A 55,424-nucleotide genomic window follows, 5' to 3' on the forward strand; every position below is an offset into this window, starting at 1 on the left:
CCGACGAACGGACCCTTGAGGAGTTGCAGCGAGACCACGGGCCCGCGCTGCTCTCCTTCCTGCTCGGCCTCACCTACGGGGACCGCCAGCGCGCCGAGGACCTCGCCCAGGAGACCCTGGTACGTGCCTGGCTGCACCCGGAGGCCTTCGACGGCCCCTACGAGTCCATGCGCCCCTGGCTCTTCACCGTGGCCCGCCGCCTCGCCATCGACGCCCGGCGCTCACGCCTCGCCCGGCCCGCCGAGATCGGTGACGGCGTCCTCGCGGTGACGCCCGACCCCGCCGACGCCACCGCGTCGGCCGAGGCCGCGCTCGACGTACGGGCGGCCGTCCGCGGCCTCAGCCCCGAGCACCGCGCCGTGCTCGTCCGGATCTACTTCCACGGACTCAGCGTCAACGAGGCGGCCGTCGACCTCGGCATCCCCGCCGGGACCGTCAAGTCCCGCTCGCACTACGCGCTGCGGCAGCTCGGCCGTTCCCTGCCCGACTACGAGCCGCGCCGCCGGGCCGTTGCCCGCTCCCGCGCCGGGGCCCCACAATGACGCCGTGACGCTGACACTCGCCGCCGCCGAACAGGTCCTCGCCGACAACTTCGCCCCCTGGGTGCTCGATCTGGGGCTCTCGGTGGTCTCCGTCGACACCGACGGAGCCGTCCTCCGGCTGCCGTGGTCCGACCGGCTCGCCCGCGAGGGCGGCGGCCTCTGTGGCCAGGCCATGATGGCCGCGGCCGACACGGCGACGGTGATCGCGGTCACCGCCGTCCGGGGCGGCTTCGTGCCGATGACCACCGTCCAGCAGTCCATCAGCTTCCAGCGGGCGGTGGTCGGCTCCGACGTCCTGGTGCACGCCCGGCTCACCAAGGCGGGCAAGCGGATGGCGTTCGCCGACATCACCGTGACCGCCGAGGGCACGGAGGAGATCGCGGCCCACGCGACCGCGGTGTACGCGCTCCTCGGCTGAGCCGCCCGGCACCCGGACACCGGCCGCCCACCCACGGCTCCTCCGCCCCCGCGGCGCCTCCCCCGCCCCGTACGCCTCCGGTGACAGCAGGAATCCCACCTCCACCGATACGGCCGGAAAACGTATCCGAAAGCCCGGGGGCGAGTTGAGCAAAGCGGGACCCACGGGCGCCCTTCACGGAGGAAGCTCTCCCCGGGCCCCGCACATCCGGGGCCCCCATGTCCGGGAGAAGGTGGGAGCGTTGCTGCCCGAGAGCACGAACGGCGCCGGTGGTACGAGTGGCGGCGGCCTCGCCGTCCCGATGGCCTGGCTGTGCGCCGAGTACCTGGCCGACGAGGTCCTGCGGGCCGCCGCCCTCGTGGCACCCGGCTCACTGGAGTACCGCGCGGGCCTCCAGGCGCTCGCCCTCACCGTCCACCTCTCGGAGAAGCCGGACGGGCCGGAGGGCGCGTGGGGTGCCGGCCGGATCGACGAATGGCTGCGCCACACCGCGTACGACCGGCCCTGGCCGCCCTGGGTCGAGGAACAGCTCGCCGCTCGCCGCACCGGCGGCGGCGACGGCCCCGACCTGGCGCTCGCGGAGTCCGCCTGGCGTCGCCTCCGGGACACCTGGGTGCGCGCCGCCGACCTCGACGGCGGGACGGCCGACGCCCTGGAGTGCCCGGTCGACGAGGACGAGCAGATCTGGCTGCCGGCCTGGAAGCTGGGCCTGCCACTGGCCCACCTCTCGCTGCACCTGCGCTGACGGACGTGGCGGGGCCGGCCGGCCGGGGCCCGTCAGGATGCCGAACGATGCACTCCAGGGCGGTACTTGGGGATGCGCACCGTCACCTTCATCCCCGCCCCGACGCCGGTCTCGATGACGAGGCCGTACTCCGCCCCGTACACCTGGCGCAGCCGCTCGTCCACGTTCGAGAGGCCGATGCCGGAGCCCGCCGGGTGCTCGCCGCGCAGGACCGCGCGCAGCAGTTCCGGTTCCATGCCGACGCCGTCGTCCTCGACGGTCACCACCGCCTCCGCGCCCGCGTCCCGGGCGGCGATGGTGACCCGGCAGCCCCGCTCCCGGTCCTGGAGACCGTGCTTCACCGCGTTCTCCACGAGCGGCTGGAGACAGAGGAAGGGCAGGGTCACCGGCAGCACCTCGGGGGCGATCTGCAGGGTCACCTTGAGCCGGTTCCCGAAGCGCGCCCCGGCGAGGGCCAAGTACTGCTCGATGGACCGCAGTTCGTCGGCGAGCTGGGCGAACTCGCCGTGCCTGCGAAAGGAGTAGCGGGTGAAGTCGGCGAACTCCAGTAGGAGTTCCCTGGCCTGCTCCGGATCCGTGCGGACGAACGAGGCGATGGCAGCGAGGGAGTTGAAGATGAAGTGCGGGGAGATCTGGGCGCGCAGCGCGCGGATCTCGGCCTCCACGATCCTGGTCCGTGAACGGTCGAGCTCGGCCAGCTCCAGCTGGACGGAGGCCCAGCGGGCCACCTCGGTCGCGGCCCGCACCAGGACGGCCGACTCCCGCGAGCCGTAGGCCACGAGGGCCCCGAGCACCCCGTCCTCGCCGGTGAGCGGGGCGATCACCGCCCAGCGCAGCGGGCAGGCCGGGTCGGCGCAGCCGGTGTGCGCGGACCGGCTGCGACCCGTCTCCAGGGTGTCGGCGGCCTGTGCCGGGACGTGCGCGCGGTGGTGGTCCTCGCCCGGCCCGTCCCAGGCGAGCACGGCTCCCCTGTCGGTGAGGCAGAGGGCCTCCGTGCCGAGCAGCGAGCGGAGTGTGCCGGCCGCCCTGCGGGCGGTCTCCTCGGTGAGTCCCGCGCGCAGCGGCGGAGCGGCGAGCGAGGCGGTGTGCAGGGTGTGGAAGGTGGCCCGCTCGACGGGCGTGCCGAGATCGGGATCGGCGGCGGGGCCGCCGCGCCGGGCGGTGACGCGCCCCAGGACGACACCCACGGCGAGCAGCACGGCCCCGGCGGCGGCCACGGCGACGAGGACGAAACCGCTCACCGTCGGGCCTCCTCGGCGGGAACGGGACAGCTCGTCGGCGGAACTCCCGAGCGAGGAGGGGACGGCGTCACCGGCGGGCCTCCTGGGTGGGGACGGTGGTGAACTCCTCGGGGAGGTGGAGCCGGGCGAGGAGCGCCGGGGTGCCGGGCGGGACCCGGCCGGGAGTCGCGAGCGAGACCAGGACCATGGTCAGGAAGCCGAGGGGCACCGACCAGACGGCCGGCCAGGCCATCAGGGTGTGCGGCCAGCCCTCGGGGGCGAGTCCGGCGCGGGTCGCCATCACGGCCGCGAGGGCACAGCCGCCGCCGAGCAGCAGTCCGGCCATGGCGCCGGGCGGGGTGAGCCGCCGCCACCAGATGCCGAGGACGAGCAGGGGGCAGAAGGAGGAGGCGGAGACGGCGAAGGCGAGGCCGACGGCGTCGGCGACCGGCACCTTCGACGCGACCACCCCGACGGCCAGCGGGACGGCGGTGGCGAGCAGGGTCCCGAGGCGGAAGTGCCGTACGCCCCGGGAGGGCAGCACGTCCTGGGTGAGGACCCCGGCGACGGACATCGTGAGCCCGGAGGCGGTGGAGAGGAAGGCCGCGAACGCGCCGCCCGCCAGGAGCGCCCCCAGGAGGTCGCCGAGGGGACCGCCGAGGATCCGGTCGGGCAGGACGAGCACGGCGGCGTCGGCGGAGCCGGTGAGGGCGAGCTCGGGAGCGTAGACGCGGCCGAGGGCGCCGTACAGCGGCGGCAGCAGGTAGAAGACGCCGACGAGACCGAGGACGACCAGGGTGGTGCGGCGGGCGGCCCGGCCGTGCGGGCTGGTGTAGAAGCGGACGGCCACGTGCGGAAGCCCCATGGTGCCCAGGAAGGTCGCGAGGATCAGTCCGTACGTGGCGTACAGCTGGTGCCCGTCGCGTCCGCCGGCCAACGGCTGGGACCAGCCGAGCGGGTCGGTGCCGCCGGCGGCACTCCCCCGGCCTTCGTCCGGGGTGGCCCCCGTGTCGCTTCGCTCCGGCAGCGGCGCGCCGGGCTCCAAGGCGAGTGTGGTGCCGGCGAGGACGTGGTGGGTGCCGGGGGCGAGGGTCACGGTCCGCCGCTCGTACGGGACGGAGTCGACGCGACCGGTGACGGTGAGGGTGAGCGGGGCGTCGAGGTCGAGGCGTACCGTGTCGGCGACCTCGACGACGGTGTGGTCCCGGAGGACGGCGGGGGCGTCGAAGCGGGCCCGGGGTGCCCCGTCGCCGTACCAGGCGGCGAGCAGGAAGAGGACGGGCACGAGCAGCGCGGTGAGTTTCAGCCAGTACTGGAAGGCCTGGACGAAGGTGATGCTGCGCATCCCGCCGGCGGCGACCGTCCCCGTGACGACGAGCGCGACGAGCAGTCCGCCGACCCAGTCGGGGGCTCCGGTGAGGATCTCCAGGGTGAGTCCGGCGCCCTGGAGCTGCGGCAGCAGGTAGAGCCAGCCGACGCCGACGACGAAGAGGCTGGCGAGCCGGCGGACCTGCGGTGATTCGAGGCGGGCCTCGGCGAAGTCGGAGAGGGTGTACGCCCCGGAGCGGCGGAGGGGGGCGGCGACGAGGACGAGCAGGACGAGGTACCCGGCGGTGTAGCCGACGGGGTACCAGAGCATGGCGGGGCCCTGGACGAGCACGAGGCCCGCGATGCCGAGGAAGGAGGCGGCGGAGAGGTACTCGCCGCTGATCGCGGCGGCGTTGAGGCCGGGCCCTACCGTCCGCGAGGCGACGTAGAAGTCGGAGGTGGTGCGGGAGATCCGCAGGCCGAGCGCCCCGATGAGGACGGTGGCGAGGACGACGGCGGTGACGGCCGCCACGGCGTAGGTCTGGTTCACGCGGGCACCGCGCGGGACGTGGTCATCGGGGGTGCCTCACCGTTCGACGAGGCGGGTGAAGTCGCGCTCGTTGCGTTCGGCGCGGCGCACGTACCAGTGGGCGATCCCCCAGACGACGGGGTACACGCCGACGCCGAGGGCGACCCAGACGAAGGCCTCGGGCGCGGGGAGCGCGAGCAGCAGCGGCAGCGGGCCGACGAGCAGGGCGAGGGCCCCGAGCGCGGTGAGGGCCGCGCGCAGCTGGCTGCGCATCAGGGAGCGGACGTAGGTGTGGCCGAGGGTGGTCTGCTCGTCGATCTCGGAGCGGGCCGGGGGGTGGACGGGCCGCCGCCGGGCCGGGCCGGGCGGGGCCCCGGCGCCGTGGGCGGAGGCGTAGGTGACGGTCTCGCGGCGGGGCCTGCGTCGGGGTTCCCCGGGCTGGTGCTCGGACGTCGGGGTCCGTTCCGGCATCGGGTCCCCTCCGGCCTTGCTCGACGACGTGCGGCTGCTGGTCCGGGCGGTGGGCCCGGGACGTGGAGTGTACGCAGCACTCCCCCGCCCGCGACAGGCGTACGGAGGTTCAGCCTCCGGCCCGGCGCATCAACAGGTCCCGCAGGTCGCGGGCGTGCCGGCGGCTGACCGCGAGGTCGGTGTCGCCGACCCGCACGGAGGTGGCGCCGCCGTCGAGCCTGAGCTCGTCGATCCGGGCGAGGGCCACGAGATGGCTGCGGTGGATGCGGACGAAGCCCCGGGCCGCCCACCGTTCCTCGAGGGTGGAGAGGGGGATACGGACGAGGTGGCTGCCGTGGTCGGTGTGGAGGCGGGCGTAGTCGCCGTGCGCCTCCACATAGGCGATGTCGTCGACGGAGACGAAACGGGTGACCCCGCCCAGCTCCACGGGGATCTGCTCGGGTGCGGCGGGCACGACCGGCGGGGCGGACGGGACGGTGGCGTGCACCAGGTCGTGGACCCGGCGGACGGCCTCGGCGAGCCGCTCGCGGCGGACGGGCTTGAGGACGTAGTCGACGGCCTTCAGGTCGAAGGCCTGGAGCGCGAAGCCCTCGTGGGCGGTGACGAAGACGACGAGGGGCGGCCTGGCGAAGCCGGCGAGCAGCCGCGCGACGTCGAGCCCGGTGAGGCCGGGCATGTGGATGTCGAGGAAGACGACGTCGACGGCCTCGTCGCCGTCGGGTCCCGTCTCCAGGGCGCGGCCGATCCTGCGGAGTGCCGCGGTGGCGTCGCCCGCTCCTTCGGCGGTCCGGACGCGGGGGTCGGCGCGCAGCAGGTAGAGCAGCTCACCGAGGGCGGGTTCCTCGTCGTCGACGGCCAGTACGCGCAGCATGCGGCGGAGTGTAACGGCCGTCCGGCAGACCTCCTCACGGCCGACGGGCACACCTCCTCACGGCCGGGCCCCGCGTCCGCCCGCGGCCGGGCCGGGGCGTCTACTTCAGGAGCTTCGACAGGCGGCGGTCCGCCAGTGGCCTGCCGCCGGTCTGGCAGGTGGGGCAGTACTGGAGGGAGGAATCGCTGAAGGAGACCTCGCGGATGGTGTCCCCGCACACCGGGCAGGGCTCGCCCGTACGGCCGTGGACGCGCAGGCCGCTCTTCTTCTCGGCCTTGAGTCTCCCCGCGGCGAGGCCGTGGGAGCGTTCGACGGCCTCGTGGAGCGTCGTGCGCAGCGCCGTGTACAGGGCGGCCGTCTCCTCCGGGCCGAGGTTCTGGACGGGCTTGAAGGGGGACATCTTCGCGGCGTGGAGGATCTCGTCGCTGTAGGCGTTGCCGATGCCCGCGATGAGGCTCTGGTCGCGCAGGGCGCCCTTGATCTGGCGCCGTTCGCCGGCGAGGAGCGCGGCGAACTCCGCCGGGCCGAAGTCGTCGGCGAGCGGGTCGGGGCCGAGCCGTGCGACGCCCGGTACCTCCTGCGGATCGTGGACCAGGTGGACGGCGAGGCGTTTGGTCGTGCCGGCCTCGGTGAGGTCGAAGCCGTCGCCGCCGGTGAGGGCGGTCCGCAGGGCCAGCGGGCCCTTGCCGGGTCTGGGCGGCCCGGAGGGCAGCGGGTCCTGCCAGCGGAGCCAGCCGGCGCGGGCCAGGTGGAACAGGAGGTGGAGCTCGCCGGCGGGGCCCGCGGTGGTGAGGTCGAGGAACTTCCCGTGCCGTCCGACCGCGGTGACCTCGGCGCCGTCGAGGGCTCCGAGGGGCGGGTCGTAGGTCTTGAGGACGCTGATCGCGACGGGCAGCACGCGGGCGATCTCCTTGCCCACCAGGTGCGTGTCGAGGAACGCGCGCAGCGCTTCCACCTCGGGGAGTTCGGGCATGCTTCCACCCTGCCGCACGGGCGCCGGGGCCGCGCGCCGGCCGCCTCGGCCGGTGTGTCGGCGTCAGACGGCGTCCGGCGGGTCCAGGAGGTCGAGTTCGGCGGTGAGCGCGGCGGCCAGCGCGTGGAGGTCGGGGACGGCCTCGCCGTCGGCCACGAGGCCGATGTGGACCTGTCCGCCGTACGGGGACATGGCGACGGCGAGGGACTGGCCGCGGGCGAGGGGGGCCATGGGGAAGAGGGCCCGCAGCGGGGCGCCGCCGAGCGAGAGGGCCGAGCGGGGCAGCGGCACCTGGGTGACCAGGAGGTCGAAGAGGAGCCCGGCGGCACCGGAGGCGAGAGGGGCGCCGAAGCGGTGGGCGAGCGGGTGCAGCTGGTCGGCGAGGAGGGCGACGGCACCGGCGCCCCTGAAGGGTCCGGCGGCCTTGTTGCGGTCCATGGCGTGCCGGACGGCGGCCAGTCGGGCGCCGGGGTCGGCCTCGGTGACGGGCAGGTCGAGGAGGTAGCCGGAGAGGCTGTTGCCGGGTCCGGGCGGGGCTCCGGGGCGGCGGCGGGAGACGGGGACGAGGGCCCGGGGGTCGGTTTCGGGGAGGGGCAGGCCGCGCCCGTCGAACCAGCGGCGGAGGGCGCCGGCGACGACGGCGAGGAGGACGTCGTTGGCGGTGCCGCCCGTGTCGCGGCGGATCCGGTGGACGCGGTCGAGGGCGAGGGTCACGGTGGCGACGCGGCGGGTTCCACTGGACTCGGCGGTGAACGCGGTCGCGGGCCGCCCGTCGAGCCGTCCGGCGCGTGCGAAGGAGGACCCGACGACGGAGGCACCGACCTCGACGGCCCGGCCGAGGTCGCCGAGCCGGTCCCTGGCCATGCCGAGGAGCTGCCCGGGGCCGGGCAGCCAGGAGCGCGGCGGCACGGGGCGGGGGCGGCGCGCCGGTCGGCGGGCGGCGGCGATCTCGTCGAAGATCCCGGCTCCGATGGCGACGGCCCGCATGCCGTCGGCGAGGGCGTGGTGCAGTTTGACGAGGACGGCGAAGGAGCCGTCGGGGGCGCCGCTGAGCAGGTACATCTCCCAGGGCGGCAGGCCGCGGGCGACGGGCCGCTCCATGAGTTCGGCGGCGAGCCGGGCGGTCTCGGCGGGGAAGTCGGCGCCGGGGAGGGTGATCTCGTGGACGTGACGGCGGACGTCGAAGTCCGGGTCGGCGCTCCAGGCGGCGCCGCCGACGGGGAGGAGGACGTCGCGGACGCGCATGCGGAGCCTGGGGACGGCGGCGGCTCGGCGGGCGAGCAGGTCCAGGACGTCCAGGGGGTCCCGTCCGGGGCCGGCGTCCGACGGCAGGCGGCGGCCCGGTTCCGAGGGCACGGGGCCGAAGTGGGCGAGGGCCCCGAGGTGCAGGGGGTGGGCGGTGGATTCCAGATGCCAGAAGGCCAGGTCTAGCGGTGCCAGTAGCTCGCTGCTCACGGGTGTCCTCATGTCCTGCGCGGAGAGGCGGGAGAGCGAAGTCAATCGCGTACCGACAGTTACGGTCAAGTACGATCAGTTCACGCTCGGTGATCAGTTCACGCTCGGTTAACAGTGTCAGTCCTCCAGGATGAACTCGCACCACACGCACTTGCCGCCGCCCCGCGACTCCACGCCCCAGACGTCGGAGAGCTGGTCGACCAGGAAGAGACCACGCCCGGACACGCCCGCCTCCCCCGCCTCACGGCGCCGGGGCAGCGCGCTCGACCGGTCCTCCACCTCCACCCGCAGCCGCCGCCCGGGTCCGCCGAGGGTCCGCACGGTCACGATCGCCCCGCCGTCGGTGTGCATCAGCGCGTTGGTCATCAGCTCGTCGGCGACCAGCTCGATCTCGTCCGCGCGCTCCCCCGCCCCCCAGGCCCGTACCGCTGCCCTGACCATGTGCCGGGCCGAGCTCAGCGCCTCCGGGTCGTTCTGGGCCACGTGCTGCCGGAACCGGCCGGCTCCCTGCGCGGCCGCCGCGCCGTGGCGGCGCAGCAGCAGGATCGCGACGTCGTCCTCGCCGCCGCGGTCGGCGACCACGTCGCACAGGTGGTCGGCGAGTTCCTGAAGGTCGGCGGGCCCGCGCCGGACGAGGGAGGAGAGCCACTGGAGGCCCTCGTCGAGGTCGGAGCCGGGTTTCTCGACCAGGCCGTCGGTGTAGAGCATCAGGGTCTGTCCGGGGTCCAGATCCACGGTGGTCACCGGATAGTCGAGCCGCCCGAACTCGGCGGAGAGGCCCAGCGGCAGCCCGCCCTCCACCGGCAGCCTGCGGCTGCTGCCGTCGATCTCCCTGAGCAGCGGGTCGACATGGCCCGCGCGGACCACCTGGACGACCCCGGTGCCGAGGTCGACCTCCGCGTAGGTGCAGGTCGCGAAGCGCTCGGTGTCGAGTTCGTGCAGGAAGACGGAGGCGCGGGCCATCACCGTCGCCGGGGTGTGCCCCTCGGCGGCGTACGCGCGCAGCACGATCCGCAACTGGCCCATGACGGCCGCCGCGTGGGTGTCGTGCCCCTGGACGTCTCCGATGACGGCGCCGACCCGCCCGCCGGGCAGCGGGATGATGTCGTACCAGTCGCCGCCGATGTCCCGGCCGAGGCGGGCCGAGCGGTAGCGGACCGCCGTCTGGGCCCCGGGCACCTCGGGGATCCGGCGCGGCAGCATCGCCTGCTGGAGGCCCTCGGCGAGGTCGTGCTCCTGCTCGTAGAGCATGGCCCGCTGGAGGCTCTGGGCGATGCTGCTGCCGAGGGCGACGAGCAGGGTCCGCTCGTCCTCGCTGAAGCCCGTCTTGTCGCTGTAGAGCAGCCCGAGCGCGCCGATGGGCCGGGCCTGGGCGATGAGCGGCAGGTAGGCGGCGGCGGTGATCCCGAGTCCGCTGATGTGCGGCCAGAGGACGGGGAAGGAGCGGGCGAAGTCGTGGGCCGAGTCGATGAACCGGGGGCGGAGGGTGCGGATCACCTCGCTCATCGGGTAGGGCTCGTCCACCCGGGTGAAGCGGGTGCCCGGTACGAAGGCGCCTTCGGGTCCTTCCGCGACGAGATGGATGCGCCCGGCGTCGAGGAGGCCCACGACGAGACTCGCGGCGCCGAAGTGTTCGAGCGCGTGCGAGTCGTTCAGCAGGTCGATGACGTCCTGGACGGTCCGCGCGTAGGCGAGGGCCGCGGTGGTGCCCTCGACGACTCCGGCGCGCCGGCGCCGCCCCTCGTCGAGGCCGAGCCGGGCGGCGGACTCGGTGAGTTCGTGGGTGGCGTCGCGGACGACGCCGACGATGCGCACCGGGCGGCCCGTGTCGTCGCGGTGGACGAGCCCCTGGGTGTGGGTCCACTGGTGGACGCCGTCGCGGCGACGGATGCGGAAGTACGCGCCGTACTGCTCGCTGCCGTCCTTGAGCGCCTGGGCGACCAGGGTGTCGAGCCGTCGGCCCTCGTCGGGCAGGACACGTGAGCCGAGGGTCTCGGGGCGGCCGTCGTAGTCGTCGCGGTCCATGTCGAAGACGTCGAGGGCGGCCTCGTCCATGATCATCGTGCCGGCGACGAGGTCCCAGTCGAAGGCGCCCATCCTGAAGGCGGAACCGTACGCGGCGAGGAGCCGCGCCCCGACGGTCCGCCCCTCCTCCGCACGGCGGAGCCGCTCGACCGCCTCCCCGCCCCCGTTGCCCGGGTTCATGGGGCCACGCTAGGGGGTGTCCTGTCCGCGCGCACGGCGAAGATCCGGTTCACCCTTCGAAGGTCTCCGGCTGCTCGGGGACCGGTCCGGCCGGGAAGAGTTCCTCGGACGGCAGCTCGCCGTCGGGCACGGCGGACGGCTCGCCCGGCGGCTGGACGTCCGGATCGGGGAACGGTTCCGCGTCGGGGTCGGGGTAGGGAGGCGTGTCGGGGTCGGTGTACGGGTCGGGGTACGGCTGCGTGTCGGGGTCGGGGTACGGCTCCGCGTCGGGGTCGGTGTACGGGTCGGGGTCCGCGGGGCTCGGGGCGGTGTCCGTACCGCCGCTCCCCGAGGCGTCAGGGCTCGCGGGGCTCTCGGGGGCCGGGGGGACGGGCGCCTGGGAAGGGGTCTCCGGGGAGGCCGTGTCCGGGGAGGGCCGGCGGTCGGGGGCGCTGGGGTCCGGCGTGGGCGGCTCGGGCGTGCCGGAGCCGGTCAGGCGGCACTCGTCGGGGTCGCAGTCCGGTGCCACGGCGGGCTTGCGGTCCTCGTCGCCGTCGCTGCCGGTGCGCCGTTCGATCCAGGTGCGGTCGACCACGTCGACGATGACCAGGCTGGTGACGACGGTGGTCGTCGGCCGCACGACGATCACATGCTCGGGGTCGAAGCCGTCCCAGGGATCACCCCGGTGGACGCCCTCCGGGACCGCGGTCGGGGTGCGGAGCGGGTTGCCGCAGGCACAGCGGACGCGCGGTGCTCCGTACTGGTCGACGAGCACCGCGGTGCCGGTCTGCAGGACGGCCTGGAAGGCGTCGGCCCGCCCCTCGCGGTAGCCGTGGTTGGTGACCCGGGTGTCCGCGCGGAGGACGACCGGAGTGAGGCCGCGCAGCCAGTCGCCGACGTTGGTCTCGGGGATGCCGGCGGCCTCGGCGAAGGCACGGGTCCTGTCCTGGTCGGCGGCGAGGAAGGAGACCTGCTGTTCGACGTCGCAGCTGCCCTCCGCGCGCGTGCCGCCGTAGAGGCCGGGGGTGGAGCCGGTGACCTCACGGGCCCGCTCGGCGTCGGGGTCCGGCTGCTTCGGCGGGGAGGGCGACCGCGCGGTGGTCCGGGCGGTGGAGGCGGTGAAGGGGTCGGGGCCCTGTGCGGCGAGCGGCTGGAGGAAGACGTCGTGGGCGGCGGCCGCGGCGGGCTCGGCGCCGCCGCGCGCCCCTTCCCAGGCGGAGGAGCAGCCGGCGAGCAGCACGGAGGCGACGAGCGCCGCGAGGGCGGGGGGTGCGGCGCGGGGGGTCGTGCGGGGAGCCGCGGGGGTCCGCCGCGTCCGGCAGGGGGCTGAGCGCACCTGTTTCTCCCTCTTTCTCTCCCCCGGGCCACGGCGCCCGGTTCCGGCCAGTCCTCCATGTCTTTCGCAGTGCGCGGGCCGCCGCAAGCGGAGGGCGGCCGACCGGGTCCGTGGCGGAGTCCGACGACGCGTCGGGCCGGAGTCCGGCACGACATCTCAAGGCCTCAAGGCCGGAGTCCGACGTGGGCGAGGGCGATCGCGCTGAGGTCGCTGATGGCTTGCCGGTCACCCCGGCGCCAGGCGTCGGCCCATCCGCCCGGCGGGGCGGGCCGGGCGGCGAGGGCGCCTGGAGGACCGGTGAGGGCGCGCAGGGCGAGCAGGTCGGCGCCTCCGGGAGCCTCGGCGAGGCGGCGCAGGGTGCTGCTGCGCCGCATCCAGAGCAGGCGCGGCGGAAGCCAGAGCAGCAGGACGAGGAGTACCGGGACGACGATGAGGGCCGCCGTGACCACGTCGGCGACCTGGCTGACTGTCTCCTGAAGCGACACGCCCGCGTCGGCGATGCCGGAGCCGGCGTCGGCGGCGGATCGGAGGGGCTTCTTGAGGACGCCGCCGATGAGCGGCACGTCCGATACCGCCTCTCCCGCGTTGCCGAGTTCCTCGGCGAGGCTGCCGCCGGAACGTTCCACCTTGCGCCCCGGTTCGGCCAGCAACATGATCGTCTCGTGGACGAGGAGGGCCGCCCACACCGCGGTGGCGATCAGGGCCAGGGCGATCAGGTCCACGAGCACCTGGCGGTTCCGACGGGCGGGGGTCTGGGCGTAGAGGCGCAACGAAGGGCTCCCGTTCGCGTCGTGTCGTCGAGGAGGTCCGGCCGCCCCGGCCGCGACTCGGCCGACCGGTCGTCGGATTCAACTCTTCCACCGCGCCTCGCGGGCAAACGTCGACGGCGGACCAGGACCCGCCCCGACCCGGCCGGGGGGACAGGGGCGGAGCCCGCCGTGGAGGAGGGCGCGGAGGAGGGCGCGGAGTCTCAGAGGTGCCCGTCCAGGAACTCCCGTACCTCGGCGGTGGTCATCGGCCCCGTGCCGCTCGCCACCGCCTCTCCCCCCTTCAGCAGGACGTAGGAGGGGGCGCCGGTGACCCCGTACCGCTCGGTCGCCGCCGGACAGCGCGTGATGTCGGTGCGTACGGCCGTCAGCCGGCCCGTGTACTCGTCGGCGACGCCCCCCACGACGAGGTCCATCGCCCGGCAGGGCTCGATCGCCCTGGGCCATGTCCCGGTGAAGTACGCGAGGACCGGCACCCCGCTCATCCCGAGGATGAAATCGAACTCCGCGTCCTCGCGGGGTTGGTGCACGCGCTTCGCCATGGAAGCTCCTGACCTCGTGTTCCGTCGTCTCCTCCCCATCATCCCCCGCCTGGTGCGCGGGACCGGCCGGCGGCCCCCGGTCCTGCGCTCCGGCGCGCGTACGCCCGTCCGGCGCCTCGTCGGGACGGGGTCCCGGGCCGATACTGGAGGCGATGGAGTGGTTCACCGCACCCGACCACTGGCTGAGTCGGGTCGTCTTCCAACGGGGCCTGGCCGGCCTGTACTGCGTCGCGTTCCTCTCGGCGGCCCTGCAGTTCCGGGCGCTGATCGGGGAGCGCGGCATGCTCCCCGTACCGGAGTACGTCCGCGGGACCCGGGCCCGGCACACCCCTTCGCTCTTCCACTGGCGCTACTCGGACCGTCTCTTCGCCGCCGTCGCCTGGACCGGCGCCGCGCTCGCCCTGGCACTCGTCGCGGGTGTCGGGGACGCGGTGCCGCTGCCGGTGTCGATGCTGCTGTGGCTGCTGCTCTGGGGGCTGTACCTGTCCATCGTGAACGTGGGGCAGACCTGGTACTCCTTCGGCTGGGAGTCGCTGCTCCTGGAGACCGGGTTCCTCGCGGTCTTCCTCGGCAACGACGACACGGGGCCGCCCGTCCTGGTCCATTTCCTGCTGCGCTGGCTGCTCTTCCGCGTCGAGTTCGGCGTCGGGCTCATCAAGATCCGCGGCGACCGCTGCTGGCGCGACCTGACGTGCCTCTACCACCACCACGAGACCCAGCCCATGCCCGGCCCGCTGAGCTGGTTCTTCCACCACCTCCCGCGCCCCCTGCACCGGGTCGAGGCGGCGGCCAACCACGTCGTCCAGCTGCTCGTGCCCTTCCTGCTGTTCACCCCGCAACCGGTCGCCACCGTCGCGGCCGGTCTGATGATCGCGACACAGCTGTGGCTGGTGCTGTCCGGCAACTTCGCCTGGCTGAACTGGATCACCATCGTGATCGCCCTCTCCGCCGTGGACACCTCCCCGCTCACCGGCGACCACCCGCGGCCGGATCCGCCGCTCTGGTACGTGGTACTGGTCGTGGCGGTGACGCTCTTCGTCCTGGTGCGGAGCTACCGCCCGGTGCGCAACCTGCTCTCCAGGCACCAGGCGATGAACCGCTCGTACGACCCGTTCCACCTGGTCAACACGTACGGAGCCTTCGGCACCGTCGGCCGGGTCCGGGACGAGATCGTCGTCGAGGGCACCGACGAACCCCTGCCGCACGCGGGCACGGTGTGGCGGGAGTACGGCTTCAAGGGCAAGCCCGGTGACCCGCGCAGGCTGCCCCGGCAGTTCGCCCCGTACCATCTGCGGCTCGACTGGCTGATGTGGTTCGCCGCGCTCAGCCCCGGGTACGCGCGCGCGTGGTTCGGTCCGTTCGTGGAGCGGCTGCTCGACGGCGACCGGGACACCCTGCGCCTGCTCGCCCACAACCCCTTCCCCGTGGCGCCTCCGACGTACGTCCGCGCCCGGCTGTACCGCTACCGCTACACCACCTGGCGGGAGCTGCGCGAGACGGGGGCCTGGTGGCACCGGGCGCTCGTACGGGAGTACCTGCCGCCGACCCGGCTGCGGGACCGGACGGGCGGACGACTCTGAACGCGCCGGTGCCCCCCGGCTTCGAAGAGGCGGGGGGCACCGGGCGGTGAAGCAGGGACTCAGTCGATACCGGGCAGGATGTGGGGCTCGGCGAGGTCGTCCTCGTAGCCCGCGAGCCGGATCGGGGCCGCGTGGGCCCACACTTCGAGGCTCCCCAGCTCGCCGTTCTTGCGCGGCCGGTCATAGCGTTCGGCCGGTCGCGGTTCCTGCTTCGTCAGTTCGGGTGTCACCGCGCACTCCTCTGTGTCGCGTACCTGTGGGACAGTGCCGGTCGGTCGCGGTGGCGCCGTTCGTCGGGCGGGACCGCGGCCTTGGTGGCAGGCCAGTCCCTGGTCGAACCGTGAGGAGGGTGTGTCTCCTCGGTGGCCGACCGTGAACATCAGAGTAACCAAATGAGCGCGTCCGCGCTCTACCGGGCTCAGAAGTGTGACGCAATCGGGTGAACCGAAACAGAAAGAGCGCCCCACCGGCCGGTGGGGCGCTCCTGTCAGGACGGCGGGGGCCGCTGCCTACCAGTTGCCGCGGTCGTAGTCCTTGAGGAAGCAGCCGTAGAGGTCTTCGCCCTCCTCGCCGCGCACGATCGGGTCGTACACCCGGGCCGCGCCGTCGACCAGGTCGAGCGGGGCGTGGAAGCCGGCCTCGGCGAGACGCAGCTTGTCGAAGTGCGGGCGCTCGTCGGTGATCCAACCCGTGTCGACGGAGGTCATGAGGATGCCGTCGGTCTCGAACATCTCCTGACCGCTGGTCCGCGTCACCATGTTCATCGCGGCCTTCGCCGCGTTGGTGTTCGGGTGACCCGCGCCCTTGTAGCCGCGGCCGAAGACGCCTTCCATCGCGGAGACGTTCACGACGTAGGAACGGCCGCTGGCCGCCTTCTTCGCGGCCTCGGCCATCACCGGACGCAGCTTGCTGATCAGGATGAACGGCGCCGTGTAGTTGCACAGCTGGGTCTCGAGCAGCTCCACCGGGGAGATCTGCTCGATGCTCTGCACCCAGGTGTTGGTGTCCACGACGTCCGGCACGAGGCCGCCCGCGTCGATGGCGGTGCCGTCGAGGTGCCGGGCGATGCTGGCGTTGCCCGCGACGAGGGCGAGGTCCGCTACCTGCTGCGCCTCGAGACCGCTCACGCCGACGGGCAGCGCGGCGGCGGCGCCGAGCTCACCGACCGCGCCGGAGTTGAACGCGCCGATCACGTGGTGGGCGGGCAGCTCACCGGCCGGCAGCGGAGCGCTCTCGCCTTCGACCAGGGCGGCGTACGCGGACGGCAGCCGGCGCACGGTCTGCGTCGCGTTGTTGATCAGGATGTCCAGCGGCCCCGCCTCGGCCATCTGGTCGGCGAGGGCCACGGCCTGGGCGGGGTCGCGCAGGTCGATGCCGACGACCTCCAGGCGGTGCATCCAGTCCGCGGAGTCCTCCATCGCCTTGAAGCGACGGATGGCGTCCTTGGGGAAGCGGGTGGTGACGGTGGTGTGGGCGCCGTCGCGCAGCAGCCGCAGCGCGATGTACATGCCGATCTTGGCCCGGCCGCCGGTGAGCAGGGCGCGCTTGCCGGTGAGGTCGGCGCGGGCCTCGCGCTTGGCCCGGTTCAGGGCCGCGCACTTCTGGCAGAGCTGGTGGTAGAAGTAGTCGACCTCGACGAACCGCGTCTTGCACACGTAGCAGGAGCGGGGGCGCTGGAGTATGCCCGCGATCCGGCCCTCCTCCGTGACGGAGGACGGCAGGATGCCCTCGGTCTCGTCGTCGATGCGCTGCGCGGAGCCCGTCGCGGTCGCCTCGGTGACCGCCTTGTCGTTGGCGGTCTTGGCGGCCCGGCGCTCCTGGCGGCGGCGCTGCTTCACGGTCCGGTAGATCCCGGCGGTGGCGCGCCGGACGCGGATCGCGTCCGGGTGGTCGACGTCGATCTTGTCGAGCTCGTCGAGGACGCTGAGGCAGACGGCCAGGCGCTCGGGGTCGACGCCCGGCCCGTAGTCCTGGTTTTCTTCGGTCACCGTCATGGCCTTCGGGTTCCTCGTTCGCTCGTACGTCGCCGTTCGTGGGCGGGTCGCCGTTCGTGGGCTTTCGAAAGGGCAACTTTACGGAGCGGACGGCCGCGCATCCAAACCCGTTCGGGGGGCGTGGTCGAAGACACAGTCGCCGCACAGTCCGCCGTCGGGGCAGCGGTAGTAGAGGCAGCAGCTGGCACGGCGCAGCCGGGGGCCGCGGACCGTACCGGCGAGGTAAGGGTGGTCGAGGAGCCCGGAGGCCAGCGCCGCGGCGCGTTCGGCGACGTCCGGGCGGCCGCGGGCGTGCGCCCAGCGGGTCAGCTCGCGCAGCGCCCCGGCGAGGGCGGAGCCCGCGTTGCCCCGGAGCAGCCGCGGCGCGATGCGGCCGTCGCGGCGCAGTGCCGCGTGCAGCGGTATCAGATGGGTCTCCAGAACGGCCGCCCGGAGTTCGTCCACGGTGGCGGGGCGGGTCGCGGATCCGTCCCACCACAGGTCGTCGGGGGAGGCCAGCGCCCCGTCCCAGTACAGCTCGGCGGGGGCGAGGTCGGGGAAGCGGCCGTGGAGCGCGGCCGGCCCGAGGGCGGTCGACCACAGCCTGGCCGCAAGCCCGAGGTGGGCGACGGAGGCCCCGACACGCCGCTCGGGGGCCCCGAGCCGGGCGGCGACCCGGTCCACGCGCGCGTGGAGGGGGCCGTCCTCCCCCGCGTACAGCAGGGCGAGCGGGCGGTGCGCCCCGCCGCTCTCCGGCGCGGAGGTCCGCAGGGCGAAGAAGCCGCCCACCGACCCGCTCTCGACGAGGTCCATCCGTGGTCCCCCCTTGGTTCTTGGTTCAGGTCCCTGGTCCAGGTCCCGGTTCAGGTCCCTGGCTTTGTTCCGACGCTCGGTTCCGTCGGTTCCGTCGGAACGGTTTCCGCTCACCGTAGTCGCCGCGCGCAGCGGCCCGGCAGGGCTCGAAAAGGACGCATTGCACCCGTTCCGACCTGCGGTGGTGTACGTCTCCGGGCGTACACGGCGGCCGCGTACTGCGTCGGCGGTATCCCCGAAGACGTCCCCTGGTACGACGACGCGATCGGCCGGTGAGGAGGATCGTGGAAGGTATGAGTCCCCTCCTGCTGTCCGTCCTCCTGGCCCTGGTCTCGGCGGTCGCCTACGCGGCCGCAGCGATCGTGCAGGAGCGGGTCGCGGCCGCCGCCGGGCCGCGTTACGCGCCGCTGCGCAGCCCCGTCTGGTGGGGGTCCGTCCTGCTCAACGGCGTCGGCGCGGCCCTGCACGTCGCGGCCCTCGCGTACGGCCCGCTCAGCGTCGTGCAGCCGCTGGGCGCGCTCACCATCGTGTTCGCGCTGCCCATGGCCGCTCTCTTCGTCGGCCGCAGGGTGGGCCGGCGGGCCTGGCGCGGCGCCCTGATGGCGACGGTGGGCCTTGCGGGCCTGCTGAGCCTGACGAGCGGCGCCGAGGCGCGGTCCCTGGGTGACGGGGACCGCTGGCTGCTCACGGTGTGCACCTTCGGGGTGGTGGGCGTCCTGTTCACGGCCGCGCACCTGGTGGGCAGGTCCGTGCTGCGCAGTGTGGTCCTCGCCGCGGCGGCGGGTGTCTCCTTCGGTATCGCCTCGGTCTTCACGAAGGCTGTGGCCGAGGTGTGGTCGCCGGGTGCGCCGCTCGCCGAATGGACCGGTCTGCTCGTGCTCTCGGCCCTCGCGGTGACCGGCCTGCTCCTCTCCCAGGCCTCGTACCGGGGCGCGGGGCTCGCCGCTCCGCTGGCGACCGTCACGGTGGTCAACCCGGTGGTCGCCGCCGCCGTGGGCCTGACCCTGTTCGGCGAGGGCTTCCGCTACGGCGCGGCGGGCACCGTCGCCGCGCTGATCTGCGGCGCGGTCGCCGCGGGCGGCCTGGTCCAGCTCACGCTGGACCGGATGACGGTGCCCGCCGGGTCGTCGACGGGGTCAGAGGGTGACGCCGCGGGCCCTGAGATAGGCCAGGGGGTCGATGTCGGACCCGTACCCGGGACCCGTCCGCACCTCGAAGTGGAGGTGCGGTCCCGAGCTGTTGCCGGTCGATCCTGAGCGCCCGATGCGCTGACCGGCGTGGACCCGCTGGCCTTCGCGGACGGTGAGCGCGGAGAGGTGGGCGTACTGGCTGTAGCGCCCGTCGTCGTGGCGGAGCACGATCTGGTAGCCGTACGCGCCGCCCCAGCCGGAGGAGACGATCCGTCCGGCGGCCACGGCCTTCACCGAGGTCCCGGTGGGCACGGGGAAGTCGACGCCGGTGTGGTAGCCGCTGGACCAGGAGGAGCCGCGGGTGCCGTAGCGGGTTCCGACGCCGGCGGCGATGGGGGCGGAGTAGCGGTCCTCCTCCACCGCGGGCGGCCGCGGTGCGGAGGGCCGGGGGGCGGGCTTGGTGGGCTTCGCCTGGGGCCTGGTGGTCGGCTTGGCGCTGGGCTTCGACTCGGGTCGTGTGGTGGGTCTCGCGGGCTTGGTGCCCGGCCTCGTCGTCGGTCCCGACTCGGGCCTGGTGGTGGGTCTCGTCACGGGGTTCGCCGCGGGCTTCGCCGCCGGGTGCGCGGCCGGCCGGGTACGGGGCAGCGGGGCCTGGGTGGCGGGCTTCGCTGGTGACGGGGTGGCCGAAGGGGACTGCGGGGCGGTGGACTTCCTCGGGGGCATCGCCTTCGGCGGAGTCGTCGCCGGTCCGGCCGCCTTCGCCCCTGCCGTCCCCTCCGCCTTCCTCGGCGCGGCGATGCGCAGCGTCAGACGCTGGCCGGGGTGGATGAGGTCGGGATCGTCGCCGACGACGGGCCGGTTAGCCGCGTACAGACGCTGCCAGCCGCCCTGGACCCGCTTTTCACCCGCGATCTTCGACAGGGAGTCGCCGGGTGTGACGGTGTACATCTCGCGAACGGTCGGCACGGCCGTCGGGCCGACGTTCCTGGTGGGCTGCTCGGGTAAGGCGCGCTGCCCCGGCAGGGAGGCGGTCCTCGGCGCGTTCGGGCCGGTCGACGCCTTCGCCGTCGTGGCGCCCGGGGTGATGTCCGGCGCGTCCCCGCCGCGGGCGAGGCCCGCGCGGGGCGCGCAGGACGGCCAGGCGCCGGGCCCCTGGCCTTTCAGGACGCGCTCGGCGATGGCGATCTGCTGGTCCTTGGAGGCGAGGTCGGCGCGCGGCGCGTAGTGCGTGCCGCCGTACCGCTCCCAGGTGGACTGGCTGAACTGGAGCCCGCCGAAGTAGCCGTTCCCCGTGTTGATACGCCAGTTGGAGCTGGACTCGCAGGCCGCGACCTTCTCCCAGACATCGAGCGAGGCGGCCTGGACCGCGCCCGCGCCGATGAGCGGCAGCGCCATTCCGGCGCCTCCCGCGGTGACGGTGAGCGAGGCACGGTTGATCCGGCTCGGCTGGTGGCGGCGGTGACGTCCGCGTACGGCCATGGGCCCCCCTAGAACACAGCAGCAGCCGCCCAAGTTAGGGGTGGCGCACGCTCCGTGACAAGGGATACGCGAAAGCTCGGGCTTCTTCCGTCACCTTCCTGTTGACGGCGGCCACCCGCCGGCGGGGCCCGGCTGGGGCTGAGGCTCCGGTTCCGGTACGGGTCCGCCGGGCTGGGGCGCCGGATTCGGAGGCACCGGGAACGGGTTCGGCGGGGGCACGGGCGGCGGAACCGGCGGGGGCACGGGCGGCGGGACGGGAGAGGGGGGCGGGCCGGGATAGGGGGGATGGGTCACGACGGGCCTCTCTGTCGACGGGTTCGTCCGTCTCCAGGGTGGCCCGGCGGACCCCGGGGCGCCCGCCGGGTCCCGTCCTTCGGGTCAGTCCCCGGTCGTGTTCACCGCAGGTCCTGGGCCGCGCCGGGATGACGCTCGGCCCACCGGTGGCGGCGTGCGGGCAGAGCGGCATGTCGGGCACGCCGTCGTTCGTCGGTATGGGCGCGGCCCTGCTGTCGGTGCGCGGGCGCCTACGCCGGCGTGGGGACCGCGTGCGGGGCGCGCGCCGTGTCGCTCCCGGGGACGGGGGCGGACGTGTCGGATCCGAGCTCGACGATGCGGTTGTCGCCGTCGACGTGCACGACGCGCGGGACGAAGGTCCGGGCCTCCGCGTCGTCGACCTGCGCGTAACTGATGAGGATCACGAGGTCGCCCGGGTGCACCAGGTGCGCGGCGGCGCCGTTGATACCGATGACCCCGGAACCGCGTTCGCCCTCGATGACATACGTCTCCAGGCGGGCCCCGTTGTCGACGTCGACGATGTGCACCAGCTCGCCGGGGAGGAGGTCGGCCGCCTCCATCAGGTCCGCGTCGACGGTGACGGAACCGACGTAGTGCAGGTCCGCCTGGGTGACGGTCGCCCGGTGGATCTTGGACTTGAACAAAGTACGCAGCACTTTGGACTCCTCGATGACGGCTCCCTGCCTGCTTTCTGCAGGTCAAGGGCGGCTTCGACTTTACACCGACACCCGCGTCCGATGTTTGTGAGGAACATCGCTCCGCTCGGGCTGGACGGCTTCCCACCTGGGCTTTCCCTTTCGACCGGCGTCTGTTGGGATGACCGCCCCGGAACGCGGCGGGGGCTCATGCTGACCAGATGCTGACTTACCTGATGAGCCATCAACGCTCGACCGCCCCGAATGTCGGCTCACTGTCTGCCGCCCGCCCGAGGCCCCTCGTCAGCGCGGAACTCGTGAGCGAGGCGGGGCCAAGGCGCCGACGCCGGCCCGCCCGGGCCGAGGCCAAGGTCACGCGCCCCTGCGCACTTGCGTGCGCCGCTCCTCCCATCGGATTCGCGCTCACGCTCGCCGAGCACATGCTGGGCAGCCGCTTCCCCGACCACTCGGTGACGATCGTCCCCGCCGACACGTCGTCGCGCGGGTTGGGCCCTCACCAGCAGGGACAAGGGCGAGAAGGTGAAGTACCGCTATCGTCCCCAGTACTTCGCGAAGGTCTGGCGGCCGGGCGAGCCGTCCCTCGCCATCCCCCTCTCCTGCAAGGGCAACCACAGCGACTCCGCCACCTCCGCCGAGCAGCTGGCCTCCGCCTCGGCCCACGCCGAAGCGGTCCACCTCGGCGCGTGGAACGAGACGCCCGGCCTGCTGTTCAGCACACAGCTCCCGACGGACGGCGGCACGATGACCGTCCACGCCCTCCAGGCACCCGGCAGCGGAGGTCGGCTGTCCCCGGCGGAAGGCCGTGAGCCGAACCTGAGCGCCCCACCGTTCCAGGCGAACGTCATGCCGGACATCCACCCGCCGACCGAGGGCCTGGTGGCACCAGAACCCGTACGGGGCTGCCACGTGCAGCCGAAGGACTACGCCTGGTTCCAGGAGTCCCTGGCACACACCACGGCGGCGGGCCTCATGGCCTTCACCGGCTCCGGCCACGCCACCGCCAGCCACCTGACCGATCGGCAGGGCCGCAAACGCTCCACAGGGGTCGAGCACGCGGCCAGCATGGGCATCCAGGACGCCACCCACACCCTCTTCGGCAACGAGTATGTCGGCACCGACCACGTCTTCCGCCTCAACGGCCCCCGCGTCGAGGCGTTCTCCGGCGTGGACGCGGAGGTCTTCCGTCTGCTCACCCCGGGCGACGTCGCGGAGTACCGCGCCCTCGTCCACGCGAGCCGCCACGTCCGCCCCCGCCTCACCTTCGACAAGGATGGGGGCGGCCCCGTCTCCGTCCACTCCGACCGCTCGGTCCTCGCCCCGCGGCTCCTGCCGGGGCAGGACGAGGAACCGCCTCCGGGCTCCCCGCGCTGACCTCGGAAGGCTGCAGGGACCGGCTCATCTCAGAGCCGGTCCCTGCCGCAGGACCACGTACACGCCGGCTCAGAGCGAGGCCTCGACTCCGAGGCTTCCGGCGCCGATGGCTCCCCTCAGCACCTGGGCGATCTCCTCGGGCTTGAGGTCGATGCCGTCGAGCCCCTCCAAGGTCAGCGGGACCTCCTCCAGCGCATACTCGCCGCGGCCCTCGGCGCTGAACTCGGGGCCGGTGCGGTCGTCGAAGGACCAGGTCACGATGCGGGCGAGGTAGAAAAGCTGGCGCTCGTCGTCGGCCTCCATCGTGTGGAGGAGGCGGACGATGTCGGCCTTTCCCGCGATCTCCTCATGGATCTCCCGGTGGAGGGCGGCCTCCCGGGACTCGTCACCGGGCTCGACGCCGCCGCCGGGCAGGACCCAGTACTCGGGGATGCCAGGTTTGGTTCGGCGGATGACCAGCATCGTGTCGCCGGCGGTGACGAGGACGGCGCGGACTCGTTCGATCATTTCGGTTCGTCTCCTTGCTTGTTGACAGTCTCAGTGGAACAGCCGGCCGCCGTCGACGTGGACGGACTGCCCCATGATGAACGAGGCGGAGGGGCCCACGAGGAACGCCACCAGGGCCGCGACGTCCCCGGGCCGGCCAGACGCGGGACGCACTGGCGCTTGATCTGGTCCTCCGGCCGCGCACGGTGCCGGGCGGGGAGGGCGGTCGGTTCATCAGCCGCAGGAGGTGTCCCCTAGAAGGTCTGCTGAGCGGCGCCCGCGAGACCGGCCGACGCGCCCGGCAGCGCGTCGAGCAGGCCGACGGCCGCGACGGCGGCGAGGAGGACCGTCGCAGAACGCTTCGCGCCCGGGGGACGAGGGTGCGGTTCGTGGTCATGCCCGGCGTCCTTGGGGCCGCCGGTGTCTTGCCGCCAGGTCAGGCAGGCACCGGGCGCCGGGTGCGGCGGGTGACCGCCGGGCGAGTCCGCGGCGCCGGCGTGCTCGGTCCGGACGGAGGTCAGGGGCGGGGCGATGCCTTCGATCTCGCCGAACCGCTGTTCGTTTCCGGCGGTGTGGGGTGGCCCCACTGGGATCTGCCGCATTCTCCGCCGATGAGATGCGGACGCCGTCCCCTCCGGGCAGAGTGGGGAAGGACCTGTTCGTACCGAGGTGGTCCCCTGTGGTCCCGCGTGCTGGAGACGGGACGGAGTGATGCGAGGATTGTCGTGACGTCGGAGTGATCGATGTTCCGCAGACGGCCGGCCGACAACAGCGAGGACCTTCTGGTCCGGCTCGGGTCGCTGACCGCCAGGGCGCGGGAGTTGGCCGAGACGCAGCGTTCCCGTGTCGAGCTCGCCGTGGCCCTGCAGCGCGGCATGCTGCCCTCGGACCTGCCCAGTTCTCCGGGCGCCCGGCTGGCCGTCCGCTATGAGCCCGCCAACCACGGGCTCAACGTCGGCGGTGACTGGTACGACGCCTTCTCCCTGCCCGGCGGGCAGATCGGCATGTCCATCGGTGACGTGCAGGGGCACAACATCGAGGCCGCCGCCTTCATGGGACAGGTCCGCGTGGCACTGCGCGCGCTGGCCTCTGTCACCGGAGACCCGGGAGAGCTGCTCGGTCGCACCAACGACCTGCTGATCGCTCTGGGCGCCGACCTCTTCGCCACCTGCACCTTCCTGCGGCTCGACCCCGCTGCCGGCACCCTGGAGTGCGCCCGGGCCGGTCACATCCCCCACATCTGGGCCACCACCGACGGCCGCTCCGGCATCGACGACAGCGAGGGCGGGCCTCCGCTCGGTGTGCTCCCCGGCGTCGACTACCCGGCCACGCGCCACCGGCTCACCGCCGACGGTGTCTTCGTCCTCCTGACCGACGGTGTGGTGGAGGGGCCCTCGCTCCACGTCGACGAGGGTCTGGACCGGGTGACGCGGCTCGCCGGGATCGCCGCCGTCGCCGGGCTGGACGTCGACGCGCTCGCCACCGCCGTCATGAAGCTGGCGGCCACGGTGGGGCACGAGGACGACGCGGCCGTCCTGGTCGTCGGCCATGACGGCGGTCCGGCCCGATCGGCGGCCGAGGAGTGAGGGGAGGGGGCTCGCCTCGGGACCGGTAGGTCCTCGGACCGGCCCGTCCCGTGCCGTACGGCGGCGCCCGACACGCAGGGGTCCTTGCCCGGTCGTGGCTGCCCGGCCGGTGTCTGATGGCTGACGTGTTGGACACTCGGCAGTTCCGGCCCTCTACGGAGGCGGCTCTGATGTCGCTGGCCGTGGCGGTTTGCTACTACGCGGCCGGACGACTCGGCCTGATGGGCCGCCTCGTCGTCGAAGGCGTGGTGGTCACCCCCACCTGGCCTCCCACCGGCGTCGCCGTCGCCGCCCTGCTGCTGCTCGGCGCGCGGGTCTGGCCCGGGATCGCCCTCGGCTCCTTCCTCGTCATCGCCTCCCTCACCACTCCGGGGCCCACCACAGTGGCCACCGTGGTGAGCAACACCGTCGCGCCGCTCTGCGCCTTCCTGCTGCTGCGGCGGTCCGGCTTCCGGCGCGACATGGCGCGGTTGCGGGACGGACTCTCCCTGGTCTTCCTCGGCGGGTTCAGCGCCATGATGATCAGCGCGACCGCGGGGGTCGGACTACAGGTGGCGAAGGGCTCCCTGGACAAGAGCGAGTTCTGGCCCGTCTGGCTGGCCTGGTGGGTGGGCGACACGATGGGGGTGCTGCTCGTCGCCCCGCTCCTGCTCGTCCTCGCGGAGCCCGCCGGACGGTTCCGGGTACGGCGCTGGAAGGAGGCGACCTTTCTGGGGCTGACGACCCTGGTCCTCATGCCCATGGCCGTGCTCAGCCCGATGAGCATGCTGTTCCTCGTCTTCCCCCTGCTGATCTGGGCAGCGCTCCGCTTCCAACTCGCCGGAAGCATGCTGTGCGCGCTCTTCGCCTCCGTGCTCACCACCTTCGAGGCGACCTCCGGGCGGGGCGCGTTCCTCCACCTGACGGACGTCGAGATCATGGCCAAGCTCCAGGCGTTCAACGGTTCCGCCGCCCTGACCGCCCTGCTTCTCGCCTCCGTCATCACCGAGCAGCGTGCGACCCGCCGGTCGGTGCGCCGCGCCTGCCAGGAGCTGGCGGAGGTTCTGGAGCACCTCGCGGCGGGCGAGCCCTCACCAGGTCCACCCGGCACCGCCGAGAGCCGGGCAGCCACACCCGGCGGGCACCGGAATCCGTGATCCCCGCGCCGGAGCCGGCGCAGGGATCAGGAGCCGCGCAACGACTGCAAGGCAGGGGAACTGTCCGGCGCCGACAAGCTGGTGCGTGATGGCGTCGGAGATGCACGGTCCCGAGCCGGCGGCCAGCTCCGTGAGCGTCCGGCGGGACACGTCGAGCTGGGCCGTGGTCCGGAGCTGACCCTCGTCCCAGCGGCGGCCGCCTGTTGTCGGCCGGCCTCCCGGGCGGCAGCGAGGGCTTCACGGAAAGGTCCGGCGCCGAGGTCTATGCAAATCCTGTTGCCCCGTCAATCATGTCTGCATGTACCTGCAGCCCGCTGGGCGGGCCTCAGTCTCCTGGAGGCGTGGGATGCACCAACGACTGTCCGTAGGCCTGTCCGCCGCGGCCCTGGCCCTGCTCACCACCGTCGCCGCCGCCGATGTCGCCACGGCCGCCCCGGCCGACAAGCCCCAGGTGCTGTCCAGTTGGACGCAGACCAGCGCGTCGAGCTACAACCTCTGGGCCGCCGCCCGAGCCAACCAGGGCGCCTGGTCCGCCTACGCCTTCGACTGGTCCACCGACTACTGCTCCACCTCGCCGGACAACCCCCTCGGCTTCCCGTTCTCGATGTCGTGCGCCCGACACGACTTCGGCTACCGCAACCACAAGGCCGCCGGCACCTTCAGCGCCAGCAAGTCCCGCCTGGACAGCGCCCTGTACGAGGACCTCAAGCGCGTGTGCCTCAACTACAGCGGTGCCACGAGGACGACGTGCAACAGCACGGCGTGGACCTACTACCAGGCGGTCAAGGCCTTCGGCTGATCGACCCGTGAGGACCCGGAGCGGGCGGGGCACACCACGGGCCGACGGGGCGCCCGTCTCACACGTCGCCGGCCAGGACGCGGTTGACCAGGGTGGTGAGTTCGGCCGGGGTCGCGGCGCCGGCGAACTCCTCCTCGTCGATGGTCACCCCGAACTCCCGTTCCAGCCTGCTCAGCGTCTCCAGCATGGCCAGGGAGTCGTAGCCGAGCGCGGCGAACTCGACCTCCTCGGGGCGCCGGTCGGTCTCGATCGCGCCACCGTCGCCGGCGCACTCGCGCATGATCTCCATCAGCCTGTCGGTCGTCAGCCGGTCCATGATCGTCACGTCTCCTGTCGGGAGTGGGGTTCGGATGGGGTCAGCGCGGGGCCGTGACGACGAGGGCCGAGTTGAACCCTCCCTGTCCCCGGGCGAGGATCAGTGCCGTCGTGAGCGGGGCTCGACGCGGGGTCGTCACGAGGTCGAGGGTGTGGTCCGGCAGCGGTCGCGGGACGTGGACGGTCGGGGGGATGACGCCCTCGCGCAGTGCCAGGAGCGCCGTGGCCACGTCGACGGCGGGGCCCCCGGCGCCCATGCGGCCGGTCATGGTCTTGGGCGCGGTGACCGGGACCCCGTGGGGGCCGAAGAGGGTGCGCAGCGCGGCGGCCTCGACGGCGTCCTCCTCGGGGGTGCCCGCCGCGTCCGCGAAGACCACGTCGATCTCCTCGGGTCCCAGCTCCGCGTCGTCGAGGGCGGCCCGGACGGCCCGTGCGAGGTTCGGGGGGCGTCCCGAGCGGGGCGGGGGGTCGAAGGCGGTCGCGTAGCCCGCCATGCGCCCGTGCCGGTGGCGGGCGCCGCGTGCCCGCGCGGACTCCTCTCCCTCCAGGACGAACAGGGCGCCGCCCTCCCCGGGCACGTAGCCGGCGGCCTCGGCCGCGAACGGCCGGTACGCGAGGGCGGGATCGGTCTCCCGGCTCATCCTGCGGGTGGAGAGCTGGGACACCCAGCCCCACGGGCAGGGAGATCCGTCCACGGCTCCGGCGAGCACCATCGGCTGCCCCCGGCGGAGCTGCCTGCGGGCCTGCCCGAGGGCGTCGAGGCCGCCCGCCTGCTCGGTGACCAGGGCTCCGGCGGGGCCGCGCAGCCCGTGCCGGATGGAGACCTGGCCGGTGTTGACGGCGTAGAACCAGGCGAAGGACTGGTAGGCGCTGACGTACTCGGGTCCCCGGTCCCAGAGGTTCTGCAACTCCCTGTGGCCGAATGCGAAGCCACCCGCCGTGGCCGCGGTGACGACGCCCATCCCGTACTCCGGAAGCAGCGCGGGGTCGAACCCGGCGTCCGCGAGGGCCCAGTCGGAGGCCACCAGGGCCATTCGGGTCATGTGGTCGGTCTGGGGCAGGAGCCGGCTGGGCAGGTGCTCCTCCGGGACGAAGTCCGCGACCTCGCCGGCGAGCCGGCTGGGGTAGCCCTCGGCGTCGAACCGGGTGACGGGGCCGATCGCCGAGGCGCCCTCCAGGGAGTTCTTCCAGTGCTCGTCGTGGCCCAGGCCGGTGGGGGCCAGCAGCCCCATCCCCGTGATCACCGTGTCCGTGTTCACGCCGCCGCCCGGCCCTGCGCACCGGGCCCGGACAGGACCATGGCGCTCTGGAAGCCCCCGAATCCGCTGCCGACCGTGAGGACGTTGTCGACGGGGAGGGAACGCGCCTCCAGGGGCACGTAGTCCAGGTCGCACTCGGGATCCGGCTCGCGCAGATTGGCGGTGGGCGGGACCGTGTCGTGGCGGATGGCAAGGACGCAGGCGGCGATCTCCAGGGAGCCGATGGCGCCCAGCGAGTGCCCGATCATCGACTTGATGCTGCTGACGGGGGCGCGGTACGCGTGCTCCCCGAGGCTCGCCTTGAAGGCGGCGGTCTCGTGGCGGTCGTTCTGCCTGGTGCCCGAGCCGTGCGCGTTGACGTAGTCGATGGCGGACGGCTCCGTACGGGCGGTGGCGAGCGCGACCCTGATCGCCTCCGCCATCTCCCGCCCGTCGGGCCGCAGCCCGGTCATGTGGAAGGCGTTGCAGCGGGAGGCGAATCCGGTGATCTCGGCGTAGACCTCGGCGCCCCGGCGGCGGGCGTGCTCCCGCTCCTCCAGGACGAAGACGGCGGCCCCCTCACCGAGCACGAAGCCCCGGCGGGTGCGGTCGAAGGGACGGGACGCCTCGGACGGCCGGTCGTTGTCGGGGCTCGTGGCTCTGATCGCGTCGAAACAGGCCACGGTGATGGGCGAGATGGGTGCCTCGGTGGCCCCTGCCACCATCACGTCGGCCGTGCCCTCCGCGATGAGATCGGCGGCCCGGCCCACCGCGTCGAGGCCCGAGGTGCACCCGGTCGACACCAGGGAGACCGGCCCTTCCGCCGCGATGCGGTCGTGCGCGACCTCGGCGGCGATGGAGCTGGGCACGAAGTAGTCGAAGAGGTGCGGGACCGCGTAGGCGTGGTCGACGAGCCATCGGCTGCCGCTGTCGCTGACGACGGCGTACTCGTTCTCCAGGCTCGTGGTGCAGCCGACGGCGCTGCCGATGACCACCCCGATCCGGGAACCGTCCAGGACCTCGCGGTCGATGCCGCTGTCGTCGATCCCCTCCCGTGCGGCGACCACCGCGAATTGCGTGGCCCGGTCCATCCGGCGAATCTGCCGGGGCGTGAGACCCTCCGCCGCGGCGTCGAAGTCGCATTCCGCGGCCATTCGGGAGCGATAGGGCGCGGGGTCGAAAGAGGTGATGATGCGGGTCGCGGTGCGGCCCGCGGTCAGAAGGTCCCAGAACGGTTTCACGCCGATTGCGCCGGGAGCCACGATTCCGATTCCCGTGATGACCACGCGCCGATTCGCCGGTGTATTCATCCGCGTCCTCCTTCACCGTTTCCCGTAGCTCTGTCCCATACGGCGCGGTGCTTTGTGTCACCTACGTCGGAGGTTTCCATGGGGCGAGCGTGCGCGAAATGGCTCGCAGTCGGCTCAATGGCGATTGGAGGGGCGCGGAGACGCTTGACAGGGGCAGCGGAAGCGTGTCGAAGGGGCCGGCCGGGAGCGCCGCCGAGACGTCCCTCCGTTTGAGTCCCGCTGGAGGAACGCTGGAGCCGGGAGGCCGGGCGGGGTGCCCGGGGGGCTCGGACCGGCCGGTCCGTCCGGTCCGCCCGCGCGGTCGAGGGGGCGCCGGGCATCGGTGGGCGGCGACGGGGAGGGCGTCGGACCCCGCCGTACGTGGCGGGAAGAGGTGCCCTCGCGCATGGACCCCCGGCATGGGCCGAAAACCGCAGCCCGCCAGTTGACGCCTGTCGAATACGAGCCGGGCGGGTGGCGGGGACGGGATCGAATCTTCGCCAGTCCTCGATGAACGTGACTTTACGGGAACTTTTCCCGGACCATGATCCAGGATCCGGCAAAGTAGACATTCCGCCCGCTCTTCAGTGATTCCTCGGTGATTCCTCGGCGCTTCTCGAACCCCTGATCCGTCATTGACCAGCCGATTTCAAGGACCTAACGTGAAGTCGGGGTGGACGACAGCGGCGAGGGGCGCGCACGGCGACGACAGGCCGTGCGCGACTCCACGGAAACGGAGGAAACATCTTGGAGTTCCGACTTTTGGGTCCCGTCGAAATCCTCTGGGGTGGCCGGAACATCATGCCGACCGCGCCCAAGCCGCGTCAGGTCATATCCCTGCTCATGCTGCGGCACAACACCGTGGTCCAGGCGTCCGAGCTGATCGACGAGTTATGGCCCGAGCTACCGCCCCCGAGCGCGGTGACCACCCTCCAGACGTACATCTACAAGTTCCGCAAGCTCCTCCTGAAGCAGGGGCTCGGGAACCTGCTCCAGACCCAGCCGGGGGGCTACACCCTCACCATTCCGTCGTCAAGCCTGGACGTGAACCTGTTCGAAAGCCGGGCGGAGAAAGGCCAGGAACTCCTCCAGCAGGGCGATACCGAGGGGGCTGTGGCCTGCTTCGAGGAGGCCCTGGCCATGTGGCGCGGCCCCGCGCTCGCCGACGTCGAGACCGGGGGACGGCTCTTCTCGTACACCACCCGGCTGGAGGAGCTGCGCTTCCGCATCCTCGAACTGCGCATCGAGGCGGACCTGGAGAACGGACGGCACCGCGAACTCATCAGCGAACTCAAGGCGTTGGTGCTGGCCCACCCGCTGCACGAACACCTCCACGGTCTCCTGATGGTGGCCCTGCACAGGTCCGGCCGGCGGCACGAGGCACTGGAGGTCTACCAGAGCCTGCGGCAGAAGATGATCGATGAGCTCGGCCTCGAACCCGGCAAGGAACTGGCCCGTCTGCAGCACACCCTGCTGTCCGACTCCCCCGCCGAACCCCGGGAGCCCCCGCGACGGCCGACGCCCCGGTCACCCGCGCCGGCGGTCCCCGCTGCCCCGAACCTCACCACTCCCGTGCCCACGGACGCCCCGGTGGCAGGGGCACCGGCGCCCCTCGCTCCCCCACCGTCCGGCCTCCCGCCCGAGTCCCGCGCCCCGGCCCCTCCACCGCCGCCCGCAGCGCGCCTTCCCGCGGCCGTCACCGGTGCCCGCGCCGCTCAGGTCCCCGTCCAGCCGTCCCCGCCGTCCGTCGTGCGGGAGTCGATCGGATCGCCGGCCCAGCTCCCGGCCGGACTCGCGGGGTTCGTCGGCCGCGGCGAGGTCCTCAGGGAGCTGGAGGCCGCGCTGTGCGGGCCCGGCGAGCCCGCGGCCGACGGCACGGCGGCCCACATCGGGGTCGTGACCGGTCCCCCGGGCGTCGGCAAGAGCGCGGTGGCCGTCCACCTGGCGCACACGCTCCGCCCGCACTTCCCCGACGGACAGCTCTACGCGGACCTGCGCGGCTCCTCCGCCGAGCCGCGCGACCCCTCCGAGGTGCTCCGCGGCTTCCTGCGGGCCCTGGAAGTCCCTCACGCGCGCATCCCGGAGGGGGTGGAGGAGTGCGGGGCGCTGTTCCGGTCCCGTACGGCCGGGTGCCGGGTGCTGGTGTTCCTGGACGACGTGGCGTCCTCGGCTCAGATCCGGCACCTGCTGCCCGCCGACCCGCGCTGCGCGCTGCTCGTCACCGGCCGTCGGCGGATGACCGCCCTGGTGGAGGCCGAACGCGTCGAGCTGGGCGCGCCCTCCCCCGAGGAGGCCCTGGAGATCCTCGCCGTCCTGGCCGGCCGGCAGCGGGTGGCGCGGGAACCGGAGGCCGCGCACAGGATCGTCGAACTGCTCGGTCGGCACCCCCTGGCCCTGCGGTGCGTGGGCGGGCGGCTCGCGGCCGGGCCGGGGCTCTCGCTGTCGACGCTCGCCGACCGGCTGGAGGCCACGCCGCGGATCCTCGACGTGGCCCGGCTCGGGGAGCTGGACGTGCGCTCGCGGTTCGCGGCCAGTTACGCGGGCCTCGGCCACCAGGAGCAGGGGGTCTTCCGGCTGCTCGGCATGCTGGGCGAGTCCCCCTTCACCGCTTCGCAGGCGGCCGAACTGCTGGGCCGGCCGGTGCGGGAGCTGGAGTCCGTGCTGGAGGTCCTCGCCGACAACCACCTGCTGGCCACGGACCGTTGTGCCGACGGTATCGGCCGCTACGTCTTCGACCGGCTGACCCGGGCGTACGCCAGGGAGTGCCTGGAGGAGACGCTCGCCGCGCCGGCCGCGTCCGAGGAGGTGGGGGTCGGCTGAGGCGGGTCCCGCGCCGGCGGTCAGCCGGTGTCGAGACGTTCTCGACGGGCCGCTGCCAGGCTCCCCGGCACGCGTCCGCGGCTGTCGGACGGACACGACGAGCAGAGGGGTGGCCTTGCCCATGCCGAGCGGGGAGCAGCAGGAGTTCGACGTCGTCGGCGGAGCCGGCCCGGGCCGCCGGGAGGAGCCCGGCCCCGAGGTGACCTTCGTCAACAGGTTCACCGTCCACGGGGCGCCCGAGGAGTTCGAGGAGGTCTTCGCCCGGACGTCCGCGTTCATGGCGCGGCAGCCCGGTTTCGTCCGGCACAGTCTGCTGCGGGAGGTGGACGACCCGGCCGGCTATGTGAACCTCGCCGTGTGGACGGACCGGGTCTCGTTCCGGCGGGCGGTGGGAGACCCGGGGTTCGCTCCCCACGCCGCCGCCCTGCGGGCCCTGAGCCGGAGCGAGAACGGGCTGTTCACGGCCTGCCTGTCGGTGGCGGCGGCCGGGGCGCACGAGGCCTGAGCCGCCCGCCGGGGACGGCGAGCGGCCGGTCAGGGCGGGTCAGGACAGGGCCGTGAGGACCTCGCGGAGGGCCTCGACGACCTTGTCCTGCTCTTCCGGGGCGAGTGAGGGGTACATGGGCAGGGAGAAGATCTCACGGGCCAGCCGCTCGGTGACGGGCAGGGAGCCTTCCCGGTAGCCGAGGTGCGCGAAGCCGGTCATCGTGTGGATCGGCCAGGGGTAGCTGATGTTCAGCTCGATGTCCCGCTCCCGCAGCGCCTCGATGATCGCGTCCCGGTGCGGGTGGCGCACCACGTACACGTAGTGGACGTGGTCGTTGCCCGGCGCGGTCTCCGGGAGGACGAGACCGGTGTCGCCGAGCCCCTCGGCGTACCGCCGGGCGATCTCCCTGCGGGCCGTCACGTAGGTGTCGAGCCGGCGGAGCTTGCGGCGCAGGATCTCGGCCTGCACCTCGTCGAGGCGGCTGTTGTGGGCGGGCAGGCCTGTGACGTAGTACCGCTCCTCCATGCCGTAGTAGCGCAGTCGGCGCAGCCTGCGGTCCACCTCGTCGTCGGAGGTGAGGACCGCGCCGCCGTCACCGTAGGCGCCGAGGACCTTGGTCGGGTAGAAGGAGAACGCGGCGGCCGTGCCCATGGTCCCGGCCGGGCGGTCGTGGTGGCGGGCTCCGTGGGCCTGGGCGCAGTCCTCCAGTACGGCCAGGCCGTGGCGGGCGGCGAGCTCCTCCAGGGGGGCCATGTCGACGCACTGGCCGTAGAGGTGCACCGGGAGGAGACAGCGGGTGCGGGGGGTGATGGCGGCCTCGACCTGCGAGACGTCCATGAGGTAGTCCTCGCGCACGTCGACGAAGACCGGGGTCGCACCGGTGCCGACGACGGCGACGACGGTCGGGGCGGCGGTGTTGGAGACGGTGATCACCTCGTCCCCGGGTCCCACTCCGAGGGCTTCCAGGCCGAGTTTGACGGCGTTGGTGCCGTTGTCCACGCCGACGCAGTGCCGGGCCCCGTGCCGGGCGGCGAACTCCTCCTCGAACGACCGGACGCTCTCGGCGAGGACCAGCCGGCCGGAGCCGAAGACACTGTCCACCGCGTCGAGGATCTCCTCACGCTCTGCGGCGTACTCGTCCAGATATCCCCATACACGAATGGTCACAGGCATTCTCCATTTCCGCTCGGATGGACATGCATTTCAGCGGACAGCCCTCGCATCCAGCTCGATTGCACCTTGACTCGGGATTCCCGTCCTTGTGGCTCCCGATATCACCTGGATAGCATCGCGGCCATGAAGGGAATCATTCTTGCCGGGGGTTCGGGAAGTCGTTTGCACCCCATCACGCTGGCCGTTTCCAAGCAGCTCTTACCGGTCGGCGACAAACCGATGATCTACTATCCGCTCTCGGTGCTGATGCTGGCGGACATCAGGGACATCCTCATCATCACCACTCCCCATGACCTCCCGCAGTTCCGGCGCCTGCTCGGTGACGGCAGCCAGCTGGGGCTCCGCATCGACTACGCGGAGCAGCCCAAGCCGAACGGGATCGCGGAGGCGTTCGTCATCGGCGCCGACCACATCGGGGACGATTCCGTGGCACTGGTGCTGGGCGACAACATTTTCCACGGACATTCCTTCTCCGAGGTGCTCCGGAAGGAGCGGGAGAATCTGGACGGATGTCTGCTCTTCGGCTACGAGGTCCACGATCCCGAGCGGTACGGGGTCGGCGAGACCGATGACAACGGAATTCTGGTGTCCATCGAGGAGAAGCCGGACCGGCCCCGTTCGAACCGCGCGATCACCGGCCTCTACTTCTACGACAACGACGTGGTCGCGCGGGCCGCGGCACTGCGCCCCTCCCCACGCGGCGAGCTGGAGATCACCGATCTGAACCGCATGTACATGGAGCGCGGGCGGGCCCGGCTGCGGGAGCTCGGCCGGGGCTTCGCCTGGCTGGACACCGGGACTCCCGAGTCGCTCCTCCAGGCGGCCCAGTACGTGCGGACGCTGGAGGAGCGGCAGGGGGTGCGGATCGCCTGCGTCGAGGAGGTGGCGCTCCGGCGGGGCTTCATCGGCCCCGAGCAGTGCCACCGGCTGGGGGCCCGGCTGGGGAACTCGGAGTACGGCCGCTACGTGATGGCCATCGCCGGCGAGTACCCGTCCTCCGTATGAGGGTGCCCGGGTGTCTCAGGGACGGCGTGCGACGAAGAGGCCCCGCGCCGTCCACTCCGGCCGGACGTACTCCGCCGGGCACCCGGCGTCGGCGAAGGCGGACAGGTACTCGTCCAGGGTGAACAGGGTGAGGAGGTCGACCTCGGTGAACTCCCTGATGCCGCCGGCCTCACCCACCACGAACCGGACCTCCATCCGCGTGGTCCGGCCCTCGCGGGTGGAGTGCGAGATCCGGGCGACCGTCCGGTGCTCGTCGCTCGCCAGGTCACCGGCCACGTAGCCGTCGAGGAACCGTTCGGGGAACCACCAGGGTTCGACGACGAGCACCCCTCCGGGCCCCAGGTGCCGGGCCATGGCGGCGACCGCCGCCCGCATGTCCGGCACCGTCCGCAGGTAGCCGATGGCGGTGAACAGGCACACCACGGCGTCGAAGGACCGCCCGAGGTCGAAGACCCGCATGTCGCCCTGGTGCAGTGGCACCGCGGGGAGCCGGGCGGCCGCGCGCTCCAGCATGGCCGAGGACAGTTCGAGCCCCTCCGTGTGGGCGAAGAGACCGTCGAACGCCTCCAGATGGGCGCCGGTGCCGCACGCCACGTCCAGCAGCGAGTCCGCGGCGGGCAGTCGGTTCCTGATCAGGCGGGTGACGTCGGCGGCCTCGGCCGACCAGTCCTTGCCGCGGGCGCGGTAGACCAGCTCGTAGACGTCCGCCAGCTCGTGGCCGAACATCGGCCTCCTTCGGGTAGGGGTGCGGGGGGGACCGGGTGCGGGCGGGTTCACTCCTCGACGAGGGCGACCGCGCGGGTCCAGCCGGCCCCGGCGCCGGCGATCTTCACCGGGAGGCAGGAGACCTGGAATCCGTACGGTCCGGGGAGTGACTCCAGGTTGGCCAGCCGCTCTATCTGGCAGTACTCGCGGTCCCTGCCGATCATGTGCGCGGGCCACAGCACGTCGCGGTCCCCGGTGGCCCGGTAGCGGGCGATGATGTCGCCGAAGGGGGCGTCCAGACTGAACGCGTCCGTGCCGATGACCCGGACGCCGAGGTCGAGGAGCAGGTGGACGGCGGGGCCGTCGAGACCGGGGAAGTCGGTGAAGTACCTCGCGGTCCCCCGATGGCGCTGGGCCCCCGTGTGCAGCAGGACGATGTCCATCGGGCTCGGGGTGCGGCCGACGCGGGCGAACTCCTTCTCCAGCCGGTCCGCGCCGATGACACCGGAGGGCGCGTCGGTGAGGTCCAGCACCATGCCGGGGCGCAGGAACCAGTCCAGCGGCAGCTGGTCGACGTGCCGGGGCACGCCGTCGCCGTAGCCCGCCCTCGACCCGTAGTGGGAGGGCGCGTCGACGTGGGTGCCGGTGTGGGTGGTGAGCGTGAGGCGGTCGAGGGAGAGGAACTCGCCGTCGGGCAGCTCGTCCGGGTCGAAGGAGACGCCGAAGTGGGTGCGCATCTCCTCGCTCATGTGCAGGGCGCCCTCGCGGGGGGTCAGGACGTGGTGCTCCACGGGATCGGGTTCCCAGAGCGCCGCGTCCACCGCCGAGGACAGGTCGATGAGCCTCACGGCGCACCTCCAGGGGATCGGGGCCGGGTTCAGGGTCGGCATCCTCCCGGCCGGGGCCGGAGCGACGGTGGAGCCGGGCTGGAGTCCGGGGCCCGCCGGGCACGAGTCCGGTTCCAAGGGGGCGCGCGAGCATCGACGGCAGCGGCCCGCGACCGGCGGGCGAGGAGGGAGATCCGTGAGGGAGACCGTCAGTCCGGCGTACGCGTCGCTGTACGCCGACATCCAGCGGTTCCACGCCCGGCAGATGCGGCTGCTGGACTCGGGCGACGCCGAGGGGTGGGCCGCCACCTTCACCGAGGACGGCCTGTTCGCACCGCCGTCGCTGCCCGAGCCGGTCCGCGGGCGGGCCGCCCTGGCGGCCGGGGTCCGTTCGGCGCACGCGGAGCTCGCCGCCGCCGGCGAGGTGCGCCGGCACCTGCTGACCACGGCCTCGGTGGAGGAGCCCGACCCGGACGGTTCGGTGCGGGTCCACTCGTACGTACAGGTGGTGGCGACCCGGCGGGACGAGGCGCCGCGCCTGCTCCTGATGTGCGTGTGCGAGGACGTCCTGGTCGTGGAGGACGGCGAGTGGCGGGTGCGCGAACGGTATGTGAGCCGCGACGACCGGCCCTGAGCGGCAGGCGCCAGGCGGGCGAGCCCGGTGGGACGTCGTGGTGACGTCCCACCGGGCTCGGACGTGCCGCGTGCTTCCCGTCAGCGGAGGCTGTCGGCCGAGACGACCGCGGGTTTGGGGAAGGGGAGGATGAACCGGCCCCCGGCCCGCAGGAAGTCCGCCTCCTTGCGGAGGATCTCGTCCGCGTAGTTCCACGCCAGCATCAGGTAGACGTCGGGCGGGTCGCTACGGGCGTGGTCGGGGCTGCGCACCGGGATGTGCGTGCCGGGCAGCACCTTGCCCTGTTTGAGCGAGGTGGTGTCGGTGCAGTAGGCCACCTCGTCGGACCCGAGGCCGCAGACGTTGAGGATCGTGGTGCCCTTGGCCGAGGCCCCGTAGCCCGCGATCCGCTTCCCCTCCGCGCGCAGGCGGTGGACCAGGGCGGGAAGCTCCTCGCAGACGTTCCGGACGCCCCGGGCGAACTCCCGGTAGGCGGCGTCGGAGCCGAGCCCGGCCTGTTCCTCCGCCGCCATCAGCGCGCCGACCTCGTCGGTGACGGCACGTCCGGCCTCGGGCCTGCCCACGAGAACCAGGAGGGAGCCGCCGTGGACCGGAAGCCGTTCCACGTCGAAGAGGCTCAGTCCGTGCCGGGTGAAGAGGGTGTCCAGGGTGCGCAGGAGGAAGTACGACAGGTGCTCGTGGTAGATGGTGTCGAAGGCGTACTTCTCCAGCAGGTCCACCCCGTAGGGGACTTCGACGACGAACACCCCGTCGGGGGCGAGCAGCGCGCGCACCCCGGCGAGCACTCCGGCGAGGTCGTCGATGTGGGCGAAGACGTGGCGGCCGAGGATGAGGCGCGCGGGACCGTGGGACCGGCGCACGGCCCGGGCGGTGGCGTCGGTGAAGAACTCGGGCAGGGTGGGGATGCCGCGCTCGTGGGCGACGGCCGCCAGGTTGCGGGCGGGGTCCACGCCGAGCACGCGGGACCCGTCCCGGGCGAAGACGGCCAGCTGCTGGCCGGTGTTGCTGCCCAGTTCCACGACCAGGTCACCGGCGGCGAGCCGGGCGCGCTCCCGGCAGGTGGTCGCGACGAACTCCATGTGACGGGTGATGGTCTCCGAGTCGGAGGTGACGTAGCTGTACGTCCGGTACATCACCTCCGGGTCGACGACATGGGTGACGCTCATCAGCCGGCAGGAGCGGCAGGAGATCACGCCGAGCGGGTAGGAGGCCTCGTCCTCGTAGGAGGCGGCCGGCTCCAGGAACGCGTTGGCCAGCGGCACCTCGCCGAGGGCGACCACGTCCTGCCAGTCCGAGCCGCCGCACACCCGGCAGCTGGTGACGGGCCGTACGTTCTGGGCGTTCATGCCCGGTCCTTCCTCTCCGTGGCCGGCGCCGGTGCGTCCGGCATCAGCAGGCTCTGCAGGCAGGCCACCAGGCTGCGGGCCTGGATGTTCAGGTAATGGCTGTGCCGTAGCAGCTCGACGAGCTGGTGGACGGTCATCCACCGGTGGTCGGGATCGTCGGGCGGGACGTCGAGGTCGGTGTCGACGATCAGATAGCGGTTGCGCGCGTGGTGGAAGCGTCCGCCCTCCTCCGAGAGGACGGAGTGGAAGCGGACCCGTGCGGGGTCCGCTCCCTCCACCGCGTCGAGGTAGCGCGGGCGCGCGCTCCTCGGCAGGTGCTCGTAGGAGGCGGGGGTGCACTGGACCGTGGGCGCCAGTTCCACCACGTCCATGTAACCCGCCTCGACCCGGGCGTTCATCAGGACGTGCAGGACCCCGTCGAAGGTCCGGGTGAGGAAGGCGACGACACCGGTGCCGTGCGGTTCGATCATCGGCTGGGACCAGTGGGCGACCTCCCGGCCGCCGGCCTCCACGCGGACGCCGATGACGTCGAAGAAGGCGCCGGAGGCATGCGAGATGCGTTCCGGGGTGCGGTGCCAGCCGGGCAGCCCGGCCAGCGGGACGCGACGGGCGTGGACCTCGGTGCGGGTGCGGGCCTCGGTGATCCAGCTGAGGATGGCGCCCACCGGGTGCCGGGCCCCGGCGGAGGGGTCGCAGGAGCGGAAGAGTGCCTCCCGGAAGGGGTCGGCGGGCGGGCCGAGTTCCCGGGCGAGCTCGGCGTGGGCGAAGGGGAGGCAGGACAGGACCGTGCGGGCGTCCATGTTGACCACGTCGTCCTCGGCGAGGAGCCGGTGGAGCTGGCCGATGGTGAGCCAGTGGAAGCCCTCGTGGACCTCCACCTCCCCGTCGGCCTCGACGACCATGTTCCGGTTCCGTTTGTGATGGAAGGCGGAGCCCTGTTCCGACTGCCGCACGTCGACGAGCGGGCTCCGGGCGCCGGGCTTGCGGAACCAGTCGAGGTAGGGCACGGGGCGGCCGCCGTGGACTCCGGTGTAGTTGCTCCGGGTCGCCTGGACGGTCGGGGAGATCTGCACGCCGTTGGCGTTGCCGGGTTCGACCTTGGCCTGCATCAGGCAGTGCAGGATCCCGTCGAACTCCTTGACCAGGATGCCGAGGACCCCGACCTCGGGCTGGTTGATGATGGGCTGGCTCCACGCCGGGACCGGCCCGGCCGGCATCCGCACGTCCAGGCCCTCCACCGTGAAGAAGCCCCCGGTGTGGTGGCGCAGGTTGCCGGTGCCGGGCTCGGTCTCCCAGCCGGCGAGCGCGTCCAGCGGGACCCGTTCCACCCGGGTGAAGGTCCGCGCGGTCGCCTCGGCGTACCAGGCGTGGAACGCCGCGTGCGGGGCGCGACCCCCGTCGCGGGCGCGCGCGGAGGCGGCGACGCGCAACGGGGTGGCGGCGTCGCGCGGGCGGCTCGCCGTGCGCGTGATGGCTGCGGTCATGGCTGCTCCACTGGGTGGTCCGCGCGGGACGCGTCCCACATGTCCTTGATCGATTCGGGCAGGTCCACGGCCGGGCGCCATCCCAGCGACCGGGCCGCGCGGCCGATGTCGACGCGGGTCCAGTCGCCGCCCCGGGAGTCGACGGGCGCGGTGCGGAGCCGGACCGCGCCCGGTGGGCGTCCGGCCGCGGCGACGAGCAGGTCGAGCAGGTGGGCCACCGGTACGGCTTCACCGCGACCCACGTTGATCACCTGCCCGGCGACGGGGGCGGTCGCGGCCGAGAGGACGGCGGAGGCCAGGTCCCGCACGTCCAGGAAGTCCCGGCGGGCGTCGGCGACGGTCAGCTCGGCCGGCCGTTCGAGGGTGGCGGCGTGCAGTCGCCGGAGGGCGGCGCCGAGGAAACCGACCTCGGCCCCCGGGCCGCAGAGGTTGACGACACGCAGCACCACACCGTCCACGAGGCCCGCGCGGGTGGCGCGGAGCACGGCCTCGGCTCCGGCGAGTTTGCTGCGCCCGTAGGCGGAGACGGGGCGGGGCGGGCGGGTCTCCTCGGCGGCGGTGCCGGCCGGCAGAGGGCCGTACTCGTGGACGGAACCGATCTGCACCAGGCGGATCCTGCCCGGCAGCCGGGCCAGCGCGGCGAGCAGGTTCTCCACGAGGCGGACGTGGACGCGTTCGTTCTCCGTCTCGCCGGTGACCCAGCCGCCGGTCGCGTTGACCACGGTGTCCACGCGGGCCGCGGCCAGCAGGCCGGCGAGTTCGCCGGGGTCGGCGGCGGCCGCGTCCAGAGCGAGGAAGCGATGGTCGCTCGCGTACGGAGGCCGGTGGCGCGCCGCTTCGAGGACGGGGGTGCCCGCCGCGGTGAACGCTGCGGTCACCGCACGGCCCACGCAGCCCGTCGCGCCGAACACGGCGACGCCGGGCCGCCGCCCGGCGGTCACCGGGTCCGGCCGCCGCACAGCGCCCGTTCGACCTCCAGGCACGTGCGGTAGTCCGGGAGGGTGCCGGACTTCTCCGCCGTCTCCAGGGTGGGGGCGGCCAGGTCCCTTTCCGACATCACCGGTTCGATGTTCGCCGGCAGGGACAGTTCGAGCACCGGGTCGAAGACGGACAGGGCCAGTTCGTTCCGGGGCGCGTACTCCCCGGAGAGCATGTACGACATCACCGTCCGGTCCTCCAGTGCCACGAAGGCGTGCGCGACCCCGACGGGGAAGTAGACGGCCCGGAAGTCCTCCTGGTCGAGCAGGACGGTCTCGGAACGGCCGTAGGTGGGCGAGCCGACCCGGACGTCGATGACGATGTCCAGCGCCCGGCCGCGCGCGCAGTAGACGTACTTGGCGATGCCCGGCGGCGTCAGGGTGTAGTGGGCGCCCCGGATCGTGCCGCGCCGGGAGACGCTGTGGTTGGTCTGGGCCACGGGGAACAGCGGGTGTCCCAGAGCCTGTCGGGCGGCCGTCTCCTGGAACGGGGAGACGAAGAGCCCCCGTTCGTCGGTGAAGACCTTCGGCTGGAACTCGAACGCGCCGTCCACGGCGAGCTGTCGCGACTGCATGACACCGTCCTCGGTTGCTTGGGGTGGTGCCGGCCTGGCCGGCGGTGGTCCGCGGTCAGAGGACGCGGACTTCGGGGACGTACACGATCCAGCGCCCGCCGGACTCTCGGAACAGCCGTTCCTTCGCCATGATCTCCTCGGCGTGATTCCAGGCGAACAGGACCGCGTAGTCCGGGTAGGGGTGGGTGAGCGCCTCGGTGGGGCGGACCGGGATGTGCGAACCCGGCATGAGCTTCCCGTGCTTGGCCGGGGTCACGTCGCACACCCACTCGATCGACTCGGGGCCGATGCCGCAGAAGTTGGTCACGGTGGCGCTCTTGGCCGTGGCTCCGTAGCCGACGACCCGCTTGCCGTCGGCCCGCAGCTCCCGCAGCAGGGTCGTCAGTTCGGTGCGGACGCGTTCGATCCCGGTGGCGAAGGCGTCGAAGACCTCAGGGGTCCCGATCCCCCTGCGGTCCTCCTCGGCGATCAGCTCGGCCACGGCCGCGCTCGGCGCGGCCCGGCCCGCCCGCTTCACGGTGTAGCGGACCTCGCCGCCGTGCACCGGCAGTCGTTCGACGTCGACGACCTCGAAGCCGAAGCGGGCGGCGGCGGCGCTGACCGAGCGCACGGTGAAGAAGTAGAAGTGCTCGTCGTAGATCTGGTCGAAGGAGGTCCGCTCCAGGATGTCGCCGAGGTAGGGGTCCTCGAAGACGAAGGCGCCGTCCGGTGCCAACAGGGTGTCGAGGCCTCGGAAGACGGAGTCGAGGTAGGGGATGTGGCAGATGGTGTTGGCCGAGTAGACCAGGTCGGCCGGTCCGTCGGCGGCGGCGATGTCCGCCGCCGTCGACTCCTCGAAGAACTCGTTGAGGACCCGGACCCCCTGCTGGCGGGCGAGTTCGGCGACACCGCCCGAGGGCTCGACGCCCAGGTGCCGGATGCCCTCCTTGGCCAGGGCCCGCAGCATCACCCCGTCGTTGCAGCCGATCTCCACCACGAAGGGGTCGGGGCCGCGCAGGTGTTCGCGGGAGAGCCGGCCCGCGGTCCGCTCGAAGTGGCGTCGCATGTGGACGGAGCCGGACGAGTGATAGGGATACGCCTCGTGGAACATACGGTCCCGGGCGACCTCCTCCAGGAGCTGGGTCATGCCGCAGGACTCGCAGCTGCCCACGGCGAGCGGGTAGAAGTACTCGTCGTCGACGCGGCCGGGGTCCACGAACGCGTCGGAGAGTGGCTGGAGTCCGAAGTCGAAGAACGGACGGACGGATCCTCCACAGACACGGCACATGGGGCCTTCCTCGGGTTCATAGGGTCCGGGCGGACTACCGCCGGACGTTTCCTTGGCGGGCGACGGGAAAGCGGAACACGCCGCCCGTGATCGGGGAACGGAGGCGGCGCAGCACCTCGCCGGTCCTGGTCAGGTCGGGCAGTTGTTCGGCCAGGGCCCGGAGGGCGGCCTCGGCGGCCAGCCGCGCCGCCGGGCCGACGAGGCCGTCGGCGCGGCCGTCCTCGGGGAAGGGGTGCCGGTCATGGGCGGGGCGGTGGACGTCGAACCGCTCCGGGTCGCGGTGGCGGCGGGGGTCGCGGTGGGCCGCCTCGGTGAGCAGGACGACCTCCTCGTCCGCGGCCACCCGGGTCCCCGCGAGTTCGAGGTCCTCGCGCGCGTACAGCCGGTGCAGGCGGACGGGGGGCGCGTGGCGCAGCGTCTCCGCGACGGCGGCCCGCGCGAGGCCGGGGTCCTCGCACAGGGCCCGCCACTGCCCGGGGTGGTCCAGGAGGAGTGCGACGGCGTTGCCGGTCAGGTTGGCGGCGGCGTCGACGCCGACCAGGGCCAGCAGGGCGCACACCGTCAGGACGTCGTCGGGCGACGGCCGCCCGTCGGGGGCGGGGGTCGCCGAGAGGCGGCGGGGAAGGCCGGCGAGGGCGCCGGTGTCCGCGTCCTCGGTACGGCCCGCGTCGCGGGGGCCGGCGGCGCGGGATCCGTCCAGCGTCCGCGCGAGCAGAGCCCTGAGTTCCGGGAGCGCGGTGCCGTACCGGCGGGCCGTGTCCAGGCGCGGGGGGCAGAGCGTGGCGTCGAGGACGCCGCTGAGTTCCCCGCAGAGCTCCGCGAAGCGGACTGCCCGGTGCTCCGGAACGCCGAGCAGGACGCGGCCGGCGTCCACCGTGGCGGGCCGGATCAGGTCGTCCATCAGGTCGAACCGCTCCCCCACCGTCGAGGCGCGGTGCCGGTAGGCCCGGACGGCCGCCGCGGGTCGGCCGCGCAGCGCGGTTTCGCCGAGGACGGGCGCGGCCCACTTCCCCAGCCGGTCGTACTCCTCCCGGTCGAGCGCCGCCGGAAGCCCGGTCAGCGGCAGCGCCTCCCGCAGGGACGGGACGTCCCACGGGGCGGGTTCCTCGGCCGGCTCCCCGGGCGGGGGGCCGGCGTCGGGGGGCCGGGGGGTGAGGCGCCGGTCGGCCAGCGCGGCCGTGACCACCTCGTGGTCGGCCGTCACCCACGCCCCGGCGCTGCTCCAGTACAGAGGGCCCCGCTCACGGACGCGCCGGCCCAGTTCGGCCCGGTCGTCCCCGGCCGCGCGCAGCAGCAGCGCGTACGGGTCGCCTTTCGTGCCCAGGATCCACTGGACGCCGCGCAGGGTCAGCAGGACGCGTCCCCACGCACTGTCGGTCATGCTCGCCACCATGGGCAGGGACGCTAGGCAGAGCTCCTCGACCCCCTCTCGACTTCCCTTGGCTCCGGCCGGACCGGCCCGTCGAGCCGGACACGAGGGGAGCGTGGCACCGGCCCCCTAGGGTGACGCGGTCATGGACATCATCGGCAACGGTTTCATCGCCCGGCATCTGTGGCCGCTGCGCGGGGCGCACCCCGGGGTGACGGTGCTGGCGGCGGGCGTCCCGCGCCAGCACCTGCCGGATTCCGAGCACGAGCGGGAGGCGGAGCTCGTACGGGAGACGGTCGCGCGCTGCCGGAGCCGGGGCGAACTGCTGGTCTTCTTCTCGACGGCCAGCATGTACGGCGGTCCCGGCTGCCGGGGCCGGGAGGACGACCCGATCGTTCCGACCACGCGCTACGGCCGGCACAAGTTCGACCTGGAGACCACGATCCGGGAGTCCGGTGTGGCGCACCTCGTGCTGCGCCTCTCCTACGTACTGGGGCCGAACGGGCCCGATTTCCGGCTGGTGCCCGCCCTGGTGTCGCAGGTGCGGGCGGGGCGGGTCCGGGTGCATCCGGGGGCCCGGCGCGATCTGCTGCACGTCGCGGACTTCGTCGGGCTCGTCGACCGGCTGCTCGCCTGCGGAGTGCGCGACGAGACGGTGAACGTGGCCTCGGGGGACTGCGTGGACGTCCTCGCGGTCGTCGCCCACCTCAAGCACCGTCTGGGGCTCGATGCCGTGGAGGAGGTGGTGGGCGGGGGTGAGAGCGCCTTCTCGCACTGTCCGTCGGTGGAGAGGCTGCGGGCCCTGGTGCCCGAGCCGGCGGGTTCGGTGTTCGGGCCCGGCTACCACCGGCTCGCCCTGGACCGCTATCTCCGCGAGACGGGCGCACGGCCGGCGGTGGACCACGCGACAGCGGCGTTCCAACGGTCGTCGAACCGCGCCGGACATCATCGGACCTCCCCGTCGCAGCGGGCGGCCGGGGACGAGTGAAGGAAGCGGGGAACGCGATGGCGACGTACGACAGGGGCCGGGCGGTCACGGCGGACCTGCGCGGCCCGAGGACCTCCTCGGGCCGTGCGCTGCTCACGCCGCTGACCGCACATCTCCCCCTGATACGGGACGGAGCGCGGCAGGGGGACCGGGACGGTGCCTTCCCGGTCGAGGTGTTCGAGCAGCTCCGCACGAGCGGGGTGCTCGGGGCCACCGTGCCGGAGGAGCTCGGCGGGCTGGGCGTCTCCTCCCTGTACGACGTCTGCCTGGCCCTGGCGGCTGTGGCGGAGGCGGACGCGTCCACCGCGCTCGCCCTGCACATGCAGCTCAGCCGGGGTCTGACGCTCACCCATGAGTGGCGCCACGGGGACGAGGGGGCCCGGACCCTGGCCGAGCGGCTGCTCCGGGGCATGGGCTCGGGCGAGGCGGTGGTGTGCACCACGGTGAAGGACGCGGGCGGGGGCCGGGTGGTCACGCGGCTGCACCCGGCGCCGGACGGCGGCTGGCTGCTGTCGGGCCGCAAGACGCTGGCGAGCATGGCACCGATCGCCACCGACTTCGTGGTCTCGGCGCGGGTGGAGGTGGCGGGGGTGACGCGGTCGGCGGCCGCCGTGCTGCCCCGGGAGACCCCGGGTCTTACCGTCCTGGACGACTGGGACGGGCTCGGCATGCGGGCCTCCGGCAGCGTGGACATCCTGCTGGAGGACTGCCCGGTCCGTCTTGAGGACGTGTTCCTGCGGGGGCCGCTCGGGGAGCGCGACGACGCGGCCCTGGCCGGTCAGACCGTCAGTTCCATCACCATGCTGGGGATCTACGTGGGGGTGGCCCAGGCCGCCCGGGACCACGTGGTGGCGGAGCTGACCCGGCGCGGAAGCGCGCCGCCGGCGGGGGTGCGCACGCTCCTCGCGGAGATCGAGGCGCGGTTGCACGCGCTCCGTACGACGGTGGCGGGCACGCTGTCGGCTGCGGACCACCTGGCGTACGAGTTCGACGGTGATCCGCTGGAGCGCGGCCGGCGCATGATGTTCGACTTCCAGCGGGCCAAGCTGACGGTCAACCGGCTGGCGCCGGAGATCGTCGCGGACTGCGTGACGGTGATCGGCGGCGCCTCCTACGCGGGGTCCCATCCGCTGGCGCGTCTCTCCCGGGATGTCAGGGCGGGCTCGTTCATGCACCCGTTCACCTACCCGGACGCGGTGGACTGGCTCTCCGAGGCGGCCCTGGGCGGTCCGAAGAACTGAGCCGCCGCGCCGCGGGGCCATGGGAAAGGGGAGGGACGGGGCGACCCGTCCCTCCCCTTCCCCCGGTGCCGGGCGGTCCCTGCGGCCCCGCCCGGCTCCTCCGTCCTTCCCGGTCCTCCTCGGGCTCAGGAGTCGGGGGCGCCGTCCCCGGCATGTGCGGCCGCGTGCTCCATCGTGATGGTGCTGTTGCGGCCGAGGACGTCACGCACGAAGGCGCGGGCGTCGGCGACGGTGGCGTCCGGCCCCAGGACCGCCGTGACGGCCTTCTCGTCGAGGACCACGGTGTGGACGGAGGTGATCCGGGCCCCGTGCGCGTCCTCCTCGAACAGCCACCGTCCGGTGTGCGCCGTCATCAGCGCGGGGGTGTGCAACTGCTTGTAGACGATCCGATCGTCCGGGAAGCAGATCCGGACGGAGCGCGTGGTGTGGGTGGACCCGTCCGGGGCCCGGGTCTCCATCTCCAGGGTCTGGATCCCGGGGACGTCCTCCTCCAGGGCGGCGCGGGCCACGTGCGGCAGCCGCTCGGGCCAGAGGTCCGCCCGGTCGACGAAGGCGTAGGCGGCCTCGATGCCGACGGGGACCTCGACCGTGTCCTCGAAGGTCAGGGTCAGGTCCTCGGCGTCTCCGGTCCGTTCGGCCGCTGTGCGCAGGGCGTCCAGTTCGGCGCCGCTGTTGCGGTCGACGGCCCGCTCGATCCACGCCACGTTGTCGGGGTCGTCGCCGACGGCCCGGAAGTCGTGCAGCAGGCGGACCCGGGTGCGGGTGTCGTCGACCGGCTCGACGATCCACTCCCCGCCCATGGCCGCGACCGGCGGCTGGGAGACCTCCTGCCGGAAGGAGACGCGGAGGCCGTCGTGGTCCAGTTCCCGGTGCGAGGTCCAGGTCTTGACCTCGCCGTTGGCGGTGGCCCAGATCCGGATGCGCTCCTCCGCCGCGCTTCCGTCGGCGGGTTCGGTGTGCTCGACGCGCTCCACGTGCACGGTGGGCGGGAAGGTCTCCGGCCATCGGCCGACGTCGGCGATCAGGTCGAAGACACGGCGCGCCGGGGCGGCCACCGTGATCGTGTGCTCGGTGCGGTGGGTGGTCGGGGGGTGTGGCATGGTCCTCCTCCAGCTCGGGTCCGGGTCGGCGGCGCCAGCTTCCGCGCCGGCTCTGTTCAGGGACTCGACGACGGCTCGGCACCGGGCGGGCGGACGGAGAGGGCGTGGTGGAACAGGTCCAGCGGGTCCCAGCGTTCCTTGACCCGGCGGAGCCTTGCGTACAGGTCTCGGTGGTAGAGGGTGCTCCAGGGCACACCCGAGGTGTTCAGCCGGGGGTTGGCGAGGTCGTTGTCCGGATAGTTGACGTACGCACCGCTGTTGGCGTCGTTCGGCACCGGGACGCCGCCGGTGTCGGCGTGGAGTTCGCGGTAGAGGTCCCGGACCCAGGCGAGTTGACGCCCGGTCTGTTCCTCCTCGCCCCAGAGGGCCTCGTGCACGGCGCTGAAGAGGCAGTCCCGGTGAGGCATGGCGGTGGCCTCCGAGGGTACGTCGTTGATCCGTCCGCCGAGGAAGGTGAGGTAGACGGCGGCGGTGGCGAACTCCGCGCCGCCGCGGCTCAGATGGTCGTGGAGGACGCCGATCTGACGGTCGTCCCAGGGCTTGCGCAGCAGTGTGGACTTGGACTTGAACCGGGCTCCGCCGGGCCATTGGACGCCGCCGAGGACGGACTTCAGCCACGGGGTCGTGGTCGAGGTCGAGGTGTGCGGCGCCCCGGCGGCGCCGGTCAGTCCGGCGGCGAAGGCGTCCAGGAGCTCCCCCGCGCGGGGGTGGGCCGCGTCGAGGGCGGCGTCCACGGTGATCAGCCCGTTCGCGCGGTGGCCGAGGGTGAGCCCGCTCGACAGCTCCCCGTAGGGCGAGTCGGAGCCGATGTGCCGGTGGTGCCAGTCCCCGTGGGCGCGCAGGAGCCGGGTGAAGGCCGCGCGGTCCAGGTCCTGCCACCGCCAGCCGAGGGACATCGAGCGCGTGGCGCCGGGCGGCCGGGGCAGGAGCTCGGCCGGGCCACCGGCGGCACCGGGCGTCCGGAACAGGTAGCGGGTCACGACGCCGAAATTGCCTCCGCCCCCGCCGGTGTGGGCCCACCACAGGTCGCGCTCGGCCCCGGTGGAGTCACGGGTGGCCGTCACGAGGCGGGCCCTGCCCGCCGGATCCGTGACGACGACCTCGACGCCGTGGAGATGGTCGACGACCAGACCGTACCGCCGTGAGAGCGCGCCGTACCCGCCGCCGGCGACGTGGCCCCCGACACCGACGGCCGGACAGCCGCCGCCGGGCAGGGTGACGCCCCATCCGAGGTAGAGGGTGCGGTAGACCCGTCCGAGCGTGGCACCCGCTTCGACGGCGAAGACCCGTCGCCGCGGATCGTAGGAGACCTCCGTCATCTCGGAGACGTCGATGAGGACCCGGACTGCCGGGTCGTCGACGAGGTTCTCGAAGCAGTGGCCGCCGCTGCGGACCGCGACCCGCCTGCGGCCCCGGGCCGCCTCCTCCACCGCCCGGACCACCTGCTCCGCCGAGCCGACCAGGTGCACGACGTCCGGGGAGCCGGTGAAGCGGCCGTTGTACCCGCGGGTGGTGAGTTCGGCGTACCGGGGGTCGTCCGGTTCCAGCACCACCGGCCCCAGCGTCCGCGGACTCCCCGCGCCGGGGGTGGAGGCGGCGGCGGGGCCGCCGAGGAGCGTGGCGCCCCCGGAGAGCGCCGAGAGTTCCAGCAGCCGTCTGCGCGTGAGTCGTGCCAAGGGGAGCACCGCCCTTCCCGTCCGGCCGTGGCCGATCGCCTCGCCGGCGGCCAGCGTGCTCGTCCTCGCTGGCGGGACGGTGGAGTCGTGCTCGTACGGCGGCGCCGGACGGGACCGGAGCGGACGCTTCGAAAGGCGGATCGAGACCGTCAGGGAAGCTGACAAAGACGTTATTAACGCTTCTAAGCTCGAAGAAGTCAAGAGCTCAGAGCCTCTGGCTTCCCCTCCCCCTGCCCCAGAACCGAGCCGGCCGGTCCGGGCACGGGCCGGGTCCACCCTGAGCCGCCCCATGAACCCCGTACGGGAGAACCCATGATCCGCACCCGCGGGCTCACCCGCAGTTTCCGCGCCAAAGGAGAGACCGTCGAAGCCGTGCGCGGCCTCGACCTCGACATCGAAGCCGGCTCCGTGGTCGCCTTCCTCGGCCCCAACGGCGCCGGGAAGACCACCAGTCTGCGGATGCTGACGACCCTGCTCCCGCCGACCTCGGGCACCGCCGTCGTCGCCGGCCACGACGTGCTGGCCGACCCGTCGGGCGTCCGCCACCGCATCGGCTACCTCGGCCAGGGCAACAGCGCCGGCAGCAACTTCCGGGTCGTCGACGAACTGATCACCCAGGGCCGCGCCTACGGCCTGGCCCGCGCGGAGTCCCGCACCCGGGCGGAGCGCCTGCTGGCCGCGCTCGAACTGGAGGGCCTGGCCAAGCGGACGGTGGGCACCCTGTCGGGCGGCCAGCGCCGCCGCCTGGACATCGCCATGGCCCTGGTCCACGAGCCGGAACTGCTCTTCCTCGACGAACCCACCACGGGGCTCGACCCGCACAGTCGCGCCAACATCTGGGAGCACGTGCTGCGGCTGCACAAGGAGCTCGGCACCACGATCGTCTTCACCACCCACTACCTGGAGGAGGCGGACCTCTGGGCCCGGCGGGTGATGGTGGTCGACCACGGCCGGGTGATCGCCGACGACTCCCCCGAGAAGCTCAAGTCCGATCTGGCCGGCGACCGCATCACCCTGGGGGCCGCCGACCGCGCCGACGCCGAGCGGGCCGCCGAACTCACCCGCACCCTCCCCGGCGTCCACGAGGTCACCGTCGACGGCACGGAGGTGCGGGTGCGCACTCCCCACGGAGACGCCCGGCTCCCGGTCCTGCTGCGGAACCTGGAGGACGTCGGAGTGCGGGTGCTCACCGCCCGGCTCACCCGCCCCACCCTCGACGACGTCTTCCTCGGCCTGACCGGCCGCACCCTGCGGGAGAGCGCCGACGCCACCGCCCCGACCACCACGCACGACGGAGCCTGACCATGAAGGTGCTCAACGACACCCGTACCGCCTTCGCCCGCGAACTGGGGCCCGAGCTGCGCCAGCCGGCCGGCCTCCTCTTCACGATGCTGCTGCCCTTCCTCTTCCTCGCCCTCTTCGCGCCCTTACTCCCGGCCATGGCCTCCCCGGGCGGGGAGACGGGCTCGCCCTGGCAGTGGTTCGTGCCGGGAATGCTCGTCCTGCTGGCCCTCTCCGCCACCGCGGGGGCGGGCGCCTCCCTGCTCAACGAGATGTCCTCGGGGACCTTCGAGCGCATGCTCGTGACCCCGCTGAACCGGGCCGCGATGCTCGTCGGACGGGCGCTGAAGGAAGTCGTGATCCTGCTGACGCAGGCCCTGCTGATCCTCGCCCTGCTGCTGCCGACCGACTTCCGGCTCCACCCGCTCGGCGCCCTGGCGGGCCTGGCGCTGCTGACCGTCTTCGGGATCGGGATCAGTGCCCTCTCCTTCACCCTCGCCCTCCACTCCCGCAAGCAGCAGACCCTGTTCTACGGCGTGCAGCAGATGATCTTCTTCCCGCTGCTGCTGCTCTCCGGGGTCCTGCTCCCCATCACCGAGGCGTCGGCCCCCACCTGGCTCTACGTCCTGAGCCGGATCAACCCCGCGACCTACGTGGTCGAGGCCGAACGCGCCCTGTTCGACGGCCGCTTGGCCGAGACGGGCGTGCTGTACGGGATCCTCGCCGCGACGGCCATCGCGGTGCTGGGGGTCGTCGCGGGCATCCGCGGCATGCGCAACGCCTCGGTCTGACGCTCCGTGTGACGCGCCGTCCGGCCGTCCCCACCCACCGCAGTCCGAGCCCGTACGCGAAGGAGCACCGCCCCCGTGACAGCCGAAGTCTCCCGCAGCGCCCCGAGTCCCCGGGCCCGCACCGTGGACGTCTGGTTCGACCCCGCCTGCGCCTACACCTGGCTGACCAGCCGCTGGCTGCGGGAGGCGGCCCGGGTCCGTCCGCTGGAACTGCGCTGGCACCTGATGAGCCTGTCCCTCCTCAACGAGGGCCGGGACGACGACCCCGAGGGTGACCCGGAGGGATATCTGATGGTGCCGGTGCGGATCGGCACCGCCGTCCGGCACCACCACGGGCAGAAGGCCCTGGCCCGCTTCCACGCCTCGCTGTGGGCCGATCTCGGCGCCCCCGGGGAGCAGGGCGGAGACAGCCGGAAGTGGATCAACGATCCGGCCCTGGCCCTGGCCCACGCGGGCCTGCCGGAGGAGCTGGCGGCGGCCGGGACCTCCACCGCCTACGACGGGGAGCTGCGGGCCTCGCACGCGAAGGCCTTGGAGCTGCTGGGCCCCCGGCCCGGGACGCCGGTGGTCGCCGTCGGCGAGCCGGGCGAACCGGACCGCCCCTCCCCGGTCTTCTTCGGGCCGGTCATCTCCCGCGTACCGAAGGGGGAGGCGGCGGGGCGGTTGTGGGACGGGACGCTGCTGGTGGCCGGCACCCCCGGGTTCCACGCGCTCAAGGGGAGGCCCGCCGACCCGGATCCGGACGTGACCGGGGCGGAGGTGGATCCGGCGTGACCGGGCCCGCGCCGACCGGCCGTCGGGCGGGGCGTGCGGTCGCCCGCGGGTCCCCGGGGTCAGTAGTTGCCGAGGCCGCCGCAGACGTTGAGGGCCTGGGCGGTGACGGGGGCGGCCGTGTCGGTGATCAGGTAGCCGACCAGGCCCGCCACCTCCTCGGGGGTGGTGTACCGGCCCAGGGGGATCTTCGCCTGGAACCGTTCGAGCACGGCCTCGGTGGAGATGTCCCACGCCGCCGCGTACCCCGCGCGGACCCGCTCCGCCATCGGCGTCTCGACATACCCCGGGCAGACGGCGTTGACCGTGATGCCGGTCCTGGCCAGTTCCAGGCCCAGGGCCTTGGTGAAACCGACCACGGCGTGCTTGGAGGCCGAGTAGGGCGCACCGAGCACCACGCCCTGCTTCCCGCCCGTGGAGGCGATGTTGACGACCCGCCCCCGGCCCCGGTCCAGCATGCCGCCGGTGGTCAGCACCGCCCTGGTCACCCGGAACACGCTGTGGAGGTTGGTGTCGACGACGTCGAGCCACAGCTCGTCCGTCAGGCCGGCCGTGGGGCCGCCCCCGCTGCGTCCCGCGTTGTTGACGAGGACGTCGATCGGACCGTACCGGTCGACGGCGGCGCGGACGAAGGCGTCCACCTGCCCGGTGGAGCGCACGTCGCAGGTCTGTCCGTCGGCGTCCACACCCTCCCCGCGCAGGAGTTCGACGGTGGCGGCGACGGAGTCGGCGTCCCGCGCGCAGAGGAAGACCCGCAGGCCGTCCCTGCCGAGCGAGCGGGCCACGGCGAGACCGATCCCGCTGGTCGCCCCGGTGACGACGGCGACCCGTCCTTCGGTGCCGGTCATGGTTCCTCCCGGATCGTGGCATCGGATGTGCGTTCGCGGCCCGAGGGTGGCAACGGACGCTCGACAGGCGGTCGACCGGCCGCGTTCACCGCGGTTCTAGCCGTTCGAGAGGACGGCCGGGAAACGTCGGCGGGTCCGGGACCGGGCCTGCCGCACACACGATGAGAGACGAAGGAGAAGGAACCATGACCGTTCTGGTGACGGGTGCCACGGGGAACGTGGGCCGGCATGTGGTGGCGGGGCTGCTGAAGGCGGGTGAGCGGGTCCGTGCCATGACCCGCTCGCCCGAGCGCGCCTCGCTGCCGGAAGGGGTGGAGACGGTCCGGGGCGACCTCGCCGATCCGGCGAGTCTCGACGCCGCCCTCTCCGGTGTCGACCGGGCGTACCTCTTCCCGCTGCCGGGAACCGCCGAGGAGTTCACCGCCCGGGCCGTCAAGGCGGGGGTGCGACGGATCGTCGTGCTCTCCTCCGTGGCGGCCGAGTACGCCGATGGGGACTACAGCGGCGACCACCACACGGCGGTGGAACGGGCGGTGGAGGCGTCCGGTGCCGAGTGGACCCACGTCAGGCCGGGCGAGTTCATGGCCAACCTGCTGGACTGGTGGGCCCCCTCGATCCGGGCCGAGGGCGTGGTCCGCGCTCCCTTCGGCGCGACCCGCAGCACCCCCGTGCACGAGGCCGACATCGCCGACGTGGCGGTGACGGCGCTGCTGGAGGACGGGCACGCCGGGAAGGCGTACTCCTTCGCCGGCCCGGAGTCCCTGGCGAAGACCGAGCAGGTGCGTGTGCTGAGCGAGGTCCTCGGCCGCGAGATCCGCTTCGAGGAACTGACGGTGGAAGCGGCCCGCACGCTGTGGCTGGGCCAGGGGATGTCCGCCGAGGCGGTCGACTGGCTGCTCCAGGACCCGGTGGACGTGCCGGTGGGCCCCACCGCCGAGCGGGTCACCGGACGGCCGGCCCGCACCTTCGCCCAGTGGGTGGCCGACCACCGGGCGGACTTCTGACGGGCCGCGTCCCGAGGGCGTTCAGCGGCGGTTGAGCGGGGCTCCAGCCGGCCCGCCGACGGTGGTCGGGACCTTCTTCGCGGACCGATGGGAAACGCCCTCATGGTGGATGTCGCACAGAACGCCCTGATCCGACGGCTGGTCCGGGCCGGAGCCGGCTCCGACGACGAGATCGACGCCCTGCTGAAGGAGGCCGGTCTCGCGGACGTGGCAGCCGTCCTCGTCGGGGAGGTGCTGTTCCGCTGCCCGGACCCGGTCAACACCGCCCCCGTCGACGTGGCGCTGGACGTCACCCACGGCGGGGAGCGGCACTCCGCCGTCCTGCGCATGGTGCGCGACGAACCGATCCGCGCGGTCGGGGACGACTCCGCGCGGGTGCGCTCCCGGGTGACCTTCACGGCGGCGGGGCTGCTCCGCCGGCTCCACGGGCCGGCGGACTCCCCGCGCACCGGGGACTTCCACAACTCCTTCGTGCCGACGCCCGGGGAGCCGGGGCAGGTGCGGGAGCTGCTCGCCGAGATGAACACGGTGCTGCGCGCGGCGGCCCAGGCCACCGCCACCCTGATGGCCGGCTGCACGGGGCGCGCCCCCGACCTGGGTGAGCTCTCCATCCGGTACGGCTCCGACAAGTGGGCCAGCTTCCACTGGTACACGGCGCACTACGAGCGCCACTTCGCCCCGTACCGGGACCGGCCGGTGCGGATCCTGGAGATCGGCATCGGCGGCTTCGACGACGACCTCGGCGGCGGCTCGCTGAAGATGTGGAAGCGCTACTTCCCCCGGGGCACGGTCTTCGGCCTGGACATCTACGACAAGACGGCGCTGACCGAGCCCCGGCTGACGGCGCTGGTCGGGGACCAGAACGACCCGGAGTTCCTGACCGGGCTGGCCCGCGAGCACGGGCCGTTCGACATCGTCATCGACGACGGCAGCCATGTGAACGAGCACGTACGCACCTCGTTCCGGACCCTCTTCCCGTACGTGCGGCCCGGGGGCCTCTACGTGATCGAGGACCTCCAGACCGCGTACTTCACCGACTTCGGCGGCAGCGCGGGCGGGGTCGCGGGCCCCGACACCTCGCTCGGTCTCGTCAAGGAGCTGATCGACGACCTGCACCACCGGGAGCACCGCGATCCCGCCGTCGTCCGCCCCACCCCGACGCAGAGCACCGTCACGGCGGTGCACGCCTACCACAACATCGTCTTCGTGGAGAAGGGGACGAACGGGGAGGACACGCTGCCCACGTGGATGGACGCCGACGTGTGGACCGCGCTCGGCGCCAAATGAGCGGCCGGGGAGAACGAGGAGGAAGGAGGGGAGCGGCTGTGCGCGTTCTGTTCACCGTGTCCACGTGGCCCACCCAGTACGCGGCCATGGTGCCGCTGGGATGGGCGCTCCAGGCGGCCGGCCACGAGGTCAGGGTGCTGTGCGCCCCCTCGCAGGCGGCCGCGGTGGGACGGGCCGGCCTGGTACCCGTGCCGGTCCTCGGGGGCATGGAGGAGGTCCTGCGGCTCCGCCTGCAGTACCACGCGGAGGCGGTGGCCGGGAT

General features: G+C 73.2%; 54 protein-coding genes (1 of these 54 running past the window's edge). 21 read left to right on the top strand and 33 right to left on the bottom strand.

The window, feature by feature from the left end:
* From ACFWV2_RS06415 to ACFWV2_RS06425, 3 genes are all read left to right on the top strand, one after another.
* Positions 1–542, top strand: a 542-nt coding sequence (locus ACFWV2_RS06415) for a sigma-70 family RNA polymerase sigma factor (RefSeq protein WP_384402519.1), incomplete at its 5' end; no start/stop codon positions are given.
* A gap of 4 nt (positions 543–546) precedes the next feature.
* Positions 547–960: a PaaI family thioesterase gene (locus ACFWV2_RS06420; protein WP_384402522.1), complete on the top strand. Its 414-nt coding sequence runs from the start codon at positions 547–549 to the stop codon at positions 958–960.
* Positions 961–1,201: 241 nt separating this feature from the next.
* Entirely contained in the window at positions 1,202–1,705 is a 504-nt protein-coding gene (locus ACFWV2_RS06425; RefSeq protein WP_384402524.1) for a hypothetical protein, read from the top strand.
* Positions 1,706–1,737: 32 nt separating this feature from the next.
* Here ACFWV2_RS06425 and ACFWV2_RS06430 read toward each other — a convergent pair whose 3' ends face one another.
* The 10 genes from ACFWV2_RS06430 to ACFWV2_RS06475 all read right to left on the bottom strand — a co-directional run bounded on the left by ACFWV2_RS06430 (position 1,738) and on the right by ACFWV2_RS06475 (position 13,361).
* Positions 1,738–2,946 carry a sensor histidine kinase gene (locus tag ACFWV2_RS06430; RefSeq protein ID WP_384402527.1) on the bottom strand — a complete coding sequence of 403 codons (1,209 nt, stop codon included), beginning with the start codon at positions 2,944–2,946 and terminating at the stop codon, positions 1,738–1,740.
* Positions 2,947–3,013: 67 nt separating this feature from the next.
* The gene (locus tag ACFWV2_RS06435) at positions 3,014–4,783 is read right to left on the bottom strand and encodes a cation acetate symporter (RefSeq protein WP_384402530.1); all 1,770 of its coding nucleotides are present in this window, start codon (positions 4,781–4,783) and stop codon (positions 3,014–3,016) included.
* 36 nt (positions 4,784–4,819) lie between these two features.
* Positions 4,820–5,233: a hypothetical protein gene (locus ACFWV2_RS06440; RefSeq protein WP_384402533.1), complete on the bottom strand. Its 414-nt coding sequence runs from the start codon at positions 5,231–5,233 to the stop codon at positions 4,820–4,822.
* A gap of 109 nt (positions 5,234–5,342) precedes the next feature.
* Positions 5,343–6,104 carry a LytR/AlgR family response regulator transcription factor gene (locus ACFWV2_RS06445; RefSeq protein ID WP_384402536.1) on the bottom strand — a complete coding sequence of 254 codons (762 nt, stop codon included), beginning with the start codon at positions 6,102–6,104 and terminating at the stop codon, positions 5,343–5,345.
* Positions 6,105–6,204: 100 nt separating this feature from the next.
* Complete coding sequence (locus tag ACFWV2_RS06450; protein ID WP_384402539.1) at positions 6,205–7,077, bottom strand: Fpg/Nei family DNA glycosylase; 873 nt, start codon at positions 7,075–7,077, stop codon at positions 6,205–6,207.
* A gap of 63 nt (positions 7,078–7,140) precedes the next feature.
* Positions 7,141–8,532, bottom strand: a complete 1,392-nt coding sequence (locus ACFWV2_RS06455) for a wax ester/triacylglycerol synthase family O-acyltransferase (protein WP_384402541.1) — start codon at positions 8,530–8,532, stop codon at positions 7,141–7,143.
* Positions 8,533–8,649: 117 nt separating this feature from the next.
* Complete coding sequence (locus ACFWV2_RS06460; RefSeq protein ID WP_384402544.1) at positions 8,650–10,737, bottom strand: SpoIIE family protein phosphatase; 2,088 nt, start codon at positions 10,735–10,737, stop codon at positions 8,650–8,652.
* A 49-nt stretch (positions 10,738–10,786) separates the two neighbouring features.
* Positions 10,787–12,052, bottom strand: coding sequence for a DUF6777 domain-containing protein (locus ACFWV2_RS06465; RefSeq protein WP_384402547.1), 1,266 nt, complete (start codon positions 12,050–12,052; stop codon positions 10,787–10,789).
* 164 nt (positions 12,053–12,216) lie between these two features.
* Positions 12,217–12,822, bottom strand: coding sequence for a hypothetical protein (locus ACFWV2_RS06470; protein WP_384402550.1), 606 nt, complete (start codon positions 12,820–12,822; stop codon positions 12,217–12,219).
* Between the two features lie 200 nt (positions 12,823–13,022).
* Positions 13,023–13,361 carry a thioredoxin family protein gene (locus ACFWV2_RS06475; RefSeq protein ID WP_384402553.1) on the bottom strand — a complete coding sequence of 113 codons (339 nt, stop codon included), beginning with the start codon at positions 13,359–13,361 and terminating at the stop codon, positions 13,023–13,025.
* 152 nt (positions 13,362–13,513) lie between these two features.
* Here ACFWV2_RS06475 and ACFWV2_RS06480 point away from each other — a divergent pair, with 152 nt between their 5' ends.
* Positions 13,514–14,941, top strand: a complete 1,428-nt coding sequence (locus ACFWV2_RS06480) for a lipase maturation factor family protein (protein WP_384402556.1) — start codon at positions 13,514–13,516, stop codon at positions 14,939–14,941.
* A 59-nt stretch (positions 14,942–15,000) separates the two neighbouring features.
* On the opposite strand, the gene ACFWV2_RS06485 is transcribed toward ACFWV2_RS06480, so the two are convergent.
* From ACFWV2_RS06485 to ACFWV2_RS06495, 3 genes are all read right to left on the bottom strand, one after another.
* On the bottom strand, positions 15,001–15,171 hold the full coding sequence (locus ACFWV2_RS06485; RefSeq protein WP_360790053.1) for a hypothetical protein: 171 nt from the start codon (positions 15,169–15,171) through the stop codon (positions 15,001–15,003).
* 279 nt (positions 15,172–15,450) lie between these two features.
* On the bottom strand, positions 15,451–16,935 hold the full coding sequence (locus ACFWV2_RS06490; RefSeq protein WP_360790050.1) for an SDR family NAD(P)-dependent oxidoreductase: 1,485 nt from the start codon (positions 16,933–16,935) through the stop codon (positions 15,451–15,453).
* A gap of 78 nt (positions 16,936–17,013) precedes the next feature.
* On the bottom strand, positions 17,014–17,727 hold the full coding sequence (locus tag ACFWV2_RS06495; protein ID WP_384402560.1) for a (2Fe-2S)-binding protein: 714 nt from the start codon (positions 17,725–17,727) through the stop codon (positions 17,014–17,016).
* Positions 17,728–18,020: 293 nt separating this feature from the next.
* Here ACFWV2_RS06495 and ACFWV2_RS06500 point away from each other — a divergent pair, with 293 nt between their 5' ends.
* On the top strand, positions 18,021–18,983 hold the full coding sequence (locus ACFWV2_RS06500; RefSeq protein WP_384402563.1) for a DMT family transporter: 963 nt from the start codon (positions 18,021–18,023) through the stop codon (positions 18,981–18,983).
* Here the strand turns inward: ACFWV2_RS06500 and ACFWV2_RS06505 are convergent.
* Positions 18,864–20,336, bottom strand: coding sequence for a transglycosylase family protein (locus tag ACFWV2_RS06505; RefSeq protein WP_384402566.1), 1,473 nt, complete (start codon positions 20,334–20,336; stop codon positions 18,864–18,866). The two genes, ACFWV2_RS06500 and ACFWV2_RS06505, sit on opposite strands and share 120 nt — an antisense overlap.
* Before the next feature lie 524 nt (positions 20,337–20,860).
* On the bottom strand, positions 20,861–21,286 hold the full coding sequence (gene panD, locus ACFWV2_RS06510) for an aspartate 1-decarboxylase (RefSeq protein WP_384402569.1): 426 nt from the start codon (positions 21,284–21,286) through the stop codon (positions 20,861–20,863).
* A gap of 519 nt (positions 21,287–21,805) precedes the next feature.
* Here panD and ACFWV2_RS06515 point away from each other — a divergent pair.
* Positions 21,806–22,657, top strand: a complete 852-nt coding sequence (locus ACFWV2_RS06515) for a hypothetical protein (RefSeq protein ID WP_384402571.1) — start codon at positions 21,806–21,808, stop codon at positions 22,655–22,657.
* Between the two features lie 69 nt (positions 22,658–22,726).
* On the opposite strand, the gene ACFWV2_RS06520 is transcribed toward ACFWV2_RS06515, so the two are convergent.
* The 3 genes from ACFWV2_RS06520 to ACFWV2_RS06530 all read right to left on the bottom strand — a co-directional run bounded on the left by ACFWV2_RS06520 (position 22,727) and on the right by ACFWV2_RS06530 (position 23,730).
* The gene (locus ACFWV2_RS06520; protein ID WP_384402574.1) at positions 22,727–23,164 is read right to left on the bottom strand and encodes an NUDIX domain-containing protein; all 438 of its coding nucleotides are present in this window, start codon (positions 23,162–23,164) and stop codon (positions 22,727–22,729) included.
* Between the two features lie 30 nt (positions 23,165–23,194).
* Positions 23,195–23,317 carry an SDR family oxidoreductase gene (locus tag ACFWV2_RS06525; protein WP_384402577.1) on the bottom strand — a complete coding sequence of 41 codons (123 nt, stop codon included), beginning with the start codon at positions 23,315–23,317 and terminating at the stop codon, positions 23,195–23,197.
* 80 nt (positions 23,318–23,397) lie between these two features.
* Positions 23,398–23,730 (bottom strand): hypothetical protein, encoded by a 333-nt coding sequence (locus ACFWV2_RS06530; protein ID WP_384402580.1) that lies wholly within the window; start codon positions 23,728–23,730, stop codon positions 23,398–23,400.
* A gap of 156 nt (positions 23,731–23,886) precedes the next feature.
* On the opposite strand from ACFWV2_RS06530, the gene ACFWV2_RS06535 reads away from it, so the two are divergent.
* The 3 genes from ACFWV2_RS06535 to ACFWV2_RS06545 all read left to right on the top strand — a co-directional run bounded on the left by ACFWV2_RS06535 (position 23,887) and on the right by ACFWV2_RS06545 (position 26,664).
* Positions 23,887–24,729, top strand: coding sequence for a PP2C family protein-serine/threonine phosphatase (locus ACFWV2_RS06535; protein ID WP_384402583.1), 843 nt, complete (start codon positions 23,887–23,889; stop codon positions 24,727–24,729).
* Positions 24,730–24,845: 116 nt separating this feature from the next.
* Positions 24,846–25,865 carry an MASE1 domain-containing protein gene (locus ACFWV2_RS06540; protein ID WP_384402586.1) on the top strand — a complete coding sequence of 340 codons (1,020 nt, stop codon included), beginning with the start codon at positions 24,846–24,848 and terminating at the stop codon, positions 25,863–25,865.
* Positions 25,866–26,211: 346 nt separating this feature from the next.
* Positions 26,212–26,664, top strand: a complete 453-nt coding sequence (locus ACFWV2_RS06545; RefSeq protein ID WP_384402589.1) for a phospholipase — start codon at positions 26,212–26,214, stop codon at positions 26,662–26,664.
* Positions 26,665–26,722: 58 nt separating this feature from the next.
* Here the strand turns inward: ACFWV2_RS06545 and ACFWV2_RS06550 are convergent, their stop codons facing one another.
* From ACFWV2_RS06550 to ACFWV2_RS06560, 3 genes are read right to left on the bottom strand one after another with little or no spacing between them, the layout of a single operon-like run.
* Complete coding sequence (locus ACFWV2_RS06550) at positions 26,723–26,980, bottom strand: acyl carrier protein (protein WP_384403259.1); 258 nt, start codon at positions 26,978–26,980, stop codon at positions 26,723–26,725.
* A gap of 40 nt (positions 26,981–27,020) precedes the next feature.
* Entirely contained in the window at positions 27,021–28,238 is a 1,218-nt protein-coding gene (locus ACFWV2_RS06555) for a ketosynthase chain-length factor (RefSeq protein ID WP_384402592.1), read from the bottom strand.
* Positions 28,235–29,527: a beta-ketoacyl-[acyl-carrier-protein] synthase family protein gene (locus ACFWV2_RS06560; RefSeq protein WP_384402595.1), complete on the bottom strand. Its 1,293-nt coding sequence runs from the start codon at positions 29,525–29,527 to the stop codon at positions 28,235–28,237. Before ACFWV2_RS06560 ends, ACFWV2_RS06555 begins: the two co-directional genes overlap by 4 nt.
* A 780-nt stretch (positions 29,528–30,307) precedes the next feature.
* Here ACFWV2_RS06560 and ACFWV2_RS06565 point away from each other — a divergent pair.
* Positions 30,308–32,326, top strand: coding sequence for a BTAD domain-containing putative transcriptional regulator (locus ACFWV2_RS06565; RefSeq protein WP_384402598.1), 2,019 nt, complete (start codon positions 30,308–30,310; stop codon positions 32,324–32,326).
* Between the two features lie 121 nt (positions 32,327–32,447).
* Entirely contained in the window at positions 32,448–32,831 is a 384-nt protein-coding gene (locus tag ACFWV2_RS06570) for an antibiotic biosynthesis monooxygenase family protein (RefSeq protein WP_384403262.1), read from the top strand.
* Positions 32,832–32,870: 39 nt separating this feature from the next.
* Here the strand turns inward: ACFWV2_RS06570 and ACFWV2_RS06575 are convergent, their stop codons facing one another.
* The gene (locus ACFWV2_RS06575; RefSeq protein ID WP_384402601.1) at positions 32,871–33,980 is read right to left on the bottom strand and encodes a DegT/DnrJ/EryC1/StrS family aminotransferase; all 1,110 of its coding nucleotides are present in this window, start codon (positions 33,978–33,980) and stop codon (positions 32,871–32,873) included.
* A gap of 129 nt (positions 33,981–34,109) precedes the next feature.
* Between ACFWV2_RS06575 and rfbA the strand changes: the two genes are divergently transcribed.
* Positions 34,110–34,991, top strand: coding sequence for a glucose-1-phosphate thymidylyltransferase RfbA (gene rfbA, locus ACFWV2_RS06580; RefSeq protein ID WP_384402604.1), 882 nt, complete (start codon positions 34,110–34,112; stop codon positions 34,989–34,991).
* A gap of 15 nt (positions 34,992–35,006) precedes the next feature.
* Here rfbA and ACFWV2_RS06585 read toward each other — a convergent pair whose 3' ends face one another.
* Positions 35,007–35,717 (bottom strand): class I SAM-dependent methyltransferase, encoded by a 711-nt coding sequence (locus tag ACFWV2_RS06585; RefSeq protein WP_384402607.1) that lies wholly within the window; start codon positions 35,715–35,717, stop codon positions 35,007–35,009.
* A gap of 47 nt (positions 35,718–35,764) precedes the next feature.
* Positions 35,765–36,544, bottom strand: coding sequence for a cyclase family protein (locus ACFWV2_RS06590; RefSeq protein ID WP_384402610.1), 780 nt, complete (start codon positions 36,542–36,544; stop codon positions 35,765–35,767).
* Between the two features lie 175 nt (positions 36,545–36,719).
* Between ACFWV2_RS06590 and ACFWV2_RS06595 the strand changes: the two genes are divergently transcribed.
* Positions 36,720–37,157: a nuclear transport factor 2 family protein gene (locus ACFWV2_RS06595; protein ID WP_384402613.1), complete on the top strand. Its 438-nt coding sequence runs from the start codon at positions 36,720–36,722 to the stop codon at positions 37,155–37,157.
* 80 nt (positions 37,158–37,237) lie between these two features.
* Here the strand turns inward: ACFWV2_RS06595 and ACFWV2_RS06600 are convergent, their stop codons facing one another.
* From ACFWV2_RS06600 to ACFWV2_RS06625, 6 genes are read right to left on the bottom strand one after another with little or no spacing between them, the layout of a single operon-like run.
* A complete protein-coding gene (locus tag ACFWV2_RS06600; RefSeq protein ID WP_384402616.1) occupies positions 37,238–38,503 on the bottom strand; it encodes a methyltransferase domain-containing protein in 1,266 nt (421 codons plus the stop codon).
* The gene (locus tag ACFWV2_RS06605; protein WP_384402619.1) at positions 38,500–39,987 is read right to left on the bottom strand and encodes an NDP-hexose 2,3-dehydratase family protein; all 1,488 of its coding nucleotides are present in this window, start codon (positions 39,985–39,987) and stop codon (positions 38,500–38,502) included. The genes ACFWV2_RS06600 and ACFWV2_RS06605 overlap by 4 nt, the downstream gene beginning before the upstream one ends.
* On the bottom strand, positions 39,984–40,865 hold the full coding sequence (locus ACFWV2_RS06610; protein WP_384402622.1) for an NAD-dependent epimerase/dehydratase family protein: 882 nt from the start codon (positions 40,863–40,865) through the stop codon (positions 39,984–39,986). The genes ACFWV2_RS06605 and ACFWV2_RS06610 overlap by 4 nt, the downstream gene beginning before the upstream one ends.
* 59 nt (positions 40,866–40,924) lie before the next feature.
* A complete protein-coding gene (locus tag ACFWV2_RS06615; RefSeq protein WP_384402625.1) occupies positions 40,925–41,539 on the bottom strand; it encodes a dTDP-4-dehydrorhamnose 3,5-epimerase family protein in 615 nt (204 codons plus the stop codon).
* Between the two features lie 55 nt (positions 41,540–41,594).
* Positions 41,595–42,806, bottom strand: a complete 1,212-nt coding sequence (locus ACFWV2_RS06620; protein ID WP_384402628.1) for a methyltransferase domain-containing protein — start codon at positions 42,804–42,806, stop codon at positions 41,595–41,597.
* Between the two features lie 34 nt (positions 42,807–42,840).
* Complete coding sequence (locus tag ACFWV2_RS06625; RefSeq protein WP_384402631.1) at positions 42,841–44,187, bottom strand: P450-derived glycosyltransferase activator; 1,347 nt, start codon at positions 44,185–44,187, stop codon at positions 42,841–42,843.
* A 133-nt stretch (positions 44,188–44,320) separates the two neighbouring features.
* Here ACFWV2_RS06625 and ACFWV2_RS06630 point away from each other — a divergent pair, with 133 nt between their 5' ends.
* Positions 44,321–45,163 (top strand): NAD-dependent epimerase/dehydratase family protein, encoded by an 843-nt coding sequence (locus tag ACFWV2_RS06630; protein ID WP_384402634.1) that lies wholly within the window; start codon positions 44,321–44,323, stop codon positions 45,161–45,163.
* A 17-nt stretch (positions 45,164–45,180) separates the two neighbouring features.
* Positions 45,181–46,404: an acyl-CoA dehydrogenase family protein gene (locus ACFWV2_RS06635; protein WP_384402637.1), complete on the top strand. Its 1,224-nt coding sequence runs from the start codon at positions 45,181–45,183 to the stop codon at positions 46,402–46,404.
* A 125-nt stretch (positions 46,405–46,529) separates the two neighbouring features.
* Here the strand turns inward: ACFWV2_RS06635 and ACFWV2_RS06640 are convergent, their stop codons facing one another.
* On the bottom strand, positions 46,530–47,504 hold the full coding sequence (locus ACFWV2_RS06640; protein WP_384402640.1) for an aromatase/cyclase: 975 nt from the start codon (positions 47,502–47,504) through the stop codon (positions 46,530–46,532).
* Between the two features lie 56 nt (positions 47,505–47,560).
* A complete protein-coding gene (locus ACFWV2_RS06645) occupies positions 47,561–49,180 on the bottom strand; it encodes an FAD-binding oxidoreductase (protein WP_384402643.1) in 1,620 nt (539 codons plus the stop codon).
* 312 nt (positions 49,181–49,492) lie between these two features.
* On the opposite strand from ACFWV2_RS06645, the gene ACFWV2_RS06650 reads away from it, so the two are divergent.
* The 3 genes from ACFWV2_RS06650 to ACFWV2_RS06660 all read left to right on the top strand — a co-directional run bounded on the left by ACFWV2_RS06650 (position 49,493) and on the right by ACFWV2_RS06660 (position 52,026).
* Positions 49,493–50,482 (top strand): ATP-binding cassette domain-containing protein, encoded by a 990-nt coding sequence (locus tag ACFWV2_RS06650; protein ID WP_384402646.1) that lies wholly within the window; start codon positions 49,493–49,495, stop codon positions 50,480–50,482.
* 2 nt (positions 50,483–50,484) lie between these two features.
* The gene (locus tag ACFWV2_RS06655) at positions 50,485–51,252 is read left to right on the top strand and encodes an ABC transporter permease (RefSeq protein ID WP_384402649.1); all 768 of its coding nucleotides are present in this window, start codon (positions 50,485–50,487) and stop codon (positions 51,250–51,252) included.
* Positions 51,253–51,327: 75 nt separating this feature from the next.
* Positions 51,328–52,026 carry a disulfide bond formation protein DsbA gene (locus ACFWV2_RS06660; protein WP_384402652.1) on the top strand — a complete coding sequence of 233 codons (699 nt, stop codon included), beginning with the start codon at positions 51,328–51,330 and terminating at the stop codon, positions 52,024–52,026.
* 59 nt (positions 52,027–52,085) lie between these two features.
* Here the strand turns inward: ACFWV2_RS06660 and ACFWV2_RS06665 are convergent, their stop codons facing one another.
* Positions 52,086–52,871 carry an SDR family NAD(P)-dependent oxidoreductase gene (locus ACFWV2_RS06665; RefSeq protein WP_384402655.1) on the bottom strand — a complete coding sequence of 262 codons (786 nt, stop codon included), beginning with the start codon at positions 52,869–52,871 and terminating at the stop codon, positions 52,086–52,088.
* A 185-nt stretch (positions 52,872–53,056) separates the two neighbouring features.
* On the opposite strand from ACFWV2_RS06665, the gene ACFWV2_RS06670 reads away from it, so the two are divergent.
* From ACFWV2_RS06670 to ACFWV2_RS06680, 3 genes are all read left to right on the top strand, one after another.
* On the top strand, positions 53,057–53,875 hold the full coding sequence (locus ACFWV2_RS06670; protein ID WP_384402658.1) for an NAD(P)H-binding protein: 819 nt from the start codon (positions 53,057–53,059) through the stop codon (positions 53,873–53,875).
* Between the two features lie 102 nt (positions 53,876–53,977).
* On the top strand, positions 53,978–55,162 hold the full coding sequence (locus ACFWV2_RS06675) for a hypothetical protein (protein WP_384402661.1): 1,185 nt from the start codon (positions 53,978–53,980) through the stop codon (positions 55,160–55,162).
* A gap of 38 nt (positions 55,163–55,200) precedes the next feature.
* Positions 55,201–55,424, top strand: the 5' end (the start) of a protein-coding gene (locus ACFWV2_RS06680; RefSeq protein ID WP_384402665.1) for a nucleotide disphospho-sugar-binding domain-containing protein. The gene runs 1,000 nt beyond the window's last position; the window shows 224 of its 1,224 coding nt (coding positions 1–224); it begins with the start codon at positions 55,201–55,203; the stop codon falls past the right edge of the window.

It is taken from the genome of Streptomyces sp. NPDC058671 (assembly GCF_042716475.1).
In the GTDB taxonomy this organism is placed as follows: Bacteria; Actinomycetota; Actinomycetes; order Streptomycetales; family Streptomycetaceae; genus Streptomyces.

Excerpts from the sequence above, each read along its gene's own strand:
- ACFWV2_RS06440 (WP_384402533.1), bottom strand. The coding sequence starts at position 5,233 with ATGCCGGAACGGACCCCGACGTCCGAGCACCAGCCCGGGGAACCCCGA.
- ACFWV2_RS06445 (WP_384402536.1), bottom strand. The coding sequence starts at position 6,104 with ATGCTGCGCGTACTGGCCGTCGACGACGAGGAACCCGCCCTCGGTGAG.
- ACFWV2_RS06450 (WP_384402539.1), bottom strand. The coding sequence starts at position 7,077 with ATGCCCGAACTCCCCGAGGTGGAAGCGCTGCGCGCGTTCCTCGACACG.
- ACFWV2_RS06460 (WP_384402544.1), bottom strand. The coding sequence starts at position 10,737 with ATGAACCCGGGCAACGGGGGCGGGGAGGCGGTCGAGCGGCTCCGCCGT.
- ACFWV2_RS06475 (WP_384402553.1), bottom strand. The coding sequence starts at position 13,361 with ATGGCGAAGCGCGTGCACCAACCCCGCGAGGACGCGGAGTTCGATTTC.
- ACFWV2_RS06480 (WP_384402556.1), top strand. The coding sequence starts at position 13,514 with ATGGAGTGGTTCACCGCACCCGACCACTGGCTGAGTCGGGTCGTCTTC.
- ACFWV2_RS06490 (WP_360790050.1), bottom strand. The coding sequence starts at position 16,935 with ATGACGGTGACCGAAGAAAACCAGGACTACGGGCCGGGCGTCGACCCC.
- ACFWV2_RS06495 (WP_384402560.1), bottom strand. The coding sequence starts at position 17,727 with ATGGACCTCGTCGAGAGCGGGTCGGTGGGCGGCTTCTTCGCCCTGCGG.
- ACFWV2_RS06500 (WP_384402563.1), top strand. The coding sequence starts at position 18,021 with ATGAGTCCCCTCCTGCTGTCCGTCCTCCTGGCCCTGGTCTCGGCGGTC.
- ACFWV2_RS06505 (WP_384402566.1), bottom strand. The coding sequence starts at position 20,336 with ATGGCCGTACGCGGACGTCACCGCCGCCACCAGCCGAGCCGGATCAAC.
- ACFWV2_RS06520 (WP_384402574.1), bottom strand. The coding sequence starts at position 23,164 with ATGATCGAACGAGTCCGCGCCGTCCTCGTCACCGCCGGCGACACGATG.
- ACFWV2_RS06535 (WP_384402583.1), top strand. The coding sequence starts at position 23,887 with ATGTTCCGCAGACGGCCGGCCGACAACAGCGAGGACCTTCTGGTCCGG.
- ACFWV2_RS06540 (WP_384402586.1), top strand. The coding sequence starts at position 24,846 with ATGGCTGACGTGTTGGACACTCGGCAGTTCCGGCCCTCTACGGAGGCG.
- ACFWV2_RS06545 (WP_384402589.1), top strand. The coding sequence starts at position 26,212 with ATGCACCAACGACTGTCCGTAGGCCTGTCCGCCGCGGCCCTGGCCCTG.
- ACFWV2_RS06550 (WP_384403259.1), bottom strand. The coding sequence starts at position 26,980 with ATGGACCGGCTGACGACCGACAGGCTGATGGAGATCATGCGCGAGTGC.
- ACFWV2_RS06560 (WP_384402595.1), bottom strand. The coding sequence starts at position 29,527 with ATGAATACACCGGCGAATCGGCGCGTGGTCATCACGGGAATCGGAATC.
- ACFWV2_RS06565 (WP_384402598.1), top strand. The coding sequence starts at position 30,308 with ATGCCGACCGCGCCCAAGCCGCGTCAGGTCATATCCCTGCTCATGCTG.
- ACFWV2_RS06570 (WP_384403262.1), top strand. The coding sequence starts at position 32,448 with ATGCCGAGCGGGGAGCAGCAGGAGTTCGACGTCGTCGGCGGAGCCGGC.
- rfbA (WP_384402604.1), top strand. The coding sequence starts at position 34,110 with ATGAAGGGAATCATTCTTGCCGGGGGTTCGGGAAGTCGTTTGCACCCC.
- ACFWV2_RS06585 (WP_384402607.1), bottom strand. The coding sequence starts at position 35,717 with ATGTTCGGCCACGAGCTGGCGGACGTCTACGAGCTGGTCTACCGCGCC.
- ACFWV2_RS06600 (WP_384402616.1), bottom strand. The coding sequence starts at position 38,503 with ATGAACGCCCAGAACGTACGGCCCGTCACCAGCTGCCGGGTGTGCGGC.
- ACFWV2_RS06605 (WP_384402619.1), bottom strand. The coding sequence starts at position 39,987 with ATGACCGCAGCCATCACGCGCACGGCGAGCCGCCCGCGCGACGCCGCC.
- ACFWV2_RS06615 (WP_384402625.1), bottom strand. The coding sequence starts at position 41,539 with ATGCAGTCGCGACAGCTCGCCGTGGACGGCGCGTTCGAGTTCCAGCCG.
- ACFWV2_RS06620 (WP_384402628.1), bottom strand. The coding sequence starts at position 42,806 with ATGTGCCGTGTCTGTGGAGGATCCGTCCGTCCGTTCTTCGACTTCGGA.
- ACFWV2_RS06625 (WP_384402631.1), bottom strand. The coding sequence starts at position 44,187 with ATGACCGACAGTGCGTGGGGACGCGTCCTGCTGACCCTGCGCGGCGTC.
- ACFWV2_RS06630 (WP_384402634.1), top strand. The coding sequence starts at position 44,321 with ATGGACATCATCGGCAACGGTTTCATCGCCCGGCATCTGTGGCCGCTG.
- ACFWV2_RS06635 (WP_384402637.1), top strand. The coding sequence starts at position 45,181 with ATGGCGACGTACGACAGGGGCCGGGCGGTCACGGCGGACCTGCGCGGC.
- ACFWV2_RS06640 (WP_384402640.1), bottom strand. The coding sequence starts at position 47,504 with ATGCCACACCCCCCGACCACCCACCGCACCGAGCACACGATCACGGTG.
- ACFWV2_RS06650 (WP_384402646.1), top strand. The coding sequence starts at position 49,493 with ATGATCCGCACCCGCGGGCTCACCCGCAGTTTCCGCGCCAAAGGAGAG.
- ACFWV2_RS06655 (WP_384402649.1), top strand. The coding sequence starts at position 50,485 with ATGAAGGTGCTCAACGACACCCGTACCGCCTTCGCCCGCGAACTGGGG.
- ACFWV2_RS06665 (WP_384402655.1), bottom strand. The coding sequence starts at position 52,871 with ATGACCGGCACCGAAGGACGGGTCGCCGTCGTCACCGGGGCGACCAGC.
- ACFWV2_RS06670 (WP_384402658.1), top strand. The coding sequence starts at position 53,057 with ATGACCGTTCTGGTGACGGGTGCCACGGGGAACGTGGGCCGGCATGTG.
- ACFWV2_RS06675 (WP_384402661.1), top strand. The coding sequence starts at position 53,978 with ATGGTGGATGTCGCACAGAACGCCCTGATCCGACGGCTGGTCCGGGCC.